General features: G+C 45.2%; 45 protein-coding genes and 2 pseudogenes (1 of these 47 running past the window's edge). 23 read left to right on the top strand and 24 right to left on the bottom strand.

From position 1 onward, the window contains the following. From MADE_RS06300 to MADE_RS06340, 9 genes are all read right to left on the bottom strand, one after another. A protein-coding gene (locus tag MADE_RS06300) for a DUF3379 family protein (RefSeq protein ID WP_012517835.1) crosses the window boundary here: on the bottom strand, positions 1-103 show its start. 602 nt of this gene lie to the left of the window's left edge; only the first 103 of its 705 coding nucleotides appear in the window; it begins with the start codon at positions 101-103; the stop codon falls past the left edge of the window. Beyond that, on the bottom strand, positions 96-653 hold the full coding sequence (locus tag MADE_RS06305; protein ID WP_012517836.1) for a sigma-70 family RNA polymerase sigma factor: 558 nt from the start codon (positions 651-653) through the stop codon (positions 96-98). The genes MADE_RS06300 and MADE_RS06305 overlap by 8 nt, the downstream gene beginning before the upstream one ends. Before the next feature lie 108 nt (positions 654-761). Next, on the bottom strand, positions 762-2,615 hold the full coding sequence (locus MADE_RS06310) for a DUF885 domain-containing protein (protein ID WP_012517837.1): 1,854 nt from the start codon (positions 2,613-2,615) through the stop codon (positions 762-764). A 213-nt stretch (positions 2,616-2,828) separates the two neighbouring features. Continuing rightward, the gene (locus MADE_RS06315) at positions 2,829-4,637 is read right to left on the bottom strand and encodes a BatD family protein (RefSeq protein ID WP_012517838.1); all 1,809 of its coding nucleotides are present in this window, start codon (positions 4,635-4,637) and stop codon (positions 2,829-2,831) included. Further along, the gene (locus MADE_RS06320) at positions 4,638-6,641 is read right to left on the bottom strand and encodes a vWA domain-containing protein (RefSeq protein WP_012517839.1); all 2,004 of its coding nucleotides are present in this window, start codon (positions 6,639-6,641) and stop codon (positions 4,638-4,640) included. Next, positions 6,641-7,690, bottom strand: a complete 1,050-nt coding sequence (locus tag MADE_RS06325) for a vWA domain-containing protein (protein WP_012517840.1) — start codon at positions 7,688-7,690, stop codon at positions 6,641-6,643. Before MADE_RS06325 ends, MADE_RS06320 begins: the two co-directional genes overlap by 1 nt. Then, a complete protein-coding gene (locus tag MADE_RS06330; protein ID WP_012517841.1) occupies positions 7,683-8,351 on the bottom strand; it encodes a DUF4381 domain-containing protein in 669 nt (222 codons plus the stop codon). The genes MADE_RS06325 and MADE_RS06330 overlap by 8 nt, the downstream gene beginning before the upstream one ends. Further along, positions 8,351-9,325, bottom strand: a complete 975-nt coding sequence (locus tag MADE_RS06335; RefSeq protein WP_012517842.1) for a DUF58 domain-containing protein — start codon at positions 9,323-9,325, stop codon at positions 8,351-8,353. Before MADE_RS06335 ends, MADE_RS06330 begins: the two co-directional genes overlap by 1 nt. A 3-nt stretch (positions 9,326-9,328) precedes the next feature. Beyond that, positions 9,329-10,285 carry an AAA family ATPase gene (locus MADE_RS06340; protein ID WP_012517843.1) on the bottom strand — a complete coding sequence of 319 codons (957 nt, stop codon included), beginning with the start codon at positions 10,283-10,285 and terminating at the stop codon, positions 9,329-9,331. 411 nt (positions 10,286-10,696) lie between these two features. On the opposite strand from MADE_RS06340, the gene fadI reads away from it, so the two are divergent. The 3 genes from fadI to MADE_RS06355 all read left to right on the top strand — a co-directional run bounded on the left by fadI (position 10,697) and on the right by MADE_RS06355 (position 14,574). Beyond that, the gene (fadI, locus tag MADE_RS06345; protein WP_012517844.1) at positions 10,697-12,007 is read left to right on the top strand and encodes an acetyl-CoA C-acyltransferase FadI; all 1,311 of its coding nucleotides are present in this window, start codon (positions 10,697-10,699) and stop codon (positions 12,005-12,007) included. Positions 12,008-12,026: 19 nt separating this feature from the next. After that, entirely contained in the window at positions 12,027-14,168 is a 2,142-nt protein-coding gene (gene fadJ, locus MADE_RS06350; RefSeq protein ID WP_023559564.1) for a fatty acid oxidation complex subunit alpha FadJ, read from the top strand. A gap of 208 nt (positions 14,169-14,376) precedes the next feature. After that, positions 14,377-14,574 (top strand): hypothetical protein, encoded by a 198-nt coding sequence (locus MADE_RS06355; RefSeq protein ID WP_020743164.1) that lies wholly within the window; start codon positions 14,377-14,379, stop codon positions 14,572-14,574. A gap of 101 nt (positions 14,575-14,675) precedes the next feature. Here the strand turns inward: MADE_RS06355 and MADE_RS20670 are convergent, their stop codons facing one another. The 3 genes from MADE_RS20670 to MADE_RS06365 form a co-directional block, all read right to left on the bottom strand. Beyond that, positions 14,676-14,843: a hypothetical protein gene (locus MADE_RS20670; RefSeq protein WP_023559565.1), complete on the bottom strand. Its 168-nt coding sequence runs from the start codon at positions 14,841-14,843 to the stop codon at positions 14,676-14,678. A 298-nt stretch (positions 14,844-15,141) separates the two neighbouring features. After that, entirely contained in the window at positions 15,142-19,698 is a 4,557-nt protein-coding gene (locus MADE_RS06360) for an EAL domain-containing protein (protein WP_023559566.1), read from the bottom strand. Positions 19,699-19,916: 218 nt separating this feature from the next. Next, positions 19,917-22,664, bottom strand: a complete 2,748-nt coding sequence (locus MADE_RS06365) for an insulinase family protein (protein ID WP_023559567.1) — start codon at positions 22,662-22,664, stop codon at positions 19,917-19,919. Between the two features lie 171 nt (positions 22,665-22,835). Here MADE_RS06365 and sixA point away from each other — a divergent pair, with 171 nt between their 5' ends. Beyond that, on the top strand, positions 22,836-23,351 hold the full coding sequence (sixA, locus tag MADE_RS06370; RefSeq protein WP_020744710.1) for a phosphohistidine phosphatase SixA: 516 nt from the start codon (positions 22,836-22,838) through the stop codon (positions 23,349-23,351). Between the two features lie 121 nt (positions 23,352-23,472). After that, on the top strand, positions 23,473-23,673 hold the full coding sequence (locus MADE_RS06375) for a hypothetical protein (protein ID WP_020743168.1): 201 nt from the start codon (positions 23,473-23,475) through the stop codon (positions 23,671-23,673). 10 nt (positions 23,674-23,683) lie between these two features. Here MADE_RS06375 and MADE_RS06380 read toward each other — a convergent pair. Beyond that, positions 23,684-24,978, bottom strand: a pseudogene (locus tag MADE_RS06380) (HlyC/CorC family transporter). Positions 24,979-25,155: 177 nt separating this feature from the next. Then, a complete protein-coding gene (locus tag MADE_RS06385) occupies positions 25,156-25,953 on the bottom strand; it encodes a cytochrome C assembly family protein (protein ID WP_023559568.1) in 798 nt (265 codons plus the stop codon). A gap of 241 nt (positions 25,954-26,194) precedes the next feature. Between MADE_RS06385 and ffh the strand changes: the two genes are divergently transcribed. Beyond that, entirely contained in the window at positions 26,195-27,631 is a 1,437-nt protein-coding gene (gene ffh, locus MADE_RS06390) for a signal recognition particle protein (RefSeq protein ID WP_020745612.1), read from the top strand. Between the two features lie 182 nt (positions 27,632-27,813). Then, entirely contained in the window at positions 27,814-29,880 is a 2,067-nt protein-coding gene (locus tag MADE_RS06395; protein WP_023559569.1) for a collagen-like triple helix repeat-containing protein, read from the top strand. Positions 29,881-30,033: 153 nt separating this feature from the next. Here the strand turns inward: MADE_RS06395 and MADE_RS21170 are convergent, their stop codons facing one another. Both MADE_RS21170 and MADE_RS21175 read right to left on the bottom strand, forming a co-directional pair. Further along, positions 30,034-30,210 carry a hypothetical protein gene (locus MADE_RS21170; RefSeq protein ID WP_023559570.1) on the bottom strand — a complete coding sequence of 59 codons (177 nt, stop codon included), beginning with the start codon at positions 30,208-30,210 and terminating at the stop codon, positions 30,034-30,036. Between the two features lie 75 nt (positions 30,211-30,285). Then, complete coding sequence (locus MADE_RS21175) at positions 30,286-30,498, bottom strand: hypothetical protein (protein ID WP_023559571.1); 213 nt, start codon at positions 30,496-30,498, stop codon at positions 30,286-30,288. Between the two features lie 362 nt (positions 30,499-30,860). On the opposite strand from MADE_RS21175, the gene MADE_RS06405 reads away from it, so the two are divergent. The 5 genes from MADE_RS06405 to MADE_RS06425 all read left to right on the top strand — a co-directional run bounded on the left by MADE_RS06405 (position 30,861) and on the right by MADE_RS06425 (position 38,419). Continuing rightward, positions 30,861-34,571: an ATP-binding protein gene (locus tag MADE_RS06405; protein ID WP_023559572.1), complete on the top strand. Its 3,711-nt coding sequence runs from the start codon at positions 30,861-30,863 to the stop codon at positions 34,569-34,571. Next, a complete protein-coding gene (locus MADE_RS06410; protein ID WP_020745617.1) occupies positions 34,568-35,203 on the top strand; it encodes a condensin complex protein MksE in 636 nt (211 codons plus the stop codon). Before MADE_RS06405 ends, MADE_RS06410 begins: the two co-directional genes overlap by 4 nt. Then, positions 35,200-36,417 (top strand): hypothetical protein, encoded by a 1,218-nt coding sequence (locus MADE_RS06415; RefSeq protein ID WP_015066655.1) that lies wholly within the window; start codon positions 35,200-35,202, stop codon positions 36,415-36,417. Before MADE_RS06410 ends, MADE_RS06415 begins: the two co-directional genes overlap by 4 nt. 340 nt (positions 36,418-36,757) lie before the next feature. Continuing rightward, on the top strand, positions 36,758-37,150 hold the full coding sequence (locus MADE_RS06420) for a TerB family tellurite resistance protein (RefSeq protein WP_015066656.1): 393 nt from the start codon (positions 36,758-36,760) through the stop codon (positions 37,148-37,150). Positions 37,151-37,183: 33 nt separating this feature from the next. After that, entirely contained in the window at positions 37,184-38,419 is a 1,236-nt protein-coding gene (locus MADE_RS06425) for an alpha/beta hydrolase (protein WP_020743173.1), read from the top strand. Positions 38,420-38,526: 107 nt separating this feature from the next. On the opposite strand, the gene MADE_RS06430 is transcribed toward MADE_RS06425, so the two are convergent. The 3 genes from MADE_RS06430 to MADE_RS06440 all read right to left on the bottom strand — a co-directional run bounded on the left by MADE_RS06430 (position 38,527) and on the right by MADE_RS06440 (position 44,621). Beyond that, positions 38,527-41,643, bottom strand: coding sequence for an efflux RND transporter permease subunit (locus MADE_RS06430; RefSeq protein ID WP_020743174.1), 3,117 nt, complete (start codon positions 41,641-41,643; stop codon positions 38,527-38,529). Continuing rightward, positions 41,636-42,694 carry an efflux RND transporter periplasmic adaptor subunit gene (locus MADE_RS06435; RefSeq protein WP_023559573.1) on the bottom strand — a complete coding sequence of 353 codons (1,059 nt, stop codon included), beginning with the start codon at positions 42,692-42,694 and terminating at the stop codon, positions 41,636-41,638. The genes MADE_RS06430 and MADE_RS06435 overlap by 8 nt, the downstream gene beginning before the upstream one ends. Before the next feature lie 142 nt (positions 42,695-42,836). After that, positions 42,837-44,621, bottom strand: coding sequence for an ABC transporter transmembrane domain-containing protein (locus MADE_RS06440; RefSeq protein WP_020744713.1), 1,785 nt, complete (start codon positions 44,619-44,621; stop codon positions 42,837-42,839). Positions 44,622-44,839: 218 nt separating this feature from the next. Here MADE_RS06440 and MADE_RS06445 point away from each other — a divergent pair, with 218 nt between their 5' ends. Continuing rightward, entirely contained in the window at positions 44,840-45,052 is a 213-nt protein-coding gene (locus tag MADE_RS06445; RefSeq protein ID WP_015066661.1) for a thioredoxin domain-containing protein, read from the top strand. 25 nt (positions 45,053-45,077) lie between these two features. Here MADE_RS06445 and MADE_RS06450 read toward each other — a convergent pair whose 3' ends face one another. Next, entirely contained in the window at positions 45,078-45,572 is a 495-nt protein-coding gene (locus MADE_RS06450) for a hypothetical protein (RefSeq protein ID WP_020743177.1), read from the bottom strand. 388 nt (positions 45,573-45,960) lie between these two features. On the opposite strand from MADE_RS06450, the gene rpsP reads away from it, so the two are divergent. From rpsP to MADE_RS06475, 5 genes are all read left to right on the top strand, one after another. Beyond that, entirely contained in the window at positions 45,961-46,212 is a 252-nt protein-coding gene (gene rpsP, locus MADE_RS06455) for a 30S ribosomal protein S16 (RefSeq protein ID WP_015066663.1), read from the top strand. A gap of 23 nt (positions 46,213-46,235) precedes the next feature. Beyond that, on the top strand, positions 46,236-46,757 hold the full coding sequence (gene rimM / locus MADE_RS06460; RefSeq protein WP_020743178.1) for a ribosome maturation factor RimM: 522 nt from the start codon (positions 46,236-46,238) through the stop codon (positions 46,755-46,757). Further along, positions 46,758-47,519, top strand: coding sequence for a tRNA (guanosine(37)-N1)-methyltransferase TrmD (gene trmD, locus MADE_RS06465; protein WP_015066665.1), 762 nt, complete (start codon positions 46,758-46,760; stop codon positions 47,517-47,519). Positions 47,520-47,537: 18 nt separating this feature from the next. Continuing rightward, positions 47,538-47,897: a 50S ribosomal protein L19 gene (gene rplS / locus MADE_RS06470; RefSeq protein WP_024015986.1), complete on the top strand. Its 360-nt coding sequence runs from the start codon at positions 47,538-47,540 to the stop codon at positions 47,895-47,897. 129 nt (positions 47,898-48,026) lie between these two features. Then, positions 48,027-48,677, top strand: coding sequence for a trimeric intracellular cation channel family protein (locus MADE_RS06475; RefSeq protein WP_015066666.1), 651 nt, complete (start codon positions 48,027-48,029; stop codon positions 48,675-48,677). Between the two features lie 72 nt (positions 48,678-48,749). On the opposite strand, the gene MADE_RS06480 is transcribed toward MADE_RS06475, so the two are convergent. Further along, positions 48,750-49,466, bottom strand: a complete 717-nt coding sequence (locus MADE_RS06480; protein ID WP_020744902.1) for an enoyl-CoA hydratase/isomerase family protein — start codon at positions 49,464-49,466, stop codon at positions 48,750-48,752. A 371-nt stretch (positions 49,467-49,837) separates the two neighbouring features. Here MADE_RS06480 and MADE_RS06485 point away from each other — a divergent pair, with 371 nt between their 5' ends. Both MADE_RS06485 and tyrA read left to right on the top strand, forming a co-directional pair. Continuing rightward, positions 49,838-50,926, top strand: coding sequence for a 3-deoxy-7-phosphoheptulonate synthase (locus tag MADE_RS06485; RefSeq protein ID WP_015066668.1), 1,089 nt, complete (start codon positions 49,838-49,840; stop codon positions 50,924-50,926). Positions 50,927-50,968: 42 nt separating this feature from the next. Next, positions 50,969-52,123 (top strand): bifunctional chorismate mutase/prephenate dehydrogenase, encoded by a 1,155-nt coding sequence (gene tyrA, locus MADE_RS06490; RefSeq protein WP_015066669.1) that lies wholly within the window; start codon positions 50,969-50,971, stop codon positions 52,121-52,123. A 60-nt stretch (positions 52,124-52,183) separates the two neighbouring features. Here the strand turns inward: tyrA and pheA are convergent, their stop codons facing one another. The 3 genes and pseudogenes from pheA to yciH form a co-directional block, all read right to left on the bottom strand. After that, positions 52,184-53,437, bottom strand: a complete 1,254-nt coding sequence (gene pheA / locus MADE_RS06495; protein ID WP_015066670.1) for a prephenate dehydratase — start codon at positions 53,435-53,437, stop codon at positions 52,184-52,186. A gap of 239 nt (positions 53,438-53,676) precedes the next feature. Beyond that, positions 53,677-54,476, bottom strand: a pseudogene (locus tag MADE_RS06500) (response regulator). A gap of 59 nt (positions 54,477-54,535) precedes the next feature. Continuing rightward, the gene (yciH, locus tag MADE_RS06505; RefSeq protein ID WP_015066672.1) at positions 54,536-54,868 is read right to left on the bottom strand and encodes a stress response translation initiation inhibitor YciH; all 333 of its coding nucleotides are present in this window, start codon (positions 54,866-54,868) and stop codon (positions 54,536-54,538) included. A 171-nt stretch (positions 54,869-55,039) separates the two neighbouring features. On the opposite strand from yciH, the gene MADE_RS06510 reads away from it, so the two are divergent. From MADE_RS06510 to MADE_RS06520, 3 genes are all read left to right on the top strand, one after another. Then, a complete protein-coding gene (locus MADE_RS06510) occupies positions 55,040-55,345 on the top strand; it encodes an STAS domain-containing protein (protein WP_020745625.1) in 306 nt (101 codons plus the stop codon). Between the two features lie 16 nt (positions 55,346-55,361). After that, entirely contained in the window at positions 55,362-57,038 is a 1,677-nt protein-coding gene (locus MADE_RS06515) for a fused response regulator/phosphatase (RefSeq protein WP_041912849.1), read from the top strand. Between the two features lie 158 nt (positions 57,039-57,196). Beyond that, entirely contained in the window at positions 57,197-57,640 is a 444-nt protein-coding gene (locus tag MADE_RS06520; protein WP_015066675.1) for a tellurite resistance TerB family protein, read from the top strand. The last annotated feature ends 31 nt before the right edge of the window (positions 57,641-57,671 follow it).

Raw genomic sequence — 57,671 nt, forward strand, 5'->3', positions numbered from 1 at the left:
AGAAACTACGCTTGCTCTCATCCGCTTTGGCCGCTTCTACAACATCACTGTCAGTCGTTTCTGGATCGGCGTAGATTCGACGCCTAAATTCTAATTCATCCATTTATACGACCTCTCTGTTCATTTTGTTTCTCTAACGCCTCTTTGAGTTGATTCCTCGCTCTAAATAGCCGAGTCATAACCGTATTTTTGTTAAGCCCAAGTTGATTAGCAATTTCTTCACCGCTAAACCCAAAGATTAGCTGTAGGATTAACGGTTCGCGATATTCCACACTCAAGCCTCCTAACAAGCGCTGTAACTCCCTATTTTTAAGATCGCCATCAGCATGTTGGGTGTCGTCTTGAATATGCACATCGTCGATATCAACGGTATCGAATTGCTTGCGCTCAAACCGGCGAGCGTTTTCTCGGCGAAGAATAGTAATTAGCCATGACTTTGCCGCCTTTTCATCATTAAGGGCATCAAGCGAGCGCCAAGCGCGTAAGAAAGTTTCTTGCACAACATCCTCGGCAATGCTTTGGTCTTTGATTAACCAGAACGCATAGCGGTAAATATCTGCGTGAAAGGCTTTTACAAGCGCTTCATATCTTTGGTGTTTTGCTTTCATACCCGATAAGACCTGACCATTACCGGTTTTATTTCGCGTGCGCATAAAAAAAGCCGAAAACTAAAATCTTTTTCACTATGGCATAAAAAACGCGTCATTTCGCTAAACGAAAGACGCGTTTTTTTAGGTAAAGCTAAAAAGTAGTGAATAGCGCTACTTATTTTTTTGCATGGCTATCCAGGTATTGATGTTTTCTTCGAGAATGGAAAGCGGCACTGGACCGTATTTCAAAATCTCATCATGGAAGCCTTTCCAGTCAAACTTATCGCCAAGTTCACTTTGAGCACGCTCTCTTAGCTCCATAATTTTTAGCTTGCCAATCATATAAGCGGTCGCTTGTCCTGGCATGGCAATGTAGCGCTCAATGGCTTTTTGCGCGTCGTATTCAGGATTTGGGGTATTCTTAACAAGGTAATCTACCGCTTCCTCTCTCGACCATTTCTTTGCGTGTATGCCTGTATCTACCACCAAACGGCAAGCACGCCACAACTCCATCGCTAACCGGCCGAAATCAGAGTAGGGGTCTTCATAAAATCCCATGTCTTTTGCCAGTTCTTCGGTATATAGCCCCCAGCCTTCGGTATACGCCGTGAAACTAAGAAACTTCTGAAACTGAGGAACACCTTCAAGCTCTTGTGCGATAGCGCGCTGCATGTGATGCCCGGGAATACCTTCGTGATATGCGAGTGCTTCAAGTTGATAGGTAGGCATTGCTTTCATATCGAACAAATTGGCATAGTAGATACCCGGGCGGCTGCCGTCTTGCGCAGGACTTTGGTAAAACGCCTTACCGGCCGATTGTTCACGAAACGCTTCTACGCGCTTAACAACCATAGGCGCTTCTGGAAGAATGCCAAAATACTCTGGAATGGCTTCTCTCATTTCGTCAATGGCGGCTTTTGCCATATCCAAATATTGCTGTCTTCCTTCATCTGTTGAAGGGAGATAGAACTGGTCATCTTCGCGCATAAACACGAAAAACTCTTGAAGTGTTCCTTCGAAGCTTACCTTATCCATAATCTCACGCATGGCGTTATGAATACGTTCAACGTTTTCCAAACCGATTTGGTGAACTTCTTCAGCGGTTAGATCGGTCGTGGTAAACCAATTAAGGCGATTTTGATACCATTTATCACCATCAGGTAAACGCCATACACCGTCGCCTTCAGGCGTTACTTCACGCTGGTGGGCGAGTTCTTCAATAAATTTTTCATAGGCAGGCATGACTGACGTAACAAGTGCCGCTTTCGCTTCCCCTAAAAGCGTTGTTTTTTCCGCATCAGGGATCTCAAGGCTTTCAACCTTATTCTGGAAGTCTTCCCAAATAGTAGAAGGCGTTTCACTTGAATCAAACGGCGCCCCCGTAATGACGTTTCTCGATGCATCAATCATTTGATCGTATGCCCAGGCAGGAGGGAAAACGCCGGCTTCTTCGCGAATTTTCATCTGGTCGATGACTTGGTCAAAGTACGTGCGTACATTGTCTAATCTACCAATGTACGCTTGCGCGTCTTCTTTGCTGTTTACGCTGTGAATATTGATAAGAAAGCTGGGAACTTGTGTGTGAGCTGCGCGAAACTGATGCACGATATAGCGGTGATGCCTAAATTCGTCGTTTGCTAAGTCTCGTTCGATGCCTAATTTGTATAATCTCAGGCTTAGCTTTTCCTGTTCATTAAGTTTACTTGTATCGAAACTCTCTAGCTTCTCAAGCCGATTTTTGGCAATAGCTAGGCGGGCATCGGCTTCTTCTTCGCTGATGTCGTCCCATTTATCGTAGTCCCATTTTTTGCCAAGATAGCTTTGAAAAAGAGGGGAGCGCTTGAGGTTTTCTTCAAAAGTACGTTCAAAGAATGCGTTTAGCCGCTCAGACTCAGACTGCCCAGCAGGTTTTTCAGTTTTTATAGGTTCTGGTGCGGTTTTAGCGGTTTCACTTGCTGGTGAGCAAGCCGTTAAAGTGGTAATGGCTAGCGCTATTGGCGTTAGCTTTAACAGTGTTTTTTTCATTTAAGCCCCGTCGCGTTTATTTAATTGTTTTGCTTAGTCAAAAACGATGGAAAGTTTTTGAGCCGTGTTGCTGTTTTAAACACAAAATGTTGTTTAAGCCATGCTCCTTTTAACGGTAAACCTTAAGTAGTTAGGCTTTACCGTTAAAAGGAGCATGGTGGTAGTGACGCCAATCTCACCTTATAAGATTATTATTGGCAATCGAAATGCGTCTTACGAAGCAGGATATAAGTCAGATAACCTGTTGCTGTCGCCCGTGTGCTTTTTGTGCCACTCGCTTCTAAGGCGTTTGATTTCGGTAGATAACTTTTCAAATACGGGCTTTATTTGCATTGATTGCGCATTTTTGTCGGCGTTATTTTTGGCAAAACGGGCAGCGTAAAGCTCGCTCATTAGGCTGTTAATGCTTGCAAACTGTGAAAGTTGAGCATTGTCACCGGTGAGTGTTTTCAACCACTGTTGAAGCGCAGGGGTAAGCGCCCTTGTGTCATTGGCTTTTATCAAAGACATAACACGTTGAAACTGTGCTTTTTCGTCAGTATGGCCTAATACGCTAACCCCCTTGCCGTTGTGTTTACCATGGCTTGGAATATGTCCACCATGGGTAACGCGCTTAAGCTTTCTGAATGCTAAAAACCACCCTAATGCTGTGACAACCAGTAAAGCGCTCACTATGGCTAACGTTAGCAAGAGGAATGTGGTGTCCTCTTCGGTACGCGTTTCCCTTGCATTATCACGATTTTCTTCGCCTACATCGTCGCTGCGTTCCTGGTTAACAGGTGTGTTAACTAGCATTGGGGTATCGTCAGCACTTTCAGAGTTTGCAAGCGGCCCTGGTGCGCTACCGTTGTTGCCATCTTTGCCTGATGCCGCCGCTACGGTGATGGAACGAGCAGGAATAGTGGCATATTCAGTTTTTTGGGTTAACGTATTGAACCAAGGGATAGTAATTTCAGGCAAAACAAAGTTGCCCGGTTCAGTGGGAATTATTGCCAGAGATGTTTGACGCTGAGAAATTAGGCTCTGATCTTTTTCCACTGTCGTTGTGTTATCTTGGTCAGGATAAAGCTTGAAATTAGGTGGGTAAAATTCAGGGATATCAGGCAGCTGCTCTTCAACCACACCTAGCGCGGTTAAGGTAACGATGCGGGTAACCGGTTCGCCTGCAACGAAGCTATCGCCTTGAGGCCACTCTTCATCAACCCTCACCATCTCGGAGGGAAGCCAAGGGTAATCAATGCCCTGAGGTATAGGTTTGATATTAACGGTAATATCAGGGCCAACCCGATTAACCTGCTGGGTTCTATTAAAGAAACCGAAGCGCTGGTTGGTATTTGCGGCCATGACTTCGCCGGTAAATATAGGGCCTCTTAATGTGAACTCACCTGATGCTTGAGGTACAACGGCAAATTGACGTTCAATAATTTGATAGCGGCGACCATTAACAATGTCAGTGTATTGCTTATCTTCGCCTAACTGAGTAATTTCAGCGTTTTGCATATCAGGCGCTTGTAAGCTGCCGCGCTCAATATTGCTTGAAAGATACAGTTTAACTGTATAGAGCAACTGTTGATTTAAATAGGCTTCTTTTAAGTCGATATCTGTGGTGACAAAGTAGTCTCGCGATACATTGCTTTGTTCTTGAACGGGAATAACCTTAACTTGTATCGGCTTGGTGGTTTTACCTTCGATAGATAGCGAAGGAATGGTGAACGAACCTTCTTTGCGGGGAAATAAGGTGGTTGTCCACACCGTTGTTCGTTTGGTGTCAAAGTTGACGATAGAGGTTTGGCTGCTGACCGACGTTCGACCTACAACAAAATCTTTGAGTAGGGGAGAGCTGTCAAAAGCATCTCTGTCTGCACTGCCATCGGCGGTAATGGTGAGTCGGATGGCTTCATCCACCATGACTGGGTTTCTATCAATGGTTGCTTCCACTGAATTCACATCAGCAAAAGCGGCCCCATTTAGCATTACCGCGAATATAAAAACAAAATATGTAGATTGTAATAAAGCTCTCATCTACCAATCACTCCGGTTTGAAGGCATACGTTGACGCTGACGCTTTTGTGCTTCTAATTGCATTTTTCGTTTTAATAAGAATGCGGGGTCATCTGGCACGCGACGCATTAAACTTTCCATTCGTTGTAGTTCTTCTTTTTCAGCATCGGATAGCTCGCCCGCTTGACTTTGCATTGCTTCGGCCTCCTGTGCTGACGATTCCTTTTCATCTAGCGCTTGTGCACTATTTTGCTGCGCGTTTTCACCTTGGTCCGCGTTATTTTGCTGACTGGACGGCTCCTGTTGTTCAGGCTCAGACGGCTCACTGTCCTCGCTCCTCTCTGCATTGTCAGAGTTTTGCTGCTCCCCGTTTTGTTCCGTTGAGTTTTGTTGTTGGTTTTGGCCAGACTGCTGGTCGCTATTGTCGTTTTGCTCACCATCTTGGTTATTGGGCTCGCCTGACTGCTGCTGATCATCTTCACCATTATTCTGCTGGTTGTCTTGGTTTTGATTTTGATCTGAACCTTGCTGCTGGTTTTGCTGCTGATTTTGCTTTTCTTGCTGCGCTTGCTGCTCCAATAAGTCTTCAATTATTTTCTTATTCGTCTTCGCATCTTCAAAATCAGGGGCTTCCTGTAGCGCTCGCTCATACTTTTCAATCGCCTTTTCAAGTTTCCCAAGCTTGGCAAGCGCATTACCCTGATTGTACAAACTTTCAGGGCCTGGAATATTTTCAAAAGCCGCTAGTGCGCGCTCATACTCCCCCGACTTATAAAGCGATGATGCCTTCCACAATTTATCGTCAAACTGGCTAACCGCGTCTTTATATTTGCCTCGCTGATAGCTATTTAACGCTTCTTGATTGTCATTCATAAATGGCTTTTGCCACCACGAGAGTGACTTAGGCTGCGCTGAATTTTCTATGCCTGATTGCCGTTCGCTTGCTACGTCTGAGCCTTGTAATGCATGGGCCTTTTGCATAACAGGAGGGCTAAGTAATCCAACTAAAAGTAAGAAAACCAAGCCCCTTTTAAATGCGAAAGCGGCCAAAGGCAACAATAGTACTACCAGATAAGGGCCTACTTCCTTCCACTGGTCACCTTGAATATTGTTATCCTCTTCGTCTTCTTCACTGTTGCCTTTATCTAACAATGAAATAGCGGCAAGTGCTTCAATATCGGTATCGTTTGAAGTAAATGATTCAAACCGACCGCCGCTGGTTTTGACGACACCTCTAACTGCGTCGTCGTTAAGTTTAGGAATTACGATACTACCTGTGTGATCTTTAAGTAATTCACCACTTTGCTGGCGTATTGGCGCCCCTTCGGCTGTGCCAACGGTAAGTGCATTTAGCGTAAAGGGAATAGACGCGACATATTCTTGCAGTTCATTTTGCTGCGCTAACTCTATACCATCAGTTATCCAGTAAATCATACCCGAGTTATAGCCCGCGTTGGTTAAAAGCGCTGCGGCGCTTTCGATACCTAAAAGCGGGTCGCTGCCAGGTACAGGCATAATCTCAGGAGAAAGGCTGGGTATTAAAGTGGTAATATTCGCCGCGTCTTCGGTGAGGGGGCTAATAACAAAGGCATCACCAGCATAAGCAACAAGGCCCATTTCGCCTTCACCTATGGCATTGACTAAGTCTATCGCTTTATATTTAGCGCGGGTCAGTCGGTCGGGCGTCATATCCGTTGCTCGCATAGAAAGCGACATGTCTATCACAATCACATGCCCCATCTTTAGCTGGTATACCGGCTGAGGTAAGCGCTCCCACGTTGGACCAGCCAATGCAATCACACTCACAAACCACGCAATAGCCAACAGCATTATAGGTGGTTTTGCCCCCACCTCTGTTTTTCCAATCACCATATATTGATAAAGGTGTGAAGGGATTACTGATTGCCAGCCAGACTGTTTAGCCGTTGCCTTTCTTATTAAGATGACAAGCAGCAGCAGGGGGATGATTGCTGCAAACCACTCTGGACGTAGAAAGTGAAATTGGTTTAAGAAGTCGAGTTCCACTATTTCGTCTCCTTAACTGCATTGGCATGGGACATAGAAACGGCAGTGCGCCTTTGTCTTGCCCAGCGGTACACCGAGTTAGCGAGGATAAATAATGCCCAAAGCGCAGACAACATTATTGCTGCTGCCAGTGGGTAGTAAAAAAGCGCGCTTAGCGGACGCATCTTGCGGGTTTCGCCTTCAATGGGTTCTAGGGCATCGAGCTGTTGATAAATGGCCTCTAGCTCTTGTGCGTTACGTGCTCTAAAGTACTGGCCTCCTGTAGAGGTAGCAATGTCTGTAAGCATGCCTTCGTCAAGTTCTTGTGAAGGGTTAATCTCACGGCTACCAAAAAAGCTTTGAATAAGCATTTTATCGGCGCCCACACCAATGGTGTAAACTTTAACACCCTTATTGATAGCGAGTTCTTTGGCTTGTTCGGGGGTAATATTACCCGCTGTGTTTTGCCCATCAGTAAGCAATATAAGCACGTTGTTAGACTCGTCTCGCTCATCGAAACGTTTTACCGCCAAACCTATGGCGTCGCCTATCGCCGTTTGTTCACCCACAAGACCTATTACCGCTTCGCTAAGCAAGGTCGATACGGTGTCCCTATCGTAAGTTAAAGGCGCTTGCACATATGCAGTATCAGCAAACAAAATAAGTCCAAGACGGTCGCCAACGCGGCGCTGGATAAAATCGTAAACCACTGACTTAGTCATGGTTAGGCGGTTAACTTGCCTACCGTTTAATTGCATATCGTCAATTTTCATACTGCCTGAAAGGTCAACGGCGAGCATCATTTCTCGGCCTTCGTTAGGAATACTAACAGGCTCTCCTAGCCATTGAGGTCGAGCTGCCGCGCTAATAAGTAGCAACCAGATAAGGCTGCTAATAATTAAGGGGGGTTTGGTTTGTTTTAATTGCGTCTGCTCTGATACTTCACCAGGGCGTAAACTTGGTACGCGCAGCGCCGCCATGGGCGATTCGTGCGTTTTCTTCGACAGTAAGCGAACAATAATAGGGAGGGGAAGAGCAAAGAACACCCACCACCAAGCGAAATTAAGCATGCTGTGGCTCCTTGTTGTTATCTTCGCTTAATGCTTTATTGCGTAATACATTGTTCGAGGCAAGTGAATCATCACTGTCTTTAGTGTGTTTGAACTCACCATAATGATTAGCTAACGTTTTGGGAAAACGCGCTTTTTTAAGCCATTCTCTCACCGCACTTTTACAGGCTTCAAAATCGCCTGCGTTAGGTTTCGCTTGATATACACTGCTGACAAGCAACGCTAAGTTATCTTCAAGCGTTTTATTACCCTTTCTAAGGGCCGAGGTAAGAAACGTTTGCCACTGTTTACCGTATAAACCCGCCACCTGCTGCTTAGGGTAATAGCTCATTGCTGTGCGTTTTAGCACTGAGTTAAGCGTGACAGGCCAGTTGTCTTGCTGTACTGAAACCGTATCTAACAGAGCTAACGCTTGTTTACGCGCCTTATTGTGGCGAATATGCGCCGACGCAACTTTATAAATACCAATAAGTGCTAGAACACTAAACGCAATTAATACCCACCAGCCCCAGTCCAACGGCCAAAGGTTTACCTCACTGGGTACGTGTATATCTCGCAGCTGAGCGAGGGGGTCTTGTTGCTGCCCGGGCATTGATAGCGGCTGTTGGTTAGCTGGCTGCATAGCTTGTGCTAGCGTTGGAGTAGAATTGTTGCTCTGCATCAACTTAACTCCAGTCTTTGTTCTTGTTGCATACTTTGAAGCTGGTCATCAAGAGGAATACCTGCTGAAACACTAAAGCGAGAAATATTGTTTTTCCTTAGCATGTCGTAAATAGAACGATTGTGTTCATCTCGCCATTTCTTGTATTGGCGTTGTTCGTGCGTATCGCCTAACACCCATCGCTGCTGGTTTTGCCCATCTGAAACGCTCACTGTTTGAAGCGACGATGTTTGCGGAAGTGCATGCTCAATAGGGTCGTTGACAACTATTGCCCTTACTTCGCAATGGCGTGTTAAATGGCTTAAATGTTGAATAGCTTGTGCACTTAAATGCTGAAAATCTGACACTAAATATACCAGGCTGCCAGGTCTAGCTAAACGCCTTGCGCGAGCACATGCATCGGCAAACGCTTTTTCGTCCTTCGCTTTATCAGGTTTGCTTTGCGCGCTTTGCTCGTGTAATGCCATCAGCTCATGGCAAACATGCAACACGGCTTTTTTGCGGGTAAGGGGTTTTATTTCTTTATGTTGCTGTTGATTAAATACAAGAGCGCCTACTTTGTCTCCGCGGGCAGCGGCAGACCAGCTAATAAGCGACGATACGTGAGCGGCTTGAACCGCTTTTGTCAGCAGTTGGGTGCCAAACGCCATTGACGGTAAATAGTCACAGAACAGAAAGACCGGGCGTTCACGCTCTTCACGGTAAACCTTAGTATGGGTTTTTCCCGTGCGAGCGGTTACTCGCCAATCGATAGCGCGAATATCGTCACCAGGCTGGTAGTGTCGCGCCTCGTCAAACTCCATACCGCGCCCTTTGTGCTTCGTGAGATAGCTTCCTGCGAGCCTAGCTTGGGGCGCACGCTTTGGCGCTAAGTTAAATAGCTTGGCTAACTGCTGATAGCGAAGAAGCTCTGCGGTAGACAGAGAAACACCATTACTTTGCAGCTTGTATAGCTGCGCGTGTACATTATCCATGGTTTATGGAACTGCGACAGTAGCTACAATCTTATCAAGCACATCGTTTATCGTAATACCTTCCGCCTCGGCTTGGTAAGACAAGATAATTCGATGGCGCAGAACGTTATGAACAACGGCTTGAATGTCGTCTGGGCCAACAAAGTCTCTGCCGCTCAGCCATGCATGTGCGCGAGCACACCTGTCTAGGCTAATGGTTGCGCGAGGACTAGTACCCATAGCAATCCATTGGCCTAAGTCCGCATCAAAGTTAGCAGGCTTACGGGTTGCCATTATTAGCTGCACCAAGTATTGCTCTAACTCAGGCGCCATATAAAGAGATAGCGCCTCTTTACGCGAGGTAAATATGTCTTCTTGAGTAAGGGTAGGTGGCGTGACAGGCGGTTCTGACAGCGCTTCTCCGCGTGTTAAGCGCAAAATTTCTAACTCCGTCTCGGCGCCAGGGTAGTCAATATCAACGTGCATTAAAAAGCGGTCTAACTGCGCTTCAGGAAGAGGGTAAGTCCCTTCTTGCTCTAATGGGTTTTGCGTAGCCATAACTAAAAAGAGCGGTGGCAACGGATAGGTTTTACTGCCCACGGTAATTTGGCGCTCAGCCATCGCTTCGAGTAACGCTGACTGAACTTTTGCCGGTGCCCGGTTTATCTCATCGGCCAAGACTAAGTTATGAAATAATGGGCCTTTTTGAAAGACAAACTCACCCGTTTCAGGGCGATAGATGTCGGTGCCGGTCAGGTCGGCCGGAAGAAGGTCTGGCGTAAACTGAACGCGATGGAAGTCACCGTCGATACCGTTTGCCAATGCATTAATTGCGCGAGTTTTTGCAAGTCCGGGAGGCCCCTCTACAAGCAGGTGACCATCAGCTAAAAGAGCGATAAGAAGGCTTTTAGTTAACGCATGTTGACCAATAATTTGCTGGTCTAGATAAGCATGTAACTGTTGAAATTGCGCTGCTGCCATAATGCAAAATTTCCGTTTGAGTTCTCGTTATAGGGAAGTGTCATTTCGACCGAGGCATAAACGAACCACTAAAAAAAGTGATCGCTTACGCTATAAATAAATTATTCAAATCTAAGTACGCGCCACAATGACACAAAACAGACTTTCATTTCCATATAAGGTTCATTGTATCTTTCTTCAAGTCGTCAAATGGTAATAAAAATACGATATTTGGTGGCGCTTATGGCAAAACCATTGTTGTTTACTACTGTCTATTGATGGCGATAACAACGTTAGTTCTATTTATATTGTCCTTCTCCCCGCATTATTTGCTATTTTGTTCATAGTTTGTAAAAATCGGGTTTATTACAGGTCAGACCACTTTGAATCAGTAAAGCGAAGTTTAAAGTAGGTCCTCAATTTAGGTGCATTATGGCTACAAAACAATCAGTTACTACCCGAGAGGGTGATCGCATCGCCATTGTCGCGGGGTTGCGTACTCCGTTTGCGAAAATGGCTACATATTTCCACGGCGTACCGGCTGTAGATTTAGGTAAAATGGTCGTAAACGAACTTCTCGTTCGCCATGGTGTTCAAAAAGAGTGGGTTGATCAGGTGGTTTATGGTCAGGTAGTCCAAATGCCTGAAGCACCAAACATTGCGCGTGAAATAGTACTTGGCACGGGAATGAACGTTCACACTGACGCATACAGCGTGTCACGCGCCTGTGCTACAAGTTTCCAATCGACAGTCAATATTGCTGAAAGCATGATGGCTGGTACGGTTCAAGTGGGTATTGCTGGTGGTGCAGATTCAACGTCTGTGTCGCCAATTGGAGTGTCAAAAAATCTAGCGCGCGCGCTAGTAGACTTACAGAAAACCAAAACCCTTGGTCAGAAGCTGAATATCTTCAAGCGCTTAAGCTTAAGAGACCTCGCGCCCGTTCCACCTGCGGTAGCGGAGTACTCTACCGGTTTGTCGATGGGCCAAACGGCCGAACAAATGGCAAAAACACACCAGATTTCTCGTGAAGAGCAAGATAAGCTAGCGCACCGTTCGCACAGCCTTGCGGCTGAAAGCTGGGAAGCGGGTAAATTGTCAAGCGAAGTAATGACGGCGTATGCAGAACCTTATAAAGCGGCCCTTGAGCGCGATAACAACGTACGCTTTGACTCAAAGCTTGAAGGGTACGCAAAGCTTCGCCCTGTGTTTGACAAAAAATACGGTTCTGTCACCGCCGCTAACGCTACACCACTGACCGATGGTGCTTCTGCAGTGCTAATGATGACAGAAAGCCGTGCAAAAGAGCTAGGTTATACCCCACTGGGTTACATCAAAAGCTATGCATTCGCTGCAATAGACGTTTGGGAAGACATGTTAATGGGACCGTCGTACGCGACACCTATTGCGCTAGACCGCGCAGGCATGACCCTAAACGACTTAACGCTAATTGAAATGCACGAAGCGTTCGCAGCGCAAACCTTGGCAAACGTTAAAATGTTTGCAAGCGACAAATTCGCCAAAGAGAAATTAGGTCGCGACAAAGCAACTGGCGAAATTGATATGGATAAGTTTAACGTAATGGGTAGCTCTATTGCTTATGGTCACCCATTTGCCGCAACCGGTACTCGAATGATTACGCAAATGCTAAATGAGTTGAATCGTCGTGGCGGTGGTTCAGGTCTATTAACTGCGTGTGCTGCCGGTGGTCTAGGTGCCGCTATGATTGTGGAGACAGAATAAGATGAGTCAGGAACAAGAAATGACAAATGAAGTTCAGCCAACATCTGGCGCATTCACGTTAACAAAGCAGGATAATGGCGTTGCTATTCTTAGCATGGACGTGCCTGGCGAAAGTATGAATACGCTTAAAGCGGAATTCGGCGATGAAATCTCTACCATGCTCGATGATATTGAGCGTGATAGCAGCATTAAAGGTGTAGTCCTTACCAGCGGTAAGCCTACCTCGTTTGTGGCAGGTGCAGATATCAGTATGCTTGCTGAGTGTAAAACTGCTGAAGACGCCACCACCATTGCTGCTGGTGGCCAAGCCATTTTCGATAGAATTGAAAACATGAAGGCGACGTTTGTTGCCGCTATTCATGGCCCTGCATTAGGCGGTGGTTTAGAGCTAGCATTGGCGTGTCACTATCGTGTATGTACCGATTCACCGAGTACTCAGGTAGGTTTACCTGAAGTTCAGCTAGGCTTGCTGCCGGGCAGTGGTGGTACACAGCGTCTTCCTCGTCTAATTGGCGTTCAGCAAGCAATGAAGATGATGCTTACGGGCTCTCCTGCGCGAGCCAAACAAGCCAAAAAATACGGCATTGTAGACGATGTAGTGCCGCATAGCGTGCTGTTAAAAGTGGCAGAGCAGTTTGCTCTTAAGCGCAAGCCTGAACGTGAAGCACCGCAAAAAAGCGTGATGGACAAAATGTTAGAAAAGACCGGCCCAGGCCGTAACATGATGTTCAAAAAAGCGCGCGAAGCGACCTTTGCAAAAACGAAAGGCAACTACCCTGCACCTGGCCATATCATCGATGTTATCGAAACTGGTATCAACGAAGGTATGAAAGCGGGCCTTAAAGCCGAAGCAGAAGCGTTCGGTAAGCTTGTCATGACCCCTGAGTCATTCCAACTTCGCCAAATTTTCTTCGCGACAACGGAAATGAAGAAAGAAAACGGTGTTGAAGGTGTTAAACCTGAAAAGATGAAAAAGGTCGGCGTGCTTGGCGGTGGTTTAATGGGCGGTGGTATTGCCTATGTAACTTCAACGAAAGCGGGCGTACCTGTGCGTATTAAAGATGTCCGCGCTGAAGGCATCGCTAACGCAATGAAATACAGTTACGACATTTTAAACAAGAAGGTGAAGAAGCGTTTCATGCGTAACAGCGAAATGCAGAAGCAACTTGCGCTATTAACCGGAACGTTAGATTACAGCGGTTATCAAGATGTAGATATTGTTGTAGAAGCTGTTTTTGAAGACTTAGATCTTAAGCAAAAAATGGTGGCGGATATTGAAGAAAACTGCAAAGAAAGCACCATCTTTGCGTCTAACACTTCGTCGATCCCTATTACGCAGATCGCGGCAGAAGCAGCACGTCCAGAAAACGTGATTGGCCTACATTACTTCTCGCCAGTAGACAAAATGCCGCTAGCTGAAGTTATTGCGCATGAGAAAACGTCAGACCAAGTAATTTCTTCAACGGTTGAGTTTGCTAAAAAACAAGGTAAAACGCCGGTTGTAGTTAAAGACGGCGCGGGCTTCTACGTAAACCGCATTTTAGCCCCGTACATGAACGAAGCGGCAAACCTTATTCTTGACGGTGAGCCTATTGAGCATATTGATAAGTCTCTGGTTAAATTTGGCTTCCCTGTAGGGCCTGTTAAGCTTCTTGATGAAGTGGGCATTGATGTAGGTACCAAGATCATCCCATTCCTTGTAGAGGCGTTTGGTGAGCGTTTCACTGCGCCTAGTGCCTTCGACAAAGTATTGGCCGATGGCAGAAAAGGTAAGAAGAATCAGAAAGGGTTCTATTCTTACAAGGGTAAAAAACCTGGTAAAGAAGTGGATGAGTCTATCTACGAGCTTCTTGGGCTATCACCTTCTGCTAAGCTAAGCGAAAAAGAAGTGGCTGAACGTTGTGTACTAATGATGCTAAACGAAGCAGCGCGTTGCTTGGATGAAGGCGTTATTCGTAACGCTCGTGATGGTGATATCGGCGCTATCTTCGGTATTGGCTTCCCTCCATTTTTAGGCGGACCATTTCGCTATATGGATATGCTTGGCATTAAACATGTGGTTGCGCGCCTTAATCACTATGCAACAGCGGTAGGCGATAAATTCGCACCGGCCGATGTGTTGGTGAACATGGCGGAAAATGATCAAACATTTTATAGTTAAGTTTATAAAATGTTAAAAACCGGGCTTAGCCCGGTTTTTTTGTGCCTGACGCCTATTTCTGCTGGTTTATTGCTCTATTTTGGGTAAAATCTGCGCGGTTAAGAATTAAACGTGTCAAATTGTTGGCGTCAATTATCAGTGGCTTAACGTGAATAATTGATAGAGACAAATAATTCTGCAAATTAAGGTTAAACAGGTTGGAGGCAGTGTGATTTCACTCGTAGTATTAAGCGTTATATTTTCTCTATATTTTTATGTAGAAGCGTTTAAATGGGGAATGAACGCGAAGAAGTGGGCGATTGCTGGCCTTATTCTAGGCCCTGTTCTACTGCCTATGTTCTCTATCTCTCGACATTTACACTGGCGTAATGCGGTTGGGTTTAATAACCTTTATATTGCGGCGTAGCTGTAGCGTTTACGTAAACTAATAGCAGTATTTCTTATCCCCCAGATATAAAAAAAGAGAGCAGAGGCTCTCTTTTTTTTGAAAATCGTTTTAACTTCAAATTAGAAGCCTACGCCACCATCACTGCCACCTGTCTTAGGTCTAATGTACTCTGGTTGAGTAACAGTTTCTTTTTGTGAGTCAGGAGCTTGTTTAGCGCCTTCTTGCTTGTCGGCAGCAACTGGGGTAGCGGTAGAAAGTACTAGTGCAACGGCGTACTCTTTTAACATGTTAATTTCCTCTGATTATTTTTTTGAACGAACAAACAAAGCCGATTGTTTTATATTTCTTATCGACACCAATGGTATAGCGAGTACCGTGCCAATATTAAGAAAATAATTAATGTTCATTTAAATCAATAGGTTATGGTTTGTTTTTTTTTGTGAGCTGACGGGGGATGCTTTAGCGCCATAAAGTTGGCACTAAAGTCTAATATACGAAGGGTTAAAAGGGCGTTTTTTTGCCTTGTGCTGCAAAAAGCGGAAGTCTGTAAGGAAATTTGACGCCCCTTAAGCAAGGCGCGCCATTCTAGAATTGCGTATTACCTAAAAGAGTATGAAGCTTTTGGTTTTCTGTTAGCAGTTTTTCAAAGCGCTCTGCGTTAAGCGGGCGGCTATATAGAAAGCCCTGCAGCATTTCACAGTCATAACGTCGCAGAATGTCGAGTTGAGACTCTTCTTCAACGCCTTCCGCCACCACTTTTAGCCCCAAGTTGTGGGCAATGTTTATGATAGCGGCGGCCATATGACGGTCGACGTTACTCTTTGCAATGTCGTCAATAAAGGCTTTATCGATTTTTAAGGTATTTAAAGGGAAGCGTTTTAAATACGCTAGCGACGAGTAGCCTGTACCAAAATCATCTAGCGCAAGGTGAATACCGCGCTCGCGAAGGCGAGTCATCATTTGTAGCCCGTTTTCAGGGCTTTCCATTAGCGTACCTTCGGTAATTTCACACTCCAAATGCAGCGGTGACAAACCCACATCGCTTAGTATTTTATTTATCCTGTCGTCTAAATCTGGCAACTCAAATTGCTTTGCTGAAATGTTTACGGCAACACGGCCGCTAAATAACCCTTGATTTACCCAGCGTTTCGTATCGGCACAGGCTTTACGTAGTACCTGCTCACCAATCTCAATAATTTGACCGGTTTGTTCTGCCAACGGAATAAATTGCCCGGGGCTCACTATGCCTTTTTGCGGGTGCTCAAAACGTACCAGTGCTTCCATACTTACCAATTTACCAGAAGCGATATCCACTTTGGGCTGATAATACACAGTGAACAGATCGTCTTTAATGCCTTGGCGAATAAGGTTTTCAATTTGCAGCTGCCTAACCGCGTTTTGGTTCATTTCACCACTAAAGAATTGATAGCTATTGCCACCATTGTTTTTGGCAAAGTACATGGCTGTGTCGGCATTTTTCAGCATTTCCTGGGGGGATTCACCGTCGTCTGGGAAAAATGCAATACCAATACTGGCACCAAGGACGAACTCCTGCTTATTGATAATAAACGGGCGCGACAGGGTATCTAGTAAGTTTTGGGCGTAGTGGGTTACCGTGTGGATATCCGCATTGTCTTCCATCAATATACTAAATTCATCGCCACCTAAGCGATAACAGGTGGCGTTTTTACCCGTAATGCGCTGTAGCCGTTTGGCGATTTGTTTAATCAAGATATCGCCAGTTTGGTGGCCTAGGGAATCGTTGATCTTTTTGAAGTTATCCATGTCTAAGCAAAGCAGGCTGTGTTGTGCTGCCTTTCGCACCAAGTTTTGGTGACTCGCCTGGAAAAACGAGCGATTGGGAAGCTCTGTGAGCGGGTCGACATTAGCGAGTTTCAATAGCTCTTTTTCAGTACTCTTACGCGAGGTTATATCGCTAAATACCCCTACGAAATGGCTAATTTTTCCGTCTTCATCGTGAACCGCATCAATATTAAGCTCCATTTCATAACGTTCGCCATTTACGCGCACGCTCTCTACTTCGCCCGACCAGTTGCTTTTAGTTTTAAGGGTTTTCTTAATTTCTTCGGTAAATGCGTCGGGGTACAAATGGAAGTGCATGTAGCTGGCTAGGGCCTGCTCGCGGGTTTCTCCCGTATAGCGGCAGTAAGCGTTATTGACACTAATAAACTTAAACTGCGTATTCGTGATGAACACCCCTTCCGAGATGTTTTCAATAGAGCGTTTAAATAGATTAAGCTGCTCTTCTGCCTCTTTAAGGTGGTGGATATTCTTAAGCGTCCCTGTCATTCGCACTGGCTGCTCGTTGTGATCGCGCTCTACTACTTTCCCGCGGTCTAATATCCAAATCCACTGATTTTTAAAGGTTTTAGCACGATAGGCAAGCTCGTAAAAATCGCTATTCCCCTCTAAATGCTCTCGTAACGCGGTCTTTACCCGATTGATATCGTTAGGATGAATGTTGGCATCATACGCGCCGGTGGTACGAATATCGTCCTGCGGAAAATCTAAGGTGCCCCAGGTATTAGCACGGTAGACTTGCCCTCGGTATACATCCCAATCCCACAGTTCGTCGCCAGAGCTCCAAAGCGTAAGCTTTAAGCGCTCTTCAGACTCCTTAATAGCCAATTGATTTGCTTTTCTTATCTGATATTGACGCACAATAAAGGCGAGTATGGCGAATGCGACAATGCAATAAAAAACCAGCGCTACCGCGTGAAGCCAGGGGGGGCGGTCTATTGAAATTCGTAAGTTTCGACTATCAGACCACGCTTTACCCGGCTCTTTGGCTTGAACTTCAAAGGTATAGTTGCCAAAAGAAATATTGTTGAATTGCGCGTTCCGCTCCTTATCAACATAAATCCAATCACTTTCAAAACCAGTGAGTTTATATCGGTAAGCTACTTGGTCTGGATAAACTGGATTAACGAGTCCAAACGAAATACTAAAGCGGGTTTCGTCGTGCTTTAGCGCTAACTGTTCGTCATAAGTGATATTTTCTTTTAACGATAGATAATTTGAAACGTCTTCACTTTCAATTTGCTTTTGTCTGGCTTTTGCCACTGAGCCAAACACGCTAACTTGATAAAGTTGCGGGGGGAGGGTTTGTTTGACCTGGTCACTCGCGTTCATTGCTTGCTTTGAAATTTTAACAAAGCCTTTATTGCCGCCAAAATAAATAGTCTTATCAGTTGTAGTAATTACAGCGCCTTCACCAAGAGAATTAAACTCCAACTGTGCATTGGGAATGCTGTCAGCCTCTCTTAGGGTCGGTAAGTGAACTTTATGAACCCCTTTGGCATCGGAATACCAGATGCTATTTCCCACCGCCGTTGTTGAGGTGATAAAACCGCTTTGATTGTCCCTCTTTTGTTTATTAAGTACGGCAAAGCTTTTTTTGTCTAGCTGGATAACGCCATCTGAACGTGTGGTTAACCACAAACCAGATGGGGTTTCATGTACGCCATAAACTAATGAGTTTATGTCATTTGATGAGTCCAGAACCTGAATGATTCTGCCCTCGCTAACAGAATAAATTATTATTTTTTTACCGGCTCTAAACCAAATATTACTATCGTCATCCTCATATATGGCTAGCATATCGCCCGGTTTTCCAGTCAGTGCCGTATTTAATACTTGAACATTTTGAATCTGTGCTGAAACAGAGTTAGTGTCTATTGAATAGACATGGCCGACCTCTACCTGCAGCCAAATGGCTGAGTCACTTTTAAAGATATAATCGATAAATGAACCTTTAAAATACTTGTGGACTAACTCCAAGCCGTCTCCATTGTCCTTTAGGACGAGTAAGCCTGCAGAGGATGCAATCCAAATGTTGTCCTGGTCATCAATTTCAATATCCCAGTAGTGTATGGCTGGGTCCATTTCCTCGAAAAAGTTGTAAAAGGACACATTTCCCGTTTCCCGAGATATTTTACCAAGCCCTTTTTGCTGAGAAACCAAATAAAGTGTCTTGTCGCTGCTTTCAGCAAAGCCCCACAAGGTAGAAAAGTTATCGTCGCTATGGCGGTCAGAATTATAAACGGGTTGAAAATGTACGCTGGCATATTCAGGGTGATACTTGAAAGCGCCGCGATGAAAGGTTGCGGCCCACACTACACCGGTCCGGTCCTCAATCACTCGCATGACGATGGCAGATGGAATGCCAGTTGCGCTGTAAGTGTCTGAATTTAAATGCAAAAAGTCAGGGCGATAATCAGGTGATATGGTGCTTTCAGCAGCATCTGACAATAAAAACAGTCCAATAAAAGTGCCGACCCAAATATCTTTACCCACTACAGAGATTGAAAGCGAGTTTACTTCTTCTTTGACCCCTAAATCATCGCTTTGAATTCGCTTTAAAATACGACCGTTAGAGGCTAAAACGATTAGACCTTCATTTGTCGCTAACCAATAATTGCCGTTAATCACGACTATATCGTGTAGCGCGCGTATATCTAAAGAGACGCCCCAGGGGTTGACTTTGCTTGTGTCGTGAACTTCCAGCGTTTCTGTATCTATTAGGGCGGCACCAAACTTGTTGGAGCCTACCCATATACGGTTAGCTTCTTCAAAGATAACTTTTATAAAGCTTTCGTCTTTAAAAACTTGGGTGAGAACGCTTATTTGTGACGTTTGTTTCGAATATCGGTAAAGGAACTTTTTATCCGAAAAAAGTACGTCACCATTATTCGCCTCAGAAATCGCTGTGATTAAATCTGTTTTTATTACCGAGTTTTCTTTATTGAAAACTTTAAAACTGTCTGACTCTGGCTGATAGAGCGCCAAACCAGAATTGGTTCCAACCCACAATTTGCCGTCTGAATCAACAAATAATGTTTTAATGAAACCTGAAGGTAAGGAATTCGGGTCGACATCTGACGGATGATATTGCTTTACGTCATAACCTGAATAGCGATTGAGGCCATTTGACGTTGCCAGCCAAATAAAGCCCATGTGGTCTTCCACAATATCAAGTACTGCAGTGTCTGAAAGGCCGTGTTGCTTATTTAATTCTGTAAAATGAAGATCAGAAACCTCTATCGCCTTTGCGGAAGAAAAAAGTACTCCCGACAAAGCCAACAAAAGAAGCAGCATTGAATATATTAGGGTTGAGCGCACCTAAACACCTTTGGCTTACGCCATTTATTATTTTTTTATTTATTTACTGGCAGCATCCCTAACGACCAGAACAATAAATATGCCGAATTAAAAGGGTCTCTACAAGGACTTTTTGGAAATAACAATATTGGTGGGTTACTTAATAGCCAACTCGCTTTTGTAAATCGATTAAGATGTACGTTTCAATAGAGTTGGCAAAAGGTGAAGGTATTAACTTATCAGTAATAAGGTATTTCCTGCTTAAACTGAGAAATACTGTTAATAGTGCGCTTTTCGTTAGTCGGTATAGTTTCAAATTTTCCTTTCGAAAACAGCACGAGCTCTCCACACCGTTCACGCTTGGCTAACTGGTGTGCGAAGTCTTGTATCTCTTCAAAGCTAAGGCTCTTCACGCGCTCTGCAAGCTTTGTGTTGCGGTTAAAACCCAAATCTTGGGTTCCCAAACTAACCCATAACCGCTGTGACTTCATAGAGAGGGTTAGGTCCCTTTCTTCTAGTTGTTTAATAAGGTTTTGTTGAATAGTAGGCCAGTAAAAGCGATAGAACTCAATTTCGTTTAGTTGCTGGAATAAAAAACCTGTCATGGCATCTAACAACTGTTTAGGGCTGCACTGAGGGCTTTGAATGTAAAAGGCCATTCCCGGATGCTGGTTGTGGGGAACATAGCCCGTACCAACAATGTAGCCTAGCTGCTGCTCTGTCCTTAGTGAATTAAAAAATGGCGCCGCCAGCATTTGCTCCAATACCATGCAAAGGGCTGTGTCTGTTAAACTGGGCGACGGGGCTTGCAGATAAAGCACCACTGCCGAGTCATCATGGTTGCACACCACTTCATGGTACAAAGTGCCGCCTACTGGTAACTTCGATACGGCCCGTGATAGCGGTGCACCGCCCGCGCTATCGCATTGACCTTTAAGAGAGGCTGAAAACGATTTTGCTTCATCACTGGTCCAGTTCCCATGCATAAAGGCTTCGACAAAGTATCGCTTAAAAGCCTTACTGCGGCTGGTAAGCATTTGGTCATAAGAGATGTTGTCGATCACGTCTAACAGTTCAACTGGCGCTTGCGTGTTTCTTTGAATCAGCACGCTTAACCGGGAAAATAAACGGTTAGTAGGCTTGTTTAAAAGCGAATTATGTAAGCTTTGAATTTGAAGGGCTTTATGGTGTTCAAATGCCCGCTCGTCCGGGGTGAAACTCAACACAGCGTCAAGAAGCTGGCCGGCTAACAATGTCTGTTGATTAGTAAAGCCTCGAGTATGCAGAGTAAACCCCGCCTGATGCCCATAAATTCTATAATGTAATCCAGCAATCTCGGCGCGATAGTATTTAGCTTGTAAGTAGTCATTTAGCGCGCCTAACCAAATTCGCTTTGCCGCGACCGAGGTTAAAGAATTTGAAAAAGAGGTCGCATCAAAGGAGATATAAATATCGCCTTTTGGGCTATGAAACTGCTGGTCTTGAGCAAACCAAAAGCGATAGTGGCCGTTGTCGACAAGTTTATTGGGAATATTGAACCCTGTTTCGGGCAAAACAAGAGAATATTCTTTTGCCAAGTAAGGGTTAGGTGGAGGAAGGTTTAGTGCCGCTATTTTTTTAGGCGAAGCGAGCGAACGTAATACGCTATCGTCAATAGGCTCAACGCTATATTCCGCCTCATAAAACGCGCAAACCTGCGTGGTGTCTACATCTTTTGAAATTACCTTTAAACGGATATTGTCTGGTGTAAAGTAAGATAAAGCGTGTTCTATAACAGTTCGGTCAAAACTACCAATTGTCGAACGCAACTGGTTTAACTCGCTAGCGTCAAAGATAAACTGATGCTCGGCATACTCAGTCACTAGGCCGAGTGGCTTTACATTTTCTTCGTATTCAAGGGCTAGGGCGTTAAGCTGCGACTTCTCGTGAAAGCGCCACTCTTCTACAGAGTCGTTTCGAATTAACGCTATGTAGCTAAAGAGGGCTTCTAATACCTGCGATTTGTTTTCAAGGCCTTTCTGAGTGAGCTGAAAACTCACATTAAAGTCTTTAAATTTGTCTCCCTCAATGCCTGAGCCTGCAATCAGGTTGAGCGCCCAGTCCTTTTCTTTTAAATAAGCAAGCAAGCTGCCTTCGCCCTCATCACCAATTAAGTGGCTGATGTAGTTTAACGGCTTTGTTTTGTAATCGTTTTGCAAAGCAGGGAGGGCGAAAGTCACAATCATTCGTTTAGCTGATTGTAACGGGTGTATATTTATCTGTATGCCCAACTCGTTTTCAGTATATAGAGGGGGCCAGTTATCGGGCGCGAGTTCGCCACTTGGCAGCGAGCCAAAGCACTGGTGTATAAGGGCTTCAAGCTGAGGAGTTGGCATAGGGCTGGCAATGCACAATCGCATATTCAAGGCGCAGTAGTAAGTTTGATGTAAAGATTTTAGCCGGTGCTTTAGTTCAGCGCATTCATGTTGTGAAAAGGTGTCGCTGTTGCCTACGGAAAATTTCGCAAAGGGGTGGTGAGGATTACAGGTTTCTTTGTGAATTTGGTACAGACGACGGAGGTCATCTTTTTTCTTAAATTCGAACTCAGCATGAATGTTTTTTATTTCGTTAGTTAATGCGTCTTCTTCGAACAAGGGCTGTCTAAGCATATCAGCAAACGCGGGCAAAGTTTGCGCTAACGCACCGCCGCTACAGCTAAAGTGGTAGTTGGCGTATTCAGTCCCCGTCCAGGCGTTTATTGTTCCACCGTGTTGCTCAATAAACCCATTAATTGCGTTCGGCTTGGGCAGGTGGCGACTTCCCATAAAAAGCATGTGTTCAAGTAGGTGGGCCAACCCCTGACAATCGTTAGGGTCGTAAAAATGACCCGCTCTAACCGCCATAGATACGAAAGACTCGCTGGCTTCAGGTGTATGGCATAACATGGCACACAATCCATTGGGTAGAGTAACGTGATGCGCATTTTCTAAGTTTATGGTGTTATTCACATTGTCTCGTTTTTGGTCAGGAGCACCTTACTGCTGGAGCATCTATTTAGAAGAACTTCACAAAACGTTAAATAATGTACGAAAATTCTCACTATTCGCCGTTTAGCGCTAGGCGTAGTATCAGCTCTCTGATATCGTTAGCATACATTCATTAATACTATGCGCAATGTTATGTCAGGTCAAAGTAGCAACGACGACATTTATCTTTTCATTATGCGTCACGGTGAAGCCGAAGCGCCCCGACTCGATGATAAAAGCAGACAGCTTACCCCTCTAGGTAGAGAACAAGCTAAAACCGCCGCATTGTGGTTAAAAGACCAATATTGCAATACAGGCGTCGTTGATTTAGCGCTTGTTAGCCCCTACCGTCGAGCAAAGCAAACCCATGATATGGTGTCGCTAGATATTGCTGCAGGCAAAGTAGAAAGTAGTGATGATATTGTTCCAGAAGGCTCGCCGAAACTTGTGAGCGATTACATTGATGGCCTGCTACATGCCGCGGTCAACTCCAAAAAGCCGATTAAAAAGTTGTTGGTAGTAAGCCATATGCCCTTAGTTAGCTACTTAGTTGATGAGTTATGCCAGTCGTACACAACAAGTTTGTTTTCTACGGCTTCTATTGCCGTCATTAAATACTCGCTACGCGAACACAAGGGCACGTTAGTCACTCACTATCAGGGCCTTTAACGTTTTTATTCAGCGTCGCCGATAAATTCCAAGAATTGTTCAATTAATCGTTAAGTATCCTTTTCTCCGGTCGATAGTATCTTTGAGAGTGTCAAAGTTTATTCTATTGAAGGGTTGGGAAATGGATAGCAAATCTATTCCTGAGCTCCTTAAGCGTTCATTGCAATCGCATATGGCGGAGGCGGATTTACGTGAAGATGAGGAGACGCAGGATATTATTGCCAAACTATCTGAGCTATCAGATAAAGTTGCTGCTGCGAAAGCTAGGGCACTGTCGAACCGTGAGCAGCGCCTAGCTGACGAAGCAAAAGGTGAGCTATAGGCAATAAACCTTAACCGTCATTATTTGAGTCTCTAGGGGGCACATAATATTCGGGCATGATCCGAACCGTTTTTATCATGCTTTCTGAAATATCCACAATCTCTAATGGGTATCCTGCCAAGCGCACGCTAATCTTGTTCTCAGGAATGTCTTCTAAGTACTCGAGCAATAACCCATTCAGGGTTTTCGGGCCTTCAGTGGGTAAATTCCAGTTCATCTCTTTGTTTAACTCACGTACGTTTGCACTTCCGTCAACTAACACAGATCCATCTTGCTGTACGTGCGCCTCTTTACTGTGGTCTGGCACCATGCTGGTGGTAAAGTCACCAATAATTTCTTCTAAAATATCTTCTAGCGTTACCAGGCCCATAATGTCGCCATATTCGTCCACCACAAGAGCGATTCGCTCTTTTTCCGCTTGGAACTTATACATTAGCGTGTGAAGCGGCGTTGATTCTGGCGTGTAGTAAATTTCTCGTACTGCGCGCAGTAGACTAGACTTGGTAAACTGGTCTTTTGATAGAAGACGCAGCGCATCGCGCACGTGAACGAAGCCCACTGCGTCATCAATGCTATCGCGATACAGTAAAACTCGGGTGTGCTGCGCATGAGTCAGCGCCTTTTGAATCTTCTTCCAATCGTCATTGATGTCGATGGCAAAAATCTCAGCGCGGGGCACCATAATATCTTCGGCGGTCACGCTTTCTAAATCCAAGATACTGACCAACATATCTTGGTGCTTTTTAGGGATCATGGTGCCGGCTTCAAATACAACCGTTCTTAATTCTTCGCGACTTAACGAGTCATCACTTCCATTAGCAGGGCTAATACGAAGTAATGCAAGGATGCCATTCGTGATGCCATTTATAGCGGCCACAAACGGGTATAGTAAGGTGAGCAAAGGCAGAAGAATAAGCGAGCTAGGAAACGCGATTTTTTCAGGGTAGAGCGCCGCCAATGTTTTAGGCGTCACTTCTGCAAAAATGAGTAACACCAAGGTTAAGCCAAACGTAGCGGCGAAAAGGCCCCAGTAATCGCCAAATAAGCGAATACACAGTATGGTTGCAAGCGAAGACGCCGCAATATTGACGAGGTTGTTACCAATAAGAATCAGACCGATAAGGCGATCAGGCCTGTCTAAAAGCTTAGCAACCCGTATTGCAGAACGGTTGCCTTCACTTGCAAGTGCTTGAGTCGATAGCGGTTTATCGACATCATGCCAGTTTCTGAGCTAGAGAAATACGCTGATAGTAATATGAGTACGCCGAGCGCGATAAACAGCGTACTCGTTGATATGTCGTCCAATTAGGGGGTCCCTGTCTATACTTAGGCTTCAAATGTATTGATTTGATGTCTGGGTTTCAAGGGGAAATTGTTGATATGCCCCTAATTGTTTAGAAAACCGCAGACATCAGTGCTTTTGGCTAGGTAACCTAGCGAGGTTGGTGATGAGTCAGGTGAGCGGGGTAGCGGGTTATTTAATCATGCTGACAATAAAAACTCGCGAACTAACTTGCTACCGAAGTAAGCTAGCGACAATAGCGCAACGCCCAAAACGGTTAGTGCTATAACCTGCTTACCACGCCAACCTCGAAGCTTTTGCCCAACTAATAGAATAAGAAACACCACAAGAGCAGCAGCAGAAAGCACGGTTTTGTGTGCGTAAGTTTTATTAAACATATCTTCTAAAAACACAAAACCGCTGATTAGCGACACAGTTAATAGTGATGTTCCGGCAAGTAGAAGTTTAAATAGGATGTTTTCTACCAGCATTAATGGCGGCAACGAAGAGTGTAATAGGGCTGCGCCTTTTTGCTTTAACCTGTAAGTGATGTAAGACATTTGCAGGGCATAAAGAAATGCAATCACCAAAGTACAGTAAGCAAAAAGCGACAAACTAATATGGATAACTAACCCGGGCTGCAGCTCAATGTGCATAATGTAAGACACGGGAATGAACTGTGATGCCAACACCGTCAAACTTGCAAAACCAAAAACAACGGGAAGCAAAATAAGGTTTGGAATAGCCCGTGCAAATACCAACATGGATATGGTTATTATCCAAGAAACCAGTGACAGTACGTTAGTAACGCTCATGTCTTGGCCAGGGGCCACAATAATAACATTGGTTAGAAATGCGATATGCGCTATTGCGCCTAGACTTGCAAGTGACAACCCTAAACGCTTATTGGGGCCGTCTTGATGTACGAATTTGCCAATAAGCACTGCAGCAGCGAGAGCATAGAGTAGGGCAGCAGAGATGGCGAAAAGGGTGTTCATGATGCGTCCTGTAATACGTGGGTGATGTGTTCACCGACTGAGTCGGTATTGATACTGCAACTTGCAAGTAAATTCAACCATCTCCTTGATTTTGTTTGTTTCACACCCACTTTTAGTGTGGGTATATAGGTACCTTCTGGTGCAATTGGGTAAAAATTTAACCGTAATTGTGGGTACGTTACGGTGCGCTTTTACGTTACAATGCACGCATTACGTCTGAAATAAAAAGAAGTTTCATACTATGTTTGAGAATTTATCAGAACGCTTAGGCCAAACATTACGAAATGTAAGTGGTAAAGGGCGTCTTACTGAAGACAATATTAAAGAGACGCTACGTGAAGTGCGCATGGCGCTGCTTGAAGCCGACGTAGCGCTGCCAGTGGTCAAAGCGTTTGTTGCTCAGGTAAAAGAGCGTGCGGTTGGTACAGAAGTTACTAAAAGCTTAAAGCCAGGCCAAGTATTCATAAAAATCGTTCAGTCTGAACTCGAGTCGGTAATGGGGGAGGCGAATGAAAAGCTTAACCTAGCCACTCAGCCTCCTGCTGTAGTGCTTATGGCTGGTTTACAAGGTGCGGGTAAAACCACCTCTGTAGGTAAACTTGCTAAGTACCTGACTGAACGTGAGAAAAAGAAAGTGATGGTAGTCAGTGCTGACGTTTATCGTCCAGCCGCTATCAAGCAGCTTGAAACCCTAGCTGATGAAGTGAAGGTTGCGTTTCACCCATCTACTATCTTACAAAAGCCCATTGATATCGTTAACGATGCCATCGCTGAAGCGAAGAAAAACTTCTTTGATGTTCTGCTTGTAGATACAGCAGGCCGTTTGCACGTCGATAACGACATGATGAACGAAATTACAGAGTTACACGCTGCGGTTAAGCCCATTGAGACCCTATTCGTAGTTGATGCCATGACAGGTCAAGATGCCGCTAATACAGCAAAAGCGTTTAACGACGCGCTACCACTGACCGGTGTTATTCTTACTAAGGCCGACGGTGACGCCCGCGGCGGTGCGGCATTATCTGTACGTCACATAACAGGTAAGCCCATTAAGTTCATCGGTATGGGCGAAAAAGTGGATGCGCTTGAGCCATTCCACCCTGAGCGTATTGCTTCTCGTATCTTGGGTATGGGCGACGTACTAAGCCTTATCGAAGAAGTTGAGCGCAAGGTCGACAAATCAAAAGCCGAAAAGCTGGCGAAAAAAGTTCAAAAAGGCAAGGGCTTTGATCTTCAAGACTTTAAAGATCAGCTTGAGCAAATGAAGAACATGGGCGGCATGATGGGCATGCTAGATAAGCTGCCTGGCATGGGTGGTATGTCTGATAAGATTAAAGATCAGGCAAACGACAAGCAGTTCAACCAAATGGAAGCCATTATTAATTCAATGACACCAGCTGAGCGCGCTCGCCCTGATATTATCAAAGGCTCGCGCAAGCGTCGTATCGCAGCGGGTTCAGGTACGCAAATACAAGATGTAAACCGCTTGCTTAAGCAGTTTACACAAATGCAGAAAATGATGAAAAAAATGTCTGGCGGCGGCATGAAGAAAATGATGCGCCAGATGAAAGGCATGGTGCCACCCGGTGGCGGTTTAGGTGGACCAGGCGGGCCAGGCGGCCCTGGTGGTTTTGGCGGAGGCGGCTTCGGCGGAGGCGGTGGTTTCCCTCCTCGCTAAATAACCACGGTTACTCTTAATAAAAACCTCAACAGCAGCAATGCGTTGAGGTTTTTTTATTTTTGTTGCATCCAATATCAAACGTTGGTCGTTTGGCTTGTTGAACAGGACGTGAGCAGTACTTATCGCACACATTTGCGGTTGACAGCGTCTCTTCAAATAAAACAAGTATGGAGATGATGATGGAACTTAATAAAACATCGCAGCAAAAAATAAAATTGTCACTATTAGCGACGGCTATGGTTTTCGCCTTAAGCGCCTGTGATGGTGACGACGGCACTAACGGTATAGATGGCGTCGACGGCGCGCCAGGCCAAAATGGAGCACCAGGGCAAGATGGCACCCCTGGCTTTGCTGCGGCCACTTTCCTTGTTGCCAATAATGGTGATGACAACCGAAATACGGTAACCGCAATTGATCAAAACGCCAATGCGCTAAGCACGGTAACGACAGGCGCCAATGAAGGCATCGTCTTTACGCAAAGCGGCGCGTTAGTTCAGGCAGGTGATAGTGACTTACCGTTAGTAAGAAGTTTTTGTGGTTTCGATGCTCAGTCTAACTATATGATGAATAGAGGGCACGAGCTCACCGGTGCTGCCACAGGCCTAGTTAATCCGAAAGGGATCGCGTTTGCTGAAGAGGCGGGCCTTATCATGATCGCAGACTTTAACGGTCAGAAAATAAGTGTATTCGGCGGCCAAGCGGCGGGCGACGTAGCGCCTATTGCGGAAATTATGACGTCGGCAAAGCCATGGGACCTTGCCTATGACGAAGAAAGTGACAGACTGTATGTTGCGCTGACCGACGGCACGCTAGCAGTCTATGACGATGTGGCAAGTTCTGATTTTGCCCCGTCAGTTATGCGCTCTGTGGTACCCTCTGATGCTGATGGAAATCAGCTATCGATAAATCTGCACGGTATCGTTTATGAGCCTATGTCCAACCGTATTGTGTTATCAGATGTTGGTGATGCCGCGGTCGCTGACGACGGCCAAATTTTTGTTTTAGATAATGTGTCGACTGCAGACGGAGCAACAGTGCCTACCAGAGTAATTGGTGGCGCAACGACGCAGCTTGGAAATCCGGTGGATATTATCCTTACAGGGTCGGATTTGCGCGTGGCAGAGAAGTCAAATGATGCAATCTTGGTTTTCTCGAATATCTTTAACGGCGAAAGTGGTGATGTAGCGCCAACGTTGTCTACGCCTTCAGTAAAACCAGAATCACTTGCCGAGTTTACAGACCTTGAGACCATGGTAGATAGCTCTGACGACGGTATCACAACAATGCCAATTAGGGGCCTTTCTGTTTCAAGCAATCCTTCAACAGACAGCGAGACCACGGGGCAGGTGGCCCAGTACAGCGCGGTTTTATCAAGTGAACTAAGCACATTTGACAGTGGAATGAGCATTGAAAGTGCGGCTTACACAGCAAGCGGTGACGGTGTCATCACGTTTGATAACCCCGATACATCTACCGGCGGCCTTATCGTGGTTAATCGTCTTAAAACGATGCGTGACGGTATGATGTATAGCGATAGCTATGATCATATGATTGTGGGTAATGAAACAGGGCTTATCGCGCCTAAAGGCTTAGATATATCGTCTGACAACGGCATGGTATTTGTTGCCGATGTGAACGAGACTACACCTGCGGTTAGGGTATTTTCACCGTGTGCTTCAGGTAATGTAGCGCCTTTACTCAACTTAGAGGCTGCTAACGGAGCGCGACCATGGGACGTAGATTATGACCCGTCTACTGATAGCGCTTACTTAGCGTTAACCAATGGCACCGTTGCGGTATTTGAAGAAGTCGTACGCAAGATGGAAAGTGGTCAAACGGTAATAACCGGTGAAGATAGACTGATTGTTCCGGCAAGCGACGGCACAGCGTTTGCCGCACCAACGAATATTCACGGTATCGATTACGATAGCCAAAGCGATAGTCTGGTGATTTCTGATGTAGGTAGTGCCGCCGATGCCACCGACGGAAAGCTTTACGTGATATCAGGCGCAGGCAGTGCTGATGGGCTCGCTAATGTATCGGTTAATATTGCAGGTCCTAATTCCATGTTAGGAAACCCGGTAGACCTTATGCTGAGCAATGGACACGTTTATGTCGCTGAAAAATCAAACGGTATGATTCTTCGCTTTGATAATATTTTGAACGCTAGCTCGGGTGATATCGACCCTACGTTTAGCATGATGTACCCTGCACCTGAATCGGTACAGGTGTTGCCAGTAAAGTAAAGTGAAAAAAAGTAAGTCATGCTGGTAGAGGCCGTTTAGCAAATGTTTCTACCGCAATCCTTACTGAGGTAAACCGATAAGCATAATAAGAGCGGTACGCTTTCTCTAGTAAAAGGCGTGCCGCTTTTTAATATTAACTTTTATTTTAAGGCGTCAAGGCGTTCCTTTACGTATTACAAAATCCGCAAACTTCACGCGTTCCTCTTGCCCCCGTAATTTGTCTAGCTCAGCAACAGAACGGTAAATACCCCATTTAGGGCGAATAAAGTCTTCACCCGACACGCCCCGCCACATATCGCTAGATACATAGAAATACCATTCAAACTGCATGGTTTCACCTTCGAAACCCAATACCGCGCTATCGCTTTTATCGTAAGTCTTAATTTCATTGCGCTGGCGGTCATATTAAACGCCTTTATTAAAGTCTTCGTCTCGGTGTGCAAGGAATACAATATGTGGGCCTACGGTGTTGTCAATTTCTTCAGTAATATGCGCTGTTGCGTTAGCACCGCCGCCGCAGGCAGATAACGCGCTGATGATTAACGCGATGAGTAAAAAGTAAAAAAGCACTTTAAGTACTTCTACTAAGGGGGTTTCTTTTTTGTTATTAGAAGACATTGTGTATGCCGATTGTATTAAATTGGTTAAAAAGATGTTCTAAAATTGGTTAACCAGCAAGAGGGGGATATCAATATTTTCTATAAAAATAGCGGCTCGAGAAAAATGACTTGAAATACGGGGAATCGAATGACTATGGGAAGTGTTTAAGAAACTTCATAACAATAGCGCGCTTTATAACCAACAAATCAACCTGCGTCTGTGCAAATTAGCGAATTCATAATACACTGACGGGCTACATCGTGCGCGTGTACTTGCTTAAATAAAAACACGCAGTTTGAGCCCTTATTGGCATACGCAAGCGAGTACCGTTTAGTGCAGCGTGGCGTTTCGCGCGGCAGAGTTATTGATACAGGAACACTATGGCAGGCTTAAAACGTATTATTCTTATCGACACGCATTTACCAGGCGTGGTCGAACTAAAGCTTGATGGACACACCAATATTTGTGGTACCAATGCGTCGGGTAAAACTACGCTACAGCGACTGATCCCCGTTTTTTATGGTGAATATCCTAGTCGCGTTGTACCCGCCACCAGAGACAGTTTTGAACGTTGGTATCTACCTCGCCTGTCTAGCTTTATTATTTACGAATACACCCGCGCCGAAGGTGATCTGTGTCAAGCTGTATTAAGTTCTAACGGTACTGGCGTAAACTACCGCTTAATTGGAAAGCCGTTTGATATTAACGACTATCTGATAGAGCAAAAGAGCGGTAAACACGCAAGCGTTAGCAGCGCCGAGCTTGCTCGCGCCATGAAGCGCAATAACGTCATGGTCACCAGCTTGCTTAATACCAAAGACTTTCGCGCAATTATTCAAAACGATCATGGCGTGCTAAACCAAAGCAACAACGCTCGGGAACTATTAGGTTACGCCAAAATTTTTAGTCTGTGCGAGCCGTCAAAGCACATGCGCCACATCGAGAAGTTGGCAAAGGCGGTTCACTCCAAAGAAGGCAAGATGGAAACTATCAAAGCCATGATAGCGGCTATCTTGGAAGAGGATGGCGTTACACCACCGACTTCGGGCTTAAGTCGCCACCGCGTAGATGACTGGATCAAAGAGTGTCACTTAATTAAGCAGTTCGATAAAATTCGCCCAGAGTTTTCAAAGCTCGAACAGGCTGACATGGCTTTAACGAGCACAGAGCAAGTGCTTGCTAACCTGAAACATAGCTTTGAACTTGATAAAACTTATTTGGCTGCACGTGTTGAAACCACAAAAAATGAGCTTGATGAAAACAGCTTTCAGCGCAAGCAAACTGATAGTGAATGGGGTGATACAAGGGATCACTTAAACCAGGTTATTTCCTCCGCCCGTGCTGATGTCGAGAAGTTCACTAGCGAGCTTGATACGGTAGAGCGTGAGTTCGACAAATGGCAAGACGAGAACATTGAACAGCTTAAAGAAGACGTAGCAAATCTAGCCCAATGGCAAAATGAAAAAGCCATGGCCGACAGTCGCTATGTTTTACTAACCGAAAAACACCAAGATATTGAGTCTGCTTACAATAAACGTTTAGCCGAGCTAGGCGAAAAGCTGTCTATTACGCTGGAAGAAATGTCTGCTGCTCGCCAAGAAGCAGCAGAAAATAAAGCCGAGCAGCAGCAGAGCGAACGAGAAGCTCTAAGTCGAATTCGCGAAGACTATAACGGTCAGTTAACGGCTTTGCAGAACGACTACCAAAATAGTTTAAATGAGCTGAAAGTAGCAGAAGCTGAGCTGAAGGCTTCGCTTACCAATGCAGGTTACAATGAATTCGAGCAGTCTCAACTTGATATCTTAGATGCAGCCATTAAAGAAGCGTCAATTAATGAAGATGCAGCGCGAGGTGAATTAAGACAAGCGCAGCAAGCGCATAGTAAGTCGGTAGAGTTCCGAAAAGAGTGTTCAAATGCGCTCGATAGAGCGCGCGCTGCTTTCCAACAAGAAGAGAAGGCCGTTAATAAAATTAACGGGCTACTTTACCCCGGTGAAGGTTCGCTGCTTGAGTTCTTGCGTGCTAATGTTGATGATTGGGAACTGTCGTTAGGTAAAGTGATTCGTCCAGAGTTGCTTGAACGCTCAGATTTAGCACCAGAAATGACTACCGATGCGCCGAGCGACAGCAGCAGCTTTATGGGCGTTAAGTTAGCGCTTACTGAACTCGATACCCCAGATTACGCCTTTACTGAGCAAACGCTCAAGCAGAAACTGCAAGAAGCAGAGTTGCGTCAGGCGGCAGCGCATGCCGCCCAAAACGAATGTGAGCAGCGATTAGCAAAAGCTAATGAAGAAGTGCGTAACGCAGAATTGGTGGTAACACAAAAAGACAACGCCGTTAAAAGTGCAGAGGCGACGCGCAAGCGTGCGCAACAAGACCGCGATACCGTACTAAGTGAATATCAGCAGGCACTCTCTGCACGAAAACAAAAAGCCAAAACGAAACTTGAGGCTAACCAACAGTCACAAAAACAAGCAAAAGCACAATTTGAGCTTAGCCGAGACGAAATAAAGGATCAGCAGCGCGAAGCCGAAACCGAACACAAGTTCCACTGGCAGCAGCTTATTTCCGATAGCGAAGCGCGTATTTCAAAAGCCGATAGCGATATGCGTAAGGCAAAAGATAACGCGGCTCAAGATAGAAAAGACATGCAAGACTGGCTGGAAAGCGAGTTGAATAATCGCGGTGTCGACGTTGATGAAATCGGTCAGCTTAAAAAGCAAATTAATAAGCTTAAAGAAGACATTACGCGCACCGAAACCCACCGTCATAAAGTGGCCGACTACGAACGTTGGTACACCAATGTGTTTAATAAGCAAAAAGTGGTATGGCAAGAGGGCTTATCTAAGTCGCGTAAGCTGTTGGGTGAGTCAGAGCGTAATTTAGCGAGCAAGCAGGCCACGTATAAAGCTACTCGTGAACAGCTTCAAGAGCAACACGCTCAGTTAGAAGCAACCCTTAAAACTGCTAGCGACCATTTAGAGCAGGTGAAAACCTTAAGTAAATCGTTAGCTAAGCTAACGCTGCATGCAGGGGATGAAACTGCCGAGATTAAACACGATGACGTGAGTATCAGCCAGCGTATCTCAGAAGTGCAAAGTCAGCTTCAAGAGCGAGAAAACTTGCTAAGCGATATTCGCGCCTACGTAGAAAGGTTCGATCAGTTAATTGCCGCGCAAGCTGGTACAGGCCTGTCTGATACTTGGGAGCGCGCTCGTGAGGAGTGCGCCACGCTTAATGCACATGGCGTGAAAAGCTTTGACCACCGCCGTATGGTGTCGCACCTCGCTCAGCTTCTGAACGTTATTGTGCCTCAAAAACTTCAGGGGCTTCGTGAGCAAGGGCGTATTTTCGGTGCCGATCTTTCACAATACTATTTTGTATTAGCCGATATCGACAAGCGTATCGTGTCACAAAGCCGTCGTATCACCCAAGAAGTTGATGGTGAGCTATTCCTAGATGGCGTGTCTGACTCTGCAGTTAAAATTCGCTCACGCATTAGTGAACTTGAGTTTTGGCCTGAGTTAGAGCAGTTCAGAAAACTTTATGAGCACTGGATGGAAGAGGGGGCTAACGAATTACCGGAAGAAGAGTACGGTTTAAGCATGCGCCGTGTTCTTGATATCCTAGGTCGCGCTGCGCTTACCGGCGGTATTAGCAAGCTTCTTGATATCGAGTTGCATCTGCGTGAAGGTAATAGCGACCTTGTTATCCGTACCGACCGCCAGCTAAACGAGTCATCAAGCCACGGCATGGCTTACCTCATTTTATGTAAGTTCTTACTCGCGTTCACTCGCCTGTTGCGCGGCGATGCCGATGCGACTGTGCATTGGCCTATTGATGAGCTCGGCACGCTTCACCAAAGTAATGTGAAGAAGATTTTTGATGCCTGTCAAAATAATAACATTAGCGTAGTCGGCGCTTTCCCTAACCCTGAATCGGAAGTACTTACGCTATTTGAAAACCGTTATCTTATCGATAAGGTGACGCGTCAACTACAGGTGGTTCAGCCCAAAGCAAGTTCGATAGCAGCACGCATTAAGGCAAGAAAAGACAGTGAAGCAGCAGGTGAGGAGACATCAGCATGATGACAGAACAAGGCCGTGTACTAAGTGCACTTTTACAAGGCGCGTTTATTTGTCAGGTCACCGATGAGGAAGCGTGGCGCTTTCTGAAAAGTAGGGATAATGCCGCGCAACTAGAGCCTCACCTAGCTTTGCTGAACCGCACGCTTTCAACTACCGCTGAAGGGGATGTGTTTTTTGCAAGCTACCTCACCATAGGTGAGAGCGAACGCAAGGTGTTAACGCAGCAGTTTCAAGATACGGCATCTAACTTAGTGCCGCTCGTTGAGTGGCTGCTATTGGTGCAACAGGCGAATGAGTCTGATATGCCTATTACTATGGGCAGCGCTATCCGTTTAAACGAATTGCAGACGACCATTGAAGACACACCGGCTTATGCTGAGCAACTAGAAAAAATTTCGCGCTACCGCATGTTTGGCTCAACCAGTGTCAACCTAGACGGACAGCTAAAGCAGGTATTTAAACGCTTAACCGACATGGGCTATTTAATAAAACCAAACCCAGATAAGCAAATTTACTTGGGAACGGGAAAGGTTGAGCACCTTTATGAAATGCTGCGTTTTATCGATGAAACCGAAGCGTTGAGTTTATCTGAGCAGGCGGAGGCCGCTATTTCGCAAGGTAGCTTGATATGAGTCAGGTATTAATTCAGGCCGGTACTAAGCTATTAAATGCATTAGGGCGGCACAGCGACCTGATAATGCAGGCGTATGTTAACGGATCGGTAAAAGAGCGGGATTACAGCCCTAAGGTACTAGAGCAACTTGTGCAGCTAGGTGTACTGTGGCGTCCCGAAGCGCAAAGTGAACTGCGCCTTAAAAGCGCAGTGCGTACGCTTTTAGAAGGGAGCTTGCAAGACGATCGTAACCGCACTATTAATGCGAATATTGGCGCGTCATTAGCTAGCCTTAAAACCCTTACTGAACATTATAAAGAAGCGCTTCATTACAACAAATATAATGAAGCGGCTGCGCACATGAGTGATTTGACGGAACATGTTTATCAGCTCTCTGAATCGCTAAGCAATAGTGTTCGCGTGATGTTTGGCCGCATAAACAATGAGTTTGGTTACGTGTCGTCGGTTGAAGCAAAAATTCGTGAAAACGAGCTAGCTCAGGGGCAGGTAACGGATTTACTGGCGCAGCTTGAGTGTTTCCGCTTTGATGAGTTAAGCGAACTGGCGGGGTCTAACCGTGAATTACGTCATCTGCTGGTGGTATCACTACAACAGCGCTTTGCAAAAGCGGCGCAGGAATTGTCGGTAGTTCAAGCGCGCTTACTAGACTTACTTGGTCGTTTCAGAGAGTTTCAAGGGCGTACACGTTTGCTTAAAGGCTTTTTGCTGCATATGGAGCAGCAGCCAGATTTCGCACCGGGCAACTATGCTAACCTAACCAATGTACCTGTATTGTTTAATCAGTCAGCATCTATTATTGCAACGGCAGCGCCTGATGTTAACAATGTAGAGCATGAAGCGGATTACCAACATATTGTCGCGGCGTTGTCTCACATCCATAAGCGTCAGTCGAAACACGAAGACACTAAACCCGCTGATATAGACGTTACTGCACAATCCACCGTATCGCTGGAAAAAGACCCGCTACAGAAAGCGGTAGAAGACTACTTCTGCGATGTCATCGATTCGGGCCAACCGAAAACCGCACTCGATTATTTTGAGCAGCATGCGTTGGAGTTTGACCCGGAAGTATGGATTTACCAAGTGATTGGCGGCTATCAAGCCTTAGATGAGCAGGATAAGCAGTTTTTTGCATTAGAACCCCACGGTAAGAACGATAAAGTCTATACCGGCAACTTCTACATAAGTGATATTACTCTAGGTCTGCGATAACGAAGAAGATCTTCAACTTATCAAATGTTCATCACGCCCAGCGGTTTTATATGTAATGACACTGGGCGAAACTATTTTGTTTTCTCTACCATAAAAACCAATTTAGACACTTGGAACACGCCGAAAAGTACCTATAATACAATAGGTGTTTACACTTATTTAACATAGTGAACTTAAAGATTCATGGCAGCGTAATATGTCTGTCAATCGCACGGACTATGCTTACAAACGTGCGGTGAACACTAGGTCTGGCCCACGAAAGTCGGTCTTACTGTAAGTTTCTGCAGGATGTAGAATAGGTTGTGGTACTGCCGCGTACAGTACGAAGAGGAAGAGTGTTATGCAATTATCAGAACAACAAAGTTTCAATCAAGCCCTAATCAAATTATCAGTATTGCTCTATCAGGTGGACGGTATGGTCACTTTATCAGAACAAGACTACCTAAATGCGATGGTCGACTCATTAGACTGGCAAAGCCCAATATGTCCAGAAGCGTTTTTAAACGATACGATTTACCAAACGCGAAAGGCCATAGATACGGGTGATGCCATTACCTTCTTACGCAGTTTAAAAAACGATCTCGCTTTCGATGCAGAAAAGACCATGGAAGTTGCTATGGCTATTACCGGAGTAGACGGTGAAAGAAGTGATGAAGAAACGGAGTTATTGTCTCTTCTTACGCATAAACTGCTAGCAAAAGCGTTGGTTTCAAGTAACGATACGCTGCAGTAAGGCCTTTCTTAGCTTTTAACTTCAGCGGTCAAAATGTCTATATTTAGTTTTTATGCGGCACGTTTGTGTGCCGCTACTGTTGCCCTAATTTCCCTTAATGGCTGTAGCGTGTCGCACAGCACACAGTTCTCTGACAGTGACCAGCGCTTTCCTACAAGCGTAGATTCATATAGCAACTATTTAAGGGATGTTGAGGCATACCTGTACGCCCAGCGCGTTTTTATTGGTAACAATAAAGCGCAGGAAATAACAATGAATATGCCTTTTGAGTGCGCGTCACAGGTAAGTGATACCGGTATACTTTTAGTGCACGGCTTAGGCGACTCTCCCTATTTCTTTCGCGACGTGGCGCAGGCTCTATGTAATGAAGGTATTCGGGTACGAACTATCTTATTACCTGGCCACGGTTCAAAACCCGGCGATATGCTAAGCGTAAGTTACGAGCAATGGCAAAATGAGACGAATCATCATATTCGCCTTTTCTCACGTGAAGTAGAGAATATGTATATCGGTGGATTTTCAACGGGGGCGAACCTCACCACAATCGCTAGTTTCTCAATGGCGGAAAAATACGATGTTAAAGGGTTAATTCACTTTTCTCCCGCGTTTAAATCGCGCTTCTTTGTTTCTCGATTGGCCCCCTATATTGACCAGCTATTCCCTTGGCCTAATGTGGAAGAAGAAGACAATCCAAGCCGCTATAATTCTACGGCCATGCCAGGCTTTGCTGCCTATCAGGAAAGCGTAAATGTGCTACAAGATTTGTTTTCACAAAGCAACGAAGAAGCGCGTACCCTAAAGGTACCGGTTTTCATGGTCGTTGCGGAAAAAGACAGTGTGGTCGACACTCAAAAGATTGCCGAGCAGTTCCGTGATAATTTTACTCATGCGAAAAAGTGCCTGATTTGGCAAGGAGAGCATTCCCCTGCGCTACCTTCAAAGCTTATTGTTCAACAAACTATGAAGTTGCCGCAGCAGCGAATTAGTGCCGCTTCGCATATGAGTACACTGTTTTCCGATAAAAATTCTTTATATGGCACGCAAAGCCGTTTTCGCATTTGTGACAACGGGCAGGGTAGCGATGAAGAAGCGCGTTGCAATGCCGGCGAAGAGGTATGGTATGGCCCGTGGGGATACGAGGCTGAAGAAGAGGAAGTAGGCAATGTATACGCAAGGCTTACCTATAATCCGTACTTTGACACTATGGTAGAGCAGCTGCTCGCGTTTACAGGCAAGTCAAAAGCAAGCAGGCTTTGTGCGTCAAACTAAAGCCATAAAAAAACCTAAACCCTGGTTTCATCTATTTATAACGAGCAAATAGTGAGACATGGATTTAGGTTTTTCTGCATAGGGCTTTTTAGCCTTATTGGCTATAGTTAGGAATGCTGTGCTTGAGCATCTTCCATTTCTTTTTCTAGCTTAGCGCTTTCATCAGCTCTGGGTTTTGTGAATCGCGCTAACGCTAAATAAAGTACCGGCGTGAGATAAAGGGTAAACACAACGGCAATCCCCAAGCCGCCAAAGACCACCCAACCTATAGCATTACGGGCTTCAGCGCCTGCTCCCGTTGACAATATAAGCGGCAGGCCACCGAGTATAGTCGAAACAAGTGTCATCATAATGGGGCGAAGTCGCACTTTACCCGCTTCAACAATGGCGTCATAAATATCAAAGCCCTTATCGCGCAATTGGTCAGCAAATTCTATTAAAAGAATGGCGTTTTTGGCCAAAAGACCAATTAACATCACCAACCCAATCTGAGAATAAATATTAATACTCGTACCCGTTAAAAATAATGCGTAGACCGCGGCAGCAATACCGAAAGGTACGGTGAGCATGACCACAACAGCGCTGTTAACACTTTCAAACTGCGCTGCGAGTACTAATAACACAATGATAAAAGCCAGTACGTAAGTTAGCGCGACTTGTTTGGATGTTTCTTCAAAAGTTTGCGCTTCGCCTAAAAATACAAGGCCAATACCATCAGGTAGTGTATCGAGGGCAAGCGTGCGAATTTGTTGCACCACTTCACTAAGTGCCACGTCCTCTGGTAATTCCATTTCTACTTTTATTGCGCGGCGTTGCGCTTGACGCTCAAGCTCTGCTGCTACCCCTTCTTCAGTTATATAAGCCACGCTAGAAAGCGGTACCAAATTACCGTCAGTACTTTTCACATAAAGGCTCGTAAGTTCTGACGGGTCAAGCGTGCTGCGATTATTGGTCTGCAACATAATAGGAATGGCTTGATCGCCTACGTTCAAGTCGGCAATGTCATCGCCGTTGACCGCAGCCCGGAGTGTGCTGGCAATATCGGTAAGCGGGACGCCGAGTTCTTCGGCGCGGCGTCTGTCGATGTTTACCCGCATTTGAGGCTGGGTAGGGTCGTAACTAATACGAGGCCTGCCAAGCTCAGGCAGGGTGTCTTCTAATTGCCGGGAAAAGCGCTGTGCAGCCTTAAATATATTCTCGTACGTGTCACCGGTAAGGGCGATTTCAAGACCTCCACCTTGCCCGCGAAGGTTAAGGCTGTTACCGCCAAATGCGTTGCCCGGCGCGCCAGGAATTTGCTGTAGTTTAGGACGAATCTCGTTAACGACGTCTTGCAGCGACGTGTCTCGTTCATCCCAATGTTTGAGCGGTGCCGTGATAAAGACGATATTAGGATCCCATGATCCAACGACCGTATAAATCGAGTCGATGGTGCCGTTTTCTACATAAGGCAGCAGCAGCTCTTCCATTTTCTCTGCTTGTCTGTCCATAAAGTTAAGTCCTGCGCCGTCAGGCCCACGGGCAAATATGCGTATGGTGCCCCTGTCTTCGCTTGGCAATAGCTCATTATCGATGTTTTGCGCCAGAATGTAGGCACCGCCGCCGGCGGCTAAGCTCAATATGCCCACAACCCAGCCATATTTAAGCGCTTTGAGTAGCGACGCTTGGTAAACCCTTAAACACGCGTGGCCAAAACGGCCGAACGTTTTGCTAAATAGGCCGGTTTTACTGGTTTGTTTTACCTTCAAACGGGCCGTTAATGCAGGTACAAGAGACAACGCTACAAAAGAGGAGATAACCACTGCACCCGCTAATACGCCACCAAATTCTCTAAACAAACGCCCTGCGGTCGAAGGCAAAAACGCAATAGGAATAAATACAGAGGCAAGTACGGCTGTGGTGGCAACCACAGCAAAGAAGACTTCTCGAGTGCCTACTACGGCTGCAGCGCGCGCACCTAGTCCCATGCTTCTGCGGCGCTGAATGTTTTCAGAAACGACAATGGCGTCGTCAACTATCATTCCGGTGGCAAGCACCAAAGCGAGCAAAGTGAGTATATTTATGGAAAAACCCATTCCCCAAATAATAGCAAGTGCACCGGCAAGCGATACGGGAATAGAAAGCGCTGGGACAATGGTTGCACGCCATGAGCCAATAAATACAAGAAGGGTAACCACCACAAGAGCTATGGTCAGGCTAAGGGATACGACCACTTCTTTAACTGAATCTCGAATGAATTCAGCATCGTCAGCGGTAACCACAATATTCATATCCGCAAAGCGTTTATCAAGGTCTTCGACCATTGCCAACACTTCATCTGATATTTCAATAGTATTTGAACTGGCCTGGCGTATTACGCCTACACCAATAACAGGCGTACCGTCCAAACGGACTACGCTGGTGGTGTCCGCTGGGCCAAAGTAAACACTGGCCACATCGTTAATACGTATATCACCGGTGACAACAATATTACCTACATCTTCAGCAGATACGGAGGTGGCATCGGCCCGCACAATTAAGGCTTGCTCGGCCGATTGAATACTACCTGCAGGAACATCAAATGGCGCAAGGGCGAGAGCATCGCCAATATCACTCATCGACAAACCAAAACTGGTTAAACGAAGAGGGTCAACAGATACACGTAAAACGCGCTCTCGGTCACCATTTAGCGTTACGTCGGCAACACCTGGAATACTTAAAAACAAAGGCGCGACATCGGTATCAACACGTTCGGTTAGGGTCTCCATATCTAACGTATCGCTAGATATGGCCAAACTTACCACCGCTTGTGCGTCACTGTCAGCGCGAATAATCGCTACTTGTTCAACGTCTTCGGGAAGCTGGCGTTGAACACGGCTAACCGATTCGCGAACCTCGTTCGCCGCATCTTCTAAATTCACGCCAGGTCGAAATTCAACCCTTACTCGGGCAGAGTTTTCTTCACTTTGTGCGTATATGTTCTTAACACCGCTTACTCGCGCAACAGCACCTTCTAGGCGCCCGGTTACCTCGGCGTCGACGGTTTCCGGTGACGCGCCAGGAAATTGCGCAGTTACCGTTACTCGCGGGGTGTCTACATCAGGAAGTTCACGAACTTCTAGGCCACTTAGTGCGGCAAGCCCGGCAATAGCAATAAGCAAGTTAAGTACAACGATAAGAACCGGACGTCGTATCGACAGAGAGGGTAAATCACTTACCGAAGAAGATAGGTTTGAATCACTCACCTTGAGGCCCTCCGGCCAACTCGGTGGTAATTTCTTGCCCGGAACGTAAACGCTGAACACCTTCTGAAATTAGCGTGTCACCTTCTTCAATATCACCAAAAACTAAAATTGTTCCTCTTAGGCGTTGGTGAACGCTTACATCGACTTTTTTCGCTTTGCCATCTTCAGCTAACCAAATATAGGCTCCGGTTGCTCCCCACAATAATGCTGCTTCTGGAATGGCTGCAAATCGGTCGCCTTCAATACTTAAATTAACGCGGAAACTCATGCCCGGACGAAATTGATCCGATGAGTTGTCAAGCAGTGCTCGGGCGCGAAGGGTTCGGTCTGCTTCATTGATGCGAGAGTCTACTTGTGCAATTTCTGCTTTTACACGCTTCTCTTTGTCGCTCCACGGCTCAAGCGTAACATTCGGCGCATTAAGTAACACGGGTAACGCGGCTTCGGGCGCCTTAAAGTTGATGAAAAGTTTACTTCTGTTGTCTAGCGTAGTGATAACGGTTTGCTCGTTAATTCGGTCGCCAACTTCAACCTCAGTAAGCCCGACTACGCCATCGAATGGCGCGATAATGTGTCTATCTTCTAAATCGGCTTGCGCTTCTTCAAGCGCAACTTCGGCAAGATCACGTTGCGTGCGAGCAAGGTCAAGTTCGCTAACGGGCACTGCGCCTTGTTTATAGCTAGAAGCCAAGCGTTCTACCGTACGCTGTGCATCTTCTAAGGTAAGCTTCGCGCGTTTAAGCGCTGTTTGCTGGCGTCTGTCGTCAAGACGTACTAGCACTTTCCCTTTTTCTACTGATTGGCCAGGAACAAAGTTGATTTCAGTAACTTCGTCAGAAACGGCAGGGTAGAGCACGATAGAGCGTACCGCTTCTGCACTGCCCACCGCTTCAACTTTGCGCGTTTCGTTCATAAACTCAATGGGCTTGGTAACCACGAGCTTAGCTTGTCGGTCGCCCATAAACTGCGCGTTGGCAGTGGGTATCATCACTAAAAAAAGAGCACAAAGACGTGTCCATGTCTTCATCGCATCATAGACTGAATTTTTCATTTTAAACCCGTAGCGTTATTAAGGCCTGTCGAACGTTGTTGTACATTTTTACAGCGGCCTCGTTTTATTGTTTTACCAAAGCGACCATTAATTAGGCGATTGGTTAACCTCGTTGTTTGTACCGTATAGCACCACAGGCGGTTCAGCTAAGCAATTGCAGTTCAGCGTATTCCCTGTACAAGGTATCGCTTTTCATAAGAGAAGCGTGATCGCCGCTACCTACAACTTGGCCTTGGTCCATCACTAAAATGCGATCTGCGTGCTGTACTGTTGATAGTCGGTGAGCAATCACAATGCTCGTTTTCCCTACCATCAAACGGTCAATAGCTTGCTGAACCATACGTTCACTCATGGCATCTAGAGCGCTGGTGGCTTCATCAAGCAGTAGAATAGGGCGGTCAGCTAGAATGGCACGGGCGATGGCAATCCTCTGCTTCTGACCGCCAGAGAGTTTAACGCCTCTCTCACCTAATTGCGTGTTATAGCGCTCATCTAAGTTATCGATAAACTCATGGGCAAAGGCTTTTTTGGCTGCGCTAATTACTGCCTCATCGCTAGCTTCTGGATTGCCGTAACGAATGTTTTCTAGCACGGTATCTGCAAAGACCACGGGTTCTTGCGTGACCACCGCAATGTGGTGACGCAGGTGCTCTACTGGCATTGTATCGATGGGCGAGCCATTAAATAAAATTTGCCCGGAGGTGGGATCGTAAAAACGCATTAATAATTGAAACAGGGTAGTTTTACCCGCCCCGCTAGCGCCCACGAGGGCAAGTCGTTCCCCTTCACGAATATCAATGTTTAGGTTATCGAAAAGAGGTTTACTATTGGGGTAGGCAAAGCTGACATTTTCTAGCTGAATTCTAGGGGCCGCTTTTGATATGTCGATGTTAGTGGCGGCAGATTTCACCGGTATTCTGGCATGGGTGTTAGCACTTTTAATCGCAGGTTCAGTGGTAAATAATTCGTACAAACGCTCACTGGCACCGACACCTCTTTGCACTTCACCAATTACTTCGCTAATGGTGGCTACACTACCCCCTGCCATCACGGCGTAGAAAAGAAAAGCGGAAAGTTCACCTACTGTCATTGTGCCGTCTAGCACTTGGCGCGCACCCACCCACGCGATAAAGATAATGGCTGTCATGCTAATGCACATAATGCAGCCAATAAGCAAAGAGCGATAGTGAATACGCTTTTTAGCCACATCCATAGCAAGCTCTACTTTTTTAGAGAAGTGCAAGCGTTCTGCATTTTCGGCGGTATAGGCCTGTACGGTCATTATTTCGTGAAGACTTTCATCGATACGGGCGCCTAAATCAGCTACTTTATCTTGGCTTTCTTTCGCGTATCGGCGTACCTGTGGTGCTAATACCTTTATTGGTACTAAAACAGCTGGAACTGCGACAATCACGCAAAACGTTAGTAATGGACTTGAAAAGGTCATTAGTATTAAAGCGCCGACAAAGGTAACCACAGAACGTAAAGTCATAGATAGACTCATACCGACAACAGTCTGAATAATCGTAGTGTCACTGGTAAATCGAGAAATGACTTCTCCGGTTCTAAGCTCTGCAAAAAACGAAGGGGGGAGAGACAATAAATGTGAGTAAACTTGATTTCTAATATCAGCGCTTACTCGCTCGCCTAACCAGGTCATAAGGTAAAATCGAGCGTAAGTCGCCAGGCAGGCAACAATCGTAATAGCAAGTACCATTACAGTTGCTTTATTTAATGTATCTGCCGCGTTTTCAATAAAGCCACTGTCGATGGCATACTTTATTCCTTGCCCTAAAAGTAGCCACGCAATAGCCGCGGTGAAAAGAGCAATAACCGCCCCTACAACGCGTGACTTGTAGTGAAGTAAATGTGAGCCAATCCACTGTAATACTTGTTTTGTCGATACATCAGCTAGCGGTGTTGTCAAAATTACCTCGTTGTGCGCATTACTTCTTGATAGCGGTGTGTTTACAACACCATTTAATATTGATGTTTGGATTATACGGCAAAGTAGGTACATTAGACGTCAGCAATGCGATTACAATGGCAGTATATACGCTGGGATGAAAATAGAGGGGGCTATTCATGTGCAGCTGATGCTGTGCGTTTGCTGAAGAAATAGGGCTTGATGTCGAGAGTTTCGAATTGGATCTCAACAGTGAAAGTACAATTGAGCAATTAAATGAAGAAATGCATATGGCTCGTAGTATAGGCGCCCAGGGCTTTCCCAGCTTAATACTCAAATCAAACAAACTTGCCAAGGCGGAAGAGACAAAATCACGAGCGCTTAAAAACGCTCAGTGGCAAAACATACCTTACGATTATAATGACGCAAGTGTAACCCTACGTCGTCTGTAACCGTTATTGAAAAAAGCGCGTACTTTTAAACTGTGCCTTCCTTGCATTGTTCAAGGCGTAAATCTCCCACCGATTTTGGGTATTCAACACGGGTTGTAACGATGTCAGAAACAGGGACGCCAGAATCCGTATCTTGGAGCCATACTTTCATATCGTGATGGTCACGAGATTGGTTGAGCGAGTAACGCTTGCCGCCTTCTAAGTTTACATCTAGCCTAACTATCGCCTCGCGAGTGGTACCATCAGGCAGGTCAGTGTTTACGACACTGGCTTGAACAAATAGAACATGCTCTCCCGGCACAACATCCCGAAGAACTAACGCACCGTTAGGGCGTTGGTTAAAACACATCAACTTTACGTACTCTCGCTTATTGTCAAAGGCTTCTCCGCGGTTAGCGAAAAAGTCTATACGAGCTTCATTGGGTTGGACTTCTGCTTGTTGTGTGACCATATCTGTAGCGGATGAACACGCGAAAAGTGGAGCAATTGATGTAGCGAGTATGAGTGATGATAATTTCATTCGAATAATCCTTCTTCGTGATCCATTTACTGAAGCCTTTGATTAACAAATGCGCCAGAGAAAAACTAAAACCCAGTTAACTGCCATCCTTTAAACTGCATATGGCTTAAGTTTTTTATCCGAACTAAATCCTAGTGCTACGTTAACAATACATCACCAGATGATATTTTAAAGAAATTTGCGAAAGACCATGCATGTGTATTTGCGTTCTTAGGCCATCGCCTACTTACGGGAGCGATATTGAACTAAACAAAGGATAAATCAGGTTTTTACTTGCATTGAACGGTGATATCCGTATAATTCGGCGGCCTTCCAATTGGCGTCTAATTTTTAGACGTTAAATGAAGGCTTAAGTTAACGGTAACGCTACAACGAGTTTGAGGCATTTATGGTTACTATTCGTTTACAGCGTGGTGGCGCGAAAAAGCGTCCATTTTATCAACTAGTGGTTGCTGATAGCAGCCGTGCAAGAAACGGTCGTTTCATTGAAAACATCGGTTTCTTCAACCCAACTGCACAAGGTCAAGCGGAGCGTCTTCGCGTAGACCTAGAGCGTGTTGATTACTGGGTTGGCGTAGGCGCGAGCTTATCAGATCGCGTATCTAGCTTGGTAAAAGAAGCGAAAAAATCTGCAGCGTAAGCTGTTATTAACTGGTGGTATAGATGAGTCTAGCGTCTGACAAAGTGATTGTTGGCAAAATTGGCGCACCGTACGGTGTTAAAGGTTGGGTCAAAATCAACAGCTATACAGAAACGCCAGAAGGTATTTTCGAGTATGCGCCATGGTTTATTGGCGAAGAAAAAGAATACCAAATTGACCAATGGCGACCGCACGGTAAAAGCCTCGTTGCAAAAATTGTGGGCGTTGATAGTCGAGACGATGCAGAGCGCATCAAAAACTTGGATATCAACATAAACGCTTCACAGCTGCCTGATTTAGGTGACGAAGGGGTTTATTGGCGTGAGCTCACCGGCATGAAAGTGGTAACAACGCAAGGTTACGACTTAGGTGTGGTGAAAGAAGTGTTTAATACAGGTGCTAACGACGTGATTCACGTTAAAGCGAATGTAGGCGATGCTTTTGGTCAAAAAGAAAGACTATTACCTTTTGTGTTCGACGAAGTCGTACAAGAGGTGGATAAGGAAGCGAAGGTCATTAAAGTTGACTGGGACCCGGGGTTTTAAGTGACACCGGAAAAGTGGTTCGGCGTTGTTAGCCTGTTTCCAGATATGTTTGCCCCATTCACTCAGCAGGGTGTAATAGGGCGAGCTGTAAAGTCTGGAACCGTAATGGTTGACACGTTTAACCCCCGTGACTTTACTCATGACCGCCATCGCACAGTTGACGACCGCCCCTACGGAGGCGGCCCCGGCATGTTGATGATGGTAAAACCGCTTACCGACGCAATACAGGCTGCCAAGAAAGTTGGCGGCGAAAACAGTAAGGTGATCTACTTATCACCCCAAGGGAAACCCCTTGATCAGGCTGGCGTTCAGCGCCTAGCCAGTATCGACCGCACAATTTTAATTTGTGGTCGATATGAAGGTATCGACGAGCGAGTAATCGAAAGCCATGTAGATGAAGAAGTCTCTATTGGTGATTACGTGCTAAGCGGCGGTGAATTACCTGCAATGGTTCTTATGGACGCAGTTGCACGGTTAGTTCCTGGCGTGTTGGGGCATAAAGCTTCAGCGGTTGAAGATTCTTTCACTGACGGTCTTTTGGATTGTCCGCACTATACGCGGCCCGAAATACTCGATGGTCAAAAGGTGCCCGAGGTGTTGTTAAGTGGTGATCATGAAAAAATTAGGCAGTGGCGATTGATGCAGTCTTTAGGTAGAACCTTGCAGCGTCGCCCTGATTTGTTAAATCACCTAGCTCTGACTGAGGAGCAACAACGTTTGCTTGATCAATATCAAGCACTGTTGCGGCAAGATGACAGTTAACTAGGACGAGAGGATATGATGAGCAAAGTCAGTCAAGATATCATCAAAAAAATCGAAGAAGCACAGCTAAAAACTGATGTTCCTGCGTTTGGTCCAGGTGACACAGTAGTTGTAAAAGTTCGCGTTACCGAAGGTGACAAAGAGCGTCTTCAGGCTTATGAAGGTGTTGTTATCGCTAAGCGTAACCGTGGTCTGCACTCGTCTTTTACCGTGCGTAAAATTTCTAGCGGCGAAGGCGTTGAGCGTGTGTTCCAAACACACAGCCCGGCAGTTTCTTCAATTGAAGTTAAACGTCGCGGTGCGGTTCGTCGTGCTAAGCTTTACTATCTACGTGAGCGTTCAGGTAAATCTGCACGTATCAAAGAGAAGCTTAACTAAGATTACTAATCCTTGCGTTATTGTTAACTTCGAAAAAACCCGCTTCAAGCGGGTTTTTTTGTGCTTAAAATCCGATCTTTTTTCTGTTTTATCCATTACCTACATTAAGGTTTTTTAATAGAGAGCAGAATGACTTCCGAATATTTTATCGTGCTAGGCATTATCGGTGTTGCCTTCTTCGCTATATCAGGCGCACTGTTGGGACACGAAAAGAATATTAATGGTTTCGGTATAGTGGTTGTTGGCGTAATGACGGCATTAGGCGGCGGAACCTTAAGGGACCTATTGTTAGGTAAACCTATTTTCTGGGTAGATAGTTCTGAATACCTTTTAGCAACCTACAGCGCAATATTTGTTACCGTATTATTCATACGCTACTTCCCATCACCTTCAAATTTTTATTTCATCTTGATTGATACAGTAGGGCTTGCCATATTCAACGTGATAGGCATAGAAAAGGCATTGATTAGCGGAACAGGAATGATTGTCGCATTAACCATGGGGATGACGACAGGCATCTTTGGCGGTTTGATGAGGGACGTTGTTTGCCGAGAGGTTCCCTATGTTATGCGTGGTGATGTTTATGCCAGCGCTTGCTTCGCCGGGGGTCTTACTTATGCTGCGCTATTTGCGCTCGATATACCTTACATATGGTGTATTTTAGGCTCTATTGGCGTTACGGTGCTATTGCGGATTGCATCACTTCACTGGGGCGTCAATGTTGACCTGTTCAGAAAGCGAACGCCTAGACAACAGAAAAAAGAGAGTAGCACTGAATAGCCACTAGTGTCAGCGCTATACAAGGCTGTGTAAAACGCTCGCGTTACACAGCTTGCATGAGAAAAACGTTATTTAAACCATAAGAGTAAGCGCTTCAATCATGGGTTTATTCTCTATATTAATGGTGTGGATAATATGCTTATGCAGGCGCTTTTTATGCTCGGCAAAAATACTACGCTTTTTGTCGAAGGTTTTTGCATAGTTTACTGCGCCTTCTATCAAAGACGCCTGTGAGTCATATGCTTTTTCTACAACATGGTCGTCTTCTAACTCTTTACCAGAAACACGTCTGCCAGATAACTTCATTTCGTTAAAGCGGTAGTAAGGCATTGCCTTTTTGACAAACTCAATCATGCCCGGAAGAAAAGGAATAGATAGGTCAACTTCTGGAAAACAGAAGAAACCTTTATCTGCGCGCATAAACCGGAAATCACACGCGCACGCCAATATAGCACCATTGCCAAAAGCGTGACCGTTAATTGCCGCTATCACAGGAAGTGGGTAAAGCAGGAGTGTTTTAAACACGTCGTCCATGTCATACATGAACTGCTTGATCTCTTCAGTACGAGCAGCTTTCATCGCCGGCATCAGCCAGTCAGTATCAATGCCTAAGCTAAAACATTTTTCGTCGTTTGACGTGATCACCAGTGCTTTGCAATCTTCATTGCTTTTGATGGTATCTAATGCAGACAGCATCTCTTTGGCAAAAAGCGGGTTGTGGCGGTTTTCACCATTTTTCATGGTTAACGTGGCAACGTGGTCTGTGTAGGTGATAACTAAATTATGCATTGTTTTCTCGTTATTATTGCGTTGTTGCAATAATACAAAATCCTTGAGAGGAATGAGAAATTTAGCTTATTTATGTTGGTTAATTATTCTAGCAGCGGTTAAATGACCGAATCCTAACTGCCGGTCATTATTTAATCGAATGCTATCGATGCTTGCCAATAAGTCACGCTGTTTTGCTACGAATCTAGCTTAGAATAAAGTATTATTCGTTATTGCTTGCGCTATTACGCTTAAGTTGTTAAAAAGTCAATGACGTTAAAGAAATATAGAAAAAGCTGGTTGTACAACAAAGTTTACATGCCGATTGCACACTCTTTTAGCGTTTTAGTTTTCCGTTTTTTATTTGAAGTTAAGAGAGTAAGAGAGCTCCCATGATCAAGGACACCGTAAATAATGTTCACGTAAGTACAGAAGATGTACTTATTACCCCAGAAGCGTTAAGCGCTGAACTGCCTGTTTCAGACAAAGCGCTCGCCGCCATTTCTGATTCAAGAAAAATCGTTTCAGATATTATTCATCGCCGCGACCATAGAATGCTAGTTGTGTGTGGTCCATGCTCCATTCACGATGTAGAAGCTGCGAAAGAATACGCGCTTAAGCTGAAAGAACTTCACGAGTCATGCAAAGATACACTCTTTCTTGTAATGCGCGTTTATTTTGAAAAACCGCGCACTACTACAGGTTGGAAAGGCCTAATAAATGACCCCCACATCGACGGTACGTTTGATATTGAAACGGGCTTACGTAAAGCAAGAGAACTACTGATTTGGCTAGCAGAGCTAGAGCTGCCTGTTGCAACCGAGGCGCTAGACCCAATTAGCCCACAGTATCTGGCAGAGTTATTTAGCTGGGCGGCTATCGGAGCGCGTACATCTGAATCTCAAACTCACCGTGAAATGGCAAGTGGTCTTTCTATGCCAGTGGGTTTCAAAAATGGTACAGATGGAAGTTTAGATATTGCGATTAATGCCCTTAAATCGGCCGCATCTGGCCATCGCTTTATGGGTATTAATAAGCAAGGTCAGGTAAGCATTATTGGGACCAGCGGTAACCCAGACGGCCATATTATCCTTCGTGGTGGTAAGCAGCCTAACTATGACTCTGTGTGCGTGTCTGAGTGCGAAATTGAACTACAAGATGCGGGCCTAACCGCGGGCTTGGTTGTTGATTGCAGCCATGCTAACTCGTCTAAAGATTATCGCCGTCAGCCGTTAGTTGCGCAAAACGTGGTGAACCAAATTCTTGAAGGCAATCAGTCTATCATTGGCGTTATGCTAGAAAGCCACTTAAAGCCTGGTAATCAAAAAGCAGAAGGCAAAAAGCCTGAAGAACTAGAATACGGGGTTTCGATTACAGATGGTTGTATCGACTGGCAAACCACAGAAAACTTAATTACTCAAACCAGAGATAAATTAATAACTGTGCTACCCTTACGTCAAAATAAGCGCACGGTGGCTTAAGCCTATTAGCCTACGTGCCGTTTGATTCAAGGACAAGACACAATGGCCGAATTTTCGCAGCAGTTAAAAAAGCTTGATACGCTGCGTGAAGGTATCGACGAGCTGGACTCTCAGCTCGTCGAGTTACTCGCAAAACGCAATCAAATAACCACTCAAGTCGGGCAAATAAAAGCCGAAGCTGGTATGCCTGTTTACGTACCAGAGCGTGAAAAGGCGCTTATCGCCTCACGCCGTGCGCAGGCCGAAGCATTGGGTGTATCGCCTGACTTAACCGAAGACCTGTTACGTCGCGTAATGCGAGAGTCTTACCATACTCAAAATAACAATTATCGCTGCGTTAAACCTGATGTGGATAACGTGGTTGTGATCGGCGGGGCAGGTGCCCTTGGCCGAGTATTTGTGAGTTTGTTTGAACGCAGTAATTACCAGGTTTCAATTGTTGAAAAAGAGGACTGGGAGAGCGGAAAAGCGACAGCGCGGCTAAGCGTTGCATCTTTAGTTGTTGTGGCCGTACCCATCAACTTGACCGAAGCCGTTATCGAAAAGCTCACCATGTTGCCGGACGATTGCGTACTAGCGGATATTACCAGTATCAAAGCAAAGCCGTTAGAGGCAATGCTTACGGTGCACAAAGGCCCAGTGGTGGGGTTACACCCTATGTTCGGCCCAGACGCCCCGGGTATGATCAAGCAGGTTGTTGTGGTGTGTGAGGGACGAAGCCGCGACAAATATGCTTGGTTAATCGAGCAAATGCGCATTTGGGGAGCGACCATACATGACTCTACTGCGCAAGAGCACGACCAGGCCATGGCCTATATACAGGTTATGCGCCACTTTAACACCTTTGTGTATGGACAACACTTAAAAGGTGAAGATCCTAACTTGGAATCGTTGACCATGTTTAGCTCACCAATCTATCGGCTAGAGCTTGCAATGGTGGGTCGGTTATTTGCTCAATCACCTCAGCTCTACGCAGATATTATCTTTAATAATCCCGACAACTTTGCCCTTCTTAGACGTTTTTATGAGCGATTTGGCCTTGCGTTGTCGTTGCTTGAAAGCGGAGATAAAAAAGGGTTTGTAGAGCAGTTTATGAAGGTGGGGGCATGGTTTGGTGACTACGCGAAAAAATGCCTGGTAGACAGCAAACAAATGTTGTTAAAAGCGGATGATGGCCAACTATTACGGGATAAATAAGTATTCGGTATCAGCGACATAGGTAAAACGAAAGGCGAGCTTAAAGCTCGCCTTTTTGTACTAGTCAGCTAATGCACTTGCCGCAGCTACTTTAGTCGGGCTAATTTCTTCACTTGGGTAGCATCCAAGTACTTTGATGTAGCGCGTTATGCCACGTAGTGAGTCTAGCGCATTTTGGACGGGGCCGTCCTCTACGTTGCCCTCAACATCAATATAAAACATTTCTTCCCATGGGTTACCCGGAATAGGGCGTGACTCTAGCTTAGTCATGTTAATACTGTTTTCTCTTAGCACTAGCAGTGCTTCAACCAGCGCCCCAGGTTTTTGAATGGTCGACATCACAAGGGTGGTCTTGGCCGGCACTTGAAGTGGTACCACAACAGGGTTGCGCGCAACGACAATAAAGCGACTGTGGTTTTCTTTTTGATTAGCTAAATTACTCTTAATTGCCATCAAGCCATATAAGTTACCGCCAGCTTCACTGCCTATTGCTGCCACATCGTCCCGTTTGAGCTCGCTCACGGTCAACATGGCAGATGACGTGCTGTCCATAGTTTTTACTTCTACATTGCCTAGCTCCGCAAGGAAATGGCTGCACTGAGTAAAAACTTGAGGGTGGGCGTACAGCGTTTTAATTTTATCTATGCTGGTATCACTTCCCACTAAAAGAGTATGACGGATGGGGTGAGTGAGCTCGCCAATAATACTTAATTGGGTGTGCTGAAGCTGGTCGTATACTTCGTTGATACTGCCAGAAGTCGTATTTTCAATTGGTAGTACCGCATAGTCAGCTTCTGTGCTTTCCACTTTATGAATGATTTCGGCGAAACTCTGACAGCCAATTTCTAACAGCTCGCCAGGGCGACGTGAGAAGTACTTCTGTGTTGCAAGGTAAGAGTACGAGCCTTTGTCACCCAAAAACGCCACACGGTTTAACGGAAGCGTGCTACCAGGATTTGCGCGTTCAGCAAGCATTGCCTGTTGGTTTAACACCGAGTCTTCAATAATGACATGGAAAATTTGAGTCACGTAATGGGGGTCTAGTCCAATATCTTGACCTTCTTTTATCAGTCGTACTAAGAGCTGCTCTTCGCGCTTTTGATCTCTCACAGGAATGTGATGTCTAATTTTTGTCTCAGCGACTTCATTAGTTAGCTTTCTGCGTTCTGAAAGTAAGGTAAGTAACTCACTGTCTAGTGCGGTAATTCGCTCTCTAACAGTATCTAGTGCATTGTCTGACATATCATTCCCGTGCGTATCTTGTAAGAAAATTCTGCTAAAAAAAAACCTCCCGGGTGGGAGGTTTTCATGCATGTAGCTGCGCCTCCCTAATAAAAGGATGTAAACGCAAAAAAGAAAATGGCTACGTGCTTTATATTCTGTTTCATACCTTTGAATGTATGTTGAACACCTGTTGGTGTCAACCCATTTTTACAATAAGTGTTATTGTTTTTGTTATGGTGCACTTGAAAAAGTGATAAAAATAAGCTCGCCGTAGCTTTGATGAGATTAATCTTCTACGGCGAACGTTTAAGGGGTGTATGAGGAAGTCATTAATTCCCGAGTAGGGCAGATAGCATTTGTCTTACTTCATTTGGCTCAAATGGCTTGTCACATAGTGCATTAACACCGGTCTGCTGGATATTTGCCATATGCGCACTATCAGCTGCCTCTGAGGTCACCATAATAATAGGGATATGGGTGGTCTCGGGGTTAAAGCGTATAAACTCAGACAGCTCGCGGCCGTCCATTTCGGGCATGTTGTAATCGGTAACTACTAAGTCAAAAGGCTCGTCTTTAATGAGCGTAAGTGCAGCGGCACCATTTTCAGCTTCTCGAATACGCTGTAGCCCCATGCCTTCAAGAACTCGACGTATATGATTTCTTGCCAACTTACTGTCATCAACAAGCAATACGCGGACGTCGTGAACGTCGAATAAATCCAGCTCAAGTTCGTCGTGATTAATTAAATCTAAGCTTGCATTAAGCGCGCGAGACAGATGGAGAGGTTCGAAGGGTTTAGGTAGAATGGCCGCCACTCCTGCCTGTTTAAACTCTTCTAATTTGCTGAGTCTATTTTCACTGGACACAAGCATGAAAGGAATACTTTTAAACGCTTCATCTTCTTTTATGAATTTTAGCAGTTCTAAAGCGGTTCCATCCTCGTAGTACATGGCGCTCACGATAAGGTCGGCGCCGTGCGCTTTTACAGCAGAACGGGCCTCTGAAAGGGTACTGACAGGGTCAATTCCTTAACGTTTTCTTTTAATAGCAACGTAGTAATGATTTTGCGTTGCGTATCAGATGGTTCAACCAAAATAATATGTAAATCAGAAATTGACAGCTTTTCCATTTCAGACTCTTTTTGTTATATGTTTATGAAAAAGGGAGCTTGTGCGCTGGTGCGTTTAGTTAACCACCAGCAAGCTTAACTTTGTAACCTTTGTCGGTAAGCAGTGCTCTAAGTTTTTCTCTGTCATCGGTTTGTACCTCGATAACACCGTCTTTAACTGCACCGCCGCACCCACATTTCTTTTTAAGTTCTGAGCCTAGTTTCTTTAGATCGTCAGAAGGTAGGTCTAAACCTTTAATTAGAGACACGCCTTTACCCTTTCGACCTTTGGTTTCTCTGTGAATGCGAACAATGCCATCCGAAGAAACCGAGCGCTCATCTGCTTTTTGCTCAGGCTTTATTTTGCCACTCTCTGTACTGTAGACCAAAAGAGCGTCTTGCCAATCTTGCATAAATACCTCAATACGTTTTGTCTTTCCATCTTAATGACCTTATCTAAAACATAATTATACGAAAGTTTTAGATTTCACTGATGGCGATGTAGAAAAGTTCAACTAAGATAAGAATAGCAAAGATAAAAGCATCTGATGAAGCATTTCTGCGCACAACATTAGGGAACGCATATGGAAATAAGGTCGAGCTATCAAAATCAGGGACAAACCTTGGTTATTGATGTGGGAACAAAATTTGATTTCAGCAAAGTAGAAGACTTCAGAAACGCCTACGATAAACTTGACGATGATGTTGCACATATCGCCGTGGATCTATCGCAAACCGAATATATGGACAGTTCTGCATTAGGCATGCTGCTTAATATGCAAAAATCGTTAGCCAACAAGGAATTGTCATACAGTATCGAAAACGCCCGTCCTCAGGTTGCGAAAATTTTAAAAATATCTCGTTTCGATAAGAAATTTGACATCAAGTAACGGCGAAGTGACGGCTGTGAAAATCCTTATTGTTGATGACGAAGCCATCAATCGTACATTATTGACCAATATGCTTTACAGCGCTGGTTATAAACACTGTATTGAAGCGGTAAATGGTGAAGAGGCGATACAGCATTTTATCGAAGAGCAGCCTGACTTAATTTTGCTTGATGTGGTTATGCCGGGTCTTTCAGGCTTTGACGTTGCCGTGCAAATCCGCCAACTTGCAAAAGGTCCTTACTTACCTATTCTTTTTATTACCGCTTTAGAAGATAACGAAAGTTTAGTTCGCTGTCTTGAAGTTGGCGGGAATGACTTTGCGACTAAACCCTTCGACCGTCACATTTTAACTGCCAAGATTAGAGCGCACTTAAAAATACGGGCGTTAAGTGAGCACGTAGAGCAGCAAAACCAGAGGCTGAGGTTGTTTAACCAGCGGGTTGCCCGAGAGCACGCTATCGTTGAGCACATTTTTAGCCATGCCATCGTAAATCGGCCAGAGGTGCTGTCGCATTTTGACTGCTTTTTAAAACCAGCTGAAACGTTCAATGGCGATTTGTTTCTTTGTGAAGCTAGCCCAAGTGGAGGGGTGTACTTTGTAGTTGGAGATTTTACAGGCCACGGTCTTGCCTCGGCTATAGGCGCGTTACCGGTAACACAGGCTTTTCAGGAACTCAGTCACCAAGGGGTATCCATTGCTGAAATAATCTGTGAGTTAAATCGCATCCTCATTACGTTTCTTCCAAGTGACATGTTTATGGCAGCGGTAGTAGGCGAGATCAACGCTGAAGGCAATCGCGTGAACCTTTGGCAAGGCGGTATGCCAGCTGTCATTATTCCCGCAAAAACAGATATGTCCTTGAGAACCATAACATCAAGACACATGGCGTTAGGTATAGTTGACGAACACGAACTCAATACCGATTGCGACGCCATTCGTTTAGGGCCTAACGAACAACTCATAATCTGTAGTGATGGTTTGATTGAAATTGCCAATGATAAAGGTGAGATGCTGCTTGAAGAAGGGTTGATTGATATCATTAAAGATCAAATGCAGACCCATGAAAAAATTGAAGCCGACTCCCTTTTTCTTAGAGCGAAAGCACATTGTGGTGCAGCGTCATTCCACGACGATGTCACCTTAGTCGTATTTACTGCCAAACCTATCAATATTCCTGTTTCACAGAAATTCGATGACGGGCTACCGTCCGTTCACGACATTGCCCTAGATGCGAAGCATTTAAAGCAACCAGATATTTTACAGCGAGTGTTGCAATTGGCAGGTCAGTGTGAGGGCATACAAAGTATTCGTTCAATAATTTATACCGTATTGTCTGAGCTTTTTAATAATGCCCTTGAACACGGTATCTTAAAACTAGACTCTAAACTCAAAGCTGATAGCTCTGGTTTTCAACAATACTACGAAAATCGCGAGGCCTCTTTGCAGGTACTAAATCAAGGGCGAATAAATATTCGGGTTGAATCTGTACCATCAGACGGCAAAGTCCTTATCTCAGTAGAGGATAGCGGTGATGGGTTTGAGTGGGGCGGGGGGCGCAAGTTCTCTACTGCTTGCACTACTCAGGAAGAAAGTTACGGGCGTGGCTTGCCGCTGATACATGCATTGTGTGAACGAATATGGTTTGAAAAAGGAGGCAGTAAAGTCGTTTGTCTTATCGACACGCAAAGTTAGGTCATCGCCATGCAATCTATTGCACAGGCTAAAAGTGCCTAAACTATCCAACCTATTAAGCAATTAATCGAATTTCTCTTTTTCTTAGTAAACATAATAGAAATACTCGTATCTGCGTACACCAACGCGCACAAAGGCCACCCAAACTCTGAGGATTTATGCTGAAATCATTCCTTAAACTTTTTGAAGACTCTCATAAACAGAACGAACCTGCCTATACTGTGGAATTAGCGACTGCAGCTTTGCTCAGTGAAATCGTTAATGCTGATAATCAAGTTACTGAGACTGAACGGGAAGAATACGAGAAGCAGCTAAGAAAACACGTTAACGTTGATGATGATGCGATGGCGCTGCTTCTTAAAAGAGGCCAAGAAACCGCAGATGATGCCATAGACCTTGTACATTTTACGCAAGTGCTGAACAAGCATTGCAATGCTGATGAAAGAGTGCGTGTTGTAAAAAGCTTATGGTCAATCGCTTATGCTGATGAATCCCTCGCCCCGCTTGAAGAAAGCACAATCAGGCAAATTGCTGATTTATTATACGTCCCTCACAGTCAGTACATTAAAACGAAGCTGGACGTTGTTGAAAACACTCAGTAACACTTGGGTTTTAACAAGCGCGCCATAGGTA

It is taken from the genome of Alteromonas mediterranea DE (assembly GCF_000020585.3).
GTDB classification, from domain to species: domain Bacteria; phylum Pseudomonadota; class Gammaproteobacteria; order Enterobacterales; family Alteromonadaceae; genus Alteromonas; species Alteromonas mediterranea.

Coding starts and splice junctions, on each gene's coding strand:
- MADE_RS06330 (WP_012517841.1), bottom strand. CDS start 8,351: ATGCAGAGCAACAATTCTACTCCAACGCTAGCACAAGCTATGCAGCCA.
- pheA (WP_015066670.1), bottom strand. CDS start 53,437: ATGCATGAAAACCTCCCACCCGGGAGGTTTTTTTTTAGCAGAATTTTC.
- sixA (WP_020744710.1), top strand. CDS start 22,836: ATGTCAGGTCAAAGTAGCAACGACGACATTTATCTTTTCATTATGCGT.
- MADE_RS06415 (WP_015066655.1), top strand. CDS start 35,200: ATGAGTCAGGTATTAATTCAGGCCGGTACTAAGCTATTAAATGCATTA.
- MADE_RS06510 (WP_020745625.1), top strand. CDS start 55,040: ATGGAAATAAGGTCGAGCTATCAAAATCAGGGACAAACCTTGGTTATT.
- rimM (WP_020743178.1), top strand. CDS start 46,236: ATGAGTCTAGCGTCTGACAAAGTGATTGTTGGCAAAATTGGCGCACCG.
- tyrA (WP_015066669.1), top strand. CDS start 50,969: ATGGCCGAATTTTCGCAGCAGTTAAAAAAGCTTGATACGCTGCGTGAA.
- MADE_RS06325 (WP_012517840.1), bottom strand. CDS start 7,690: ATGCTTAATTTCGCTTGGTGGTGGGTGTTCTTTGCTCTTCCCCTCCCT.
- MADE_RS20670 (WP_023559565.1), bottom strand. CDS start 14,843: ATGTTAAAAGAGTACGCCGTTGCACTAGTACTTTCTACCGCTACCCCA.
- MADE_RS06310 (WP_012517837.1), bottom strand. CDS start 2,615: ATGAAAAAAACACTGTTAAAGCTAACGCCAATAGCGCTAGCCATTACC.
- MADE_RS06425 (WP_020743173.1), top strand. CDS start 37,184: ATGTCTATATTTAGTTTTTATGCGGCACGTTTGTGTGCCGCTACTGTT.
- MADE_RS06485 (WP_015066668.1), top strand. CDS start 49,838: ATGATCAAGGACACCGTAAATAATGTTCACGTAAGTACAGAAGATGTA.
- MADE_RS06395 (WP_023559569.1), top strand. CDS start 27,814: ATGGAACTTAATAAAACATCGCAGCAAAAAATAAAATTGTCACTATTA.
- MADE_RS21170 (WP_023559570.1), bottom strand. CDS start 30,210: ATGCAGTTTGAATGGTATTTCTATGTATCTAGCGATATGTGGCGGGGC.
- MADE_RS06475 (WP_015066666.1), top strand. CDS start 48,027: ATGACTTCCGAATATTTTATCGTGCTAGGCATTATCGGTGTTGCCTTC.
- fadI (WP_012517844.1), top strand. CDS start 10,697: ATGGCTACAAAACAATCAGTTACTACCCGAGAGGGTGATCGCATCGCC.
- MADE_RS06305 (WP_012517836.1), bottom strand. CDS start 653: ATGCGCACGCGAAATAAAACCGGTAATGGTCAGGTCTTATCGGGTATG.
- MADE_RS06420 (WP_015066656.1), top strand. CDS start 36,758: ATGCAATTATCAGAACAACAAAGTTTCAATCAAGCCCTAATCAAATTA.
- yciH (WP_015066672.1), bottom strand. CDS start 54,868: ATGCAAGATTGGCAAGACGCTCTTTTGGTCTACAGTACAGAGAGTGGC.
- MADE_RS06450 (WP_020743177.1), bottom strand. CDS start 45,572: ATGAAATTATCATCACTCATACTCGCTACATCAATTGCTCCACTTTTC.
- MADE_RS06435 (WP_023559573.1), bottom strand. CDS start 42,694: ATGAAAAATTCAGTCTATGATGCGATGAAGACATGGACACGTCTTTGT.
- MADE_RS06375 (WP_020743168.1), top strand. CDS start 23,473: ATGGATAGCAAATCTATTCCTGAGCTCCTTAAGCGTTCATTGCAATCG.
- ffh (WP_020745612.1), top strand. CDS start 26,195: ATGTTTGAGAATTTATCAGAACGCTTAGGCCAAACATTACGAAATGTA.
- MADE_RS06315 (WP_012517838.1), bottom strand. CDS start 4,637: ATGAGAGCTTTATTACAATCTACATATTTTGTTTTTATATTCGCGGTA.
- fadJ (WP_023559564.1), top strand. CDS start 12,027: ATGACAAATGAAGTTCAGCCAACATCTGGCGCATTCACGTTAACAAAG.
- MADE_RS06480 (WP_020744902.1), bottom strand. CDS start 49,466: ATGCATAATTTAGTTATCACCTACACAGACCACGTTGCCACGTTAACC.
- MADE_RS06335 (WP_012517842.1), bottom strand. CDS start 9,325: ATGGATAATGTACACGCGCAGCTATACAAGCTGCAAAGTAATGGTGTT.
- MADE_RS06385 (WP_023559568.1), bottom strand. CDS start 25,953: ATGAACACCCTTTTCGCCATCTCTGCTGCCCTACTCTATGCTCTCGCT.
- MADE_RS06410 (WP_020745617.1), top strand. CDS start 34,568: ATGATGACAGAACAAGGCCGTGTACTAAGTGCACTTTTACAAGGCGCG.
- rplS (WP_024015986.1), top strand. CDS start 47,538: ATGAGCAAAGTCAGTCAAGATATCATCAAAAAAATCGAAGAAGCACAG.
- MADE_RS06340 (WP_012517843.1), bottom strand. CDS start 10,285: ATGGCAGCAGCGCAATTTCAACAGTTACATGCTTATCTAGACCAGCAA.
- rpsP (WP_015066663.1), top strand. CDS start 45,961: ATGGTTACTATTCGTTTACAGCGTGGTGGCGCGAAAAAGCGTCCATTT.
- MADE_RS06520 (WP_015066675.1), top strand. CDS start 57,197: ATGCTGAAATCATTCCTTAAACTTTTTGAAGACTCTCATAAACAGAAC.
- MADE_RS06405 (WP_023559572.1), top strand. CDS start 30,861: ATGGCAGGCTTAAAACGTATTATTCTTATCGACACGCATTTACCAGGC.
- MADE_RS21175 (WP_023559571.1), bottom strand. CDS start 30,498: ATGTCTTCTAATAACAAAAAAGAAACCCCCTTAGTAGAAGTACTTAAA.